This is a genomic window from Lacticaseibacillus daqingensis (assembly GCF_003946115.1).
Lineage (GTDB): Bacteria > Bacillota > Bacilli > Lactobacillales > Lactobacillaceae > Lacticaseibacillus > Lacticaseibacillus daqingensis.
The window spans coordinates 1-57,479 of the sequence record NZ_RHOH01000002.1 but is presented as its reverse complement, the minus strand read 5'-3'; the positions used below and the strand labels follow the sequence as shown (position 1 = coordinate 57,479).

At 59.6% G+C, this 57,479-nt stretch carries 52 protein-coding genes; 19 read left to right on the top strand and 33 right to left on the bottom strand.

The features are described 5' to 3' along the window. Positions 1–52 precede the first annotated feature (52 nt). The 6 genes from EKM88_RS02425 (at position 53) to EKM88_RS02405 (ending at position 5,031) form a co-directional block, all read left to right on the top strand. Complete coding sequence (locus EKM88_RS02425) at positions 53–874, top strand: aminoglycoside 6-adenylyltransferase (RefSeq protein WP_164511973.1); 822 nt, start codon at positions 53–55, stop codon at positions 872–874. Positions 875–940: 66 nt separating this feature from the next. Then, the gene (locus tag EKM88_RS02420; protein ID WP_125702749.1) at positions 941–1,738 is read left to right on the top strand and encodes a hypothetical protein; all 798 of its coding nucleotides are present in this window, start codon (positions 941–943) and stop codon (positions 1,736–1,738) included. 138 nt (positions 1,739–1,876) lie between these two features. After that, the gene (locus EKM88_RS02415) at positions 1,877–2,539 is read left to right on the top strand and encodes a histidine phosphatase family protein (RefSeq protein WP_125702747.1); all 663 of its coding nucleotides are present in this window, start codon (positions 1,877–1,879) and stop codon (positions 2,537–2,539) included. Continuing rightward, positions 2,540–3,097: a TetR/AcrR family transcriptional regulator C-terminal domain-containing protein gene (locus EKM88_RS02410; RefSeq protein WP_125702745.1), complete on the top strand. Its 558-nt coding sequence runs from the start codon at positions 2,540–2,542 to the stop codon at positions 3,095–3,097. A 93-nt stretch (positions 3,098–3,190) separates the two neighbouring features. Further along, on the top strand, positions 3,191–3,322 hold the full coding sequence (locus tag EKM88_RS13560; protein ID WP_263853024.1) for a hypothetical protein: 132 nt from the start codon (positions 3,191–3,193) through the stop codon (positions 3,320–3,322). Positions 3,323–3,336: 14 nt separating this feature from the next. Beyond that, the gene (locus tag EKM88_RS02405; RefSeq protein WP_125702743.1) at positions 3,337–5,031 is read left to right on the top strand and encodes an oleate hydratase; all 1,695 of its coding nucleotides are present in this window, start codon (positions 3,337–3,339) and stop codon (positions 5,029–5,031) included. Between the two features lie 268 nt (positions 5,032–5,299). Here the strand turns inward: EKM88_RS02405 and EKM88_RS02400 are convergent, their stop codons facing one another. From EKM88_RS02400 to EKM88_RS02375, 6 genes are all read right to left on the bottom strand, one after another. Further along, the gene (locus tag EKM88_RS02400; RefSeq protein WP_125702741.1) at positions 5,300–6,259 is read right to left on the bottom strand and encodes an ABC transporter permease; all 960 of its coding nucleotides are present in this window, start codon (positions 6,257–6,259) and stop codon (positions 5,300–5,302) included. Then, positions 6,256–7,371 carry an ABC transporter permease gene (locus tag EKM88_RS02395; RefSeq protein WP_125702739.1) on the bottom strand — a complete coding sequence of 372 codons (1,116 nt, stop codon included), beginning with the start codon at positions 7,369–7,371 and terminating at the stop codon, positions 6,256–6,258. The genes EKM88_RS02400 and EKM88_RS02395 overlap by 4 nt, the downstream gene beginning before the upstream one ends. Further along, complete coding sequence (locus EKM88_RS02390; RefSeq protein ID WP_125702737.1) at positions 7,361–8,899, bottom strand: ABC transporter ATP-binding protein; 1,539 nt, start codon at positions 8,897–8,899, stop codon at positions 7,361–7,363. The genes EKM88_RS02395 and EKM88_RS02390 overlap by 11 nt, the downstream gene beginning before the upstream one ends. A 121-nt stretch (positions 8,900–9,020) precedes the next feature. After that, the gene (locus EKM88_RS02385) at positions 9,021–10,067 is read right to left on the bottom strand and encodes a BMP family lipoprotein (RefSeq protein WP_404819955.1); all 1,047 of its coding nucleotides are present in this window, start codon (positions 10,065–10,067) and stop codon (positions 9,021–9,023) included. Positions 10,068–10,386: 319 nt separating this feature from the next. Continuing rightward, entirely contained in the window at positions 10,387–12,192 is a 1,806-nt protein-coding gene (locus EKM88_RS02380) for an FtsX-like permease family protein (RefSeq protein WP_125702735.1), read from the bottom strand. Between the two features lie 19 nt (positions 12,193–12,211). Beyond that, complete coding sequence (locus EKM88_RS02375) at positions 12,212–12,970, bottom strand: ABC transporter ATP-binding protein (RefSeq protein WP_125702733.1); 759 nt, start codon at positions 12,968–12,970, stop codon at positions 12,212–12,214. A gap of 292 nt (positions 12,971–13,262) precedes the next feature. Here EKM88_RS02375 and EKM88_RS02370 point away from each other — a divergent pair, with 292 nt between their 5' ends. The 4 genes from EKM88_RS02370 (at position 13,263) to EKM88_RS02355 (ending at position 18,639) form a co-directional block, all read left to right on the top strand. Further along, a complete protein-coding gene (locus EKM88_RS02370; protein WP_125703623.1) occupies positions 13,263–14,855 on the top strand; it encodes an APC family permease in 1,593 nt (530 codons plus the stop codon). Positions 14,856–15,008: 153 nt separating this feature from the next. Further along, on the top strand, positions 15,009–16,661 hold the full coding sequence (locus EKM88_RS02365; RefSeq protein ID WP_125702731.1) for an APC family permease: 1,653 nt from the start codon (positions 15,009–15,011) through the stop codon (positions 16,659–16,661). A 285-nt stretch (positions 16,662–16,946) separates the two neighbouring features. Then, positions 16,947–18,221, top strand: a complete 1,275-nt coding sequence (gene hflX / locus EKM88_RS02360; protein WP_125702729.1) for a GTPase HflX — start codon at positions 16,947–16,949, stop codon at positions 18,219–18,221. 1 nt (position 18,222) lies between these two features. Beyond that, complete coding sequence (locus tag EKM88_RS02355; RefSeq protein ID WP_125702728.1) at positions 18,223–18,639, top strand: GNAT family N-acetyltransferase; 417 nt, start codon at positions 18,223–18,225, stop codon at positions 18,637–18,639. Between the two features lie 78 nt (positions 18,640–18,717). On the opposite strand, the gene EKM88_RS02350 is transcribed toward EKM88_RS02355, so the two are convergent. From EKM88_RS02350 to EKM88_RS02320, 7 genes are all read right to left on the bottom strand, one after another. Next, positions 18,718–19,116 carry a GNAT family N-acetyltransferase gene (locus EKM88_RS02350; RefSeq protein WP_125702726.1) on the bottom strand — a complete coding sequence of 133 codons (399 nt, stop codon included), beginning with the start codon at positions 19,114–19,116 and terminating at the stop codon, positions 18,718–18,720. Positions 19,117–19,163: 47 nt separating this feature from the next. Next, positions 19,164–19,823, bottom strand: coding sequence for an amino acid ABC transporter permease (locus tag EKM88_RS02345; protein WP_125702724.1), 660 nt, complete (start codon positions 19,821–19,823; stop codon positions 19,164–19,166). A 15-nt stretch (positions 19,824–19,838) separates the two neighbouring features. Then, complete coding sequence (locus tag EKM88_RS02340; protein ID WP_125702722.1) at positions 19,839–20,483, bottom strand: amino acid ABC transporter permease; 645 nt, start codon at positions 20,481–20,483, stop codon at positions 19,839–19,841. After that, positions 20,483–21,304: a transporter substrate-binding domain-containing protein gene (locus EKM88_RS02335; RefSeq protein ID WP_125702720.1), complete on the bottom strand. Its 822-nt coding sequence runs from the start codon at positions 21,302–21,304 to the stop codon at positions 20,483–20,485. The genes EKM88_RS02340 and EKM88_RS02335 overlap by 1 nt, the downstream gene beginning before the upstream one ends. 11 nt (positions 21,305–21,315) lie before the next feature. Then, positions 21,316–22,053, bottom strand: a complete 738-nt coding sequence (locus EKM88_RS02330; RefSeq protein ID WP_125702718.1) for an amino acid ABC transporter ATP-binding protein — start codon at positions 22,051–22,053, stop codon at positions 21,316–21,318. Positions 22,054–22,351: 298 nt separating this feature from the next. Continuing rightward, positions 22,352–23,179 carry a DUF6681 family protein gene (locus EKM88_RS02325; protein ID WP_125702716.1) on the bottom strand — a complete coding sequence of 276 codons (828 nt, stop codon included), beginning with the start codon at positions 23,177–23,179 and terminating at the stop codon, positions 22,352–22,354. A gap of 14 nt (positions 23,180–23,193) precedes the next feature. Then, complete coding sequence (locus EKM88_RS02320) at positions 23,194–23,661, bottom strand: hypothetical protein (protein WP_125702714.1); 468 nt, start codon at positions 23,659–23,661, stop codon at positions 23,194–23,196. 231 nt (positions 23,662–23,892) lie between these two features. Here EKM88_RS02320 and EKM88_RS02315 point away from each other — a divergent pair, with 231 nt between their 5' ends. Both EKM88_RS02315 and EKM88_RS02310 read left to right on the top strand, forming a co-directional pair. After that, on the top strand, positions 23,893–24,564 hold the full coding sequence (locus EKM88_RS02315) for a VIT1/CCC1 transporter family protein (RefSeq protein WP_125702712.1): 672 nt from the start codon (positions 23,893–23,895) through the stop codon (positions 24,562–24,564). A gap of 12 nt (positions 24,565–24,576) precedes the next feature. Further along, a complete protein-coding gene (locus tag EKM88_RS02310; protein WP_225418423.1) occupies positions 24,577–25,275 on the top strand; it encodes a VIT1/CCC1 transporter family protein in 699 nt (232 codons plus the stop codon). 266 nt (positions 25,276–25,541) lie between these two features. On the opposite strand, the gene EKM88_RS02305 is transcribed toward EKM88_RS02310, so the two are convergent. After that, positions 25,542–25,877 (bottom strand): ArsR/SmtB family transcription factor, encoded by a 336-nt coding sequence (locus tag EKM88_RS02305; protein ID WP_125702710.1) that lies wholly within the window; start codon positions 25,875–25,877, stop codon positions 25,542–25,544. Between the two features lie 175 nt (positions 25,878–26,052). Between EKM88_RS02305 and EKM88_RS02300 the strand changes: the two genes are divergently transcribed. Beyond that, complete coding sequence (locus EKM88_RS02300) at positions 26,053–26,988, top strand: FAD:protein FMN transferase (protein ID WP_125702708.1); 936 nt, start codon at positions 26,053–26,055, stop codon at positions 26,986–26,988. A 75-nt stretch (positions 26,989–27,063) separates the two neighbouring features. On the opposite strand, the gene glgP is transcribed toward EKM88_RS02300, so the two are convergent. The 6 genes from glgP to EKM88_RS02270 all read right to left on the bottom strand — a co-directional run bounded on the left by glgP (position 27,064) and on the right by EKM88_RS02270 (position 36,329). Then, entirely contained in the window at positions 27,064–29,454 is a 2,391-nt protein-coding gene (gene glgP, locus EKM88_RS02295) for a glycogen/starch/alpha-glucan family phosphorylase (RefSeq protein ID WP_125702706.1), read from the bottom strand. A 13-nt stretch (positions 29,455–29,467) separates the two neighbouring features. Further along, positions 29,468–30,907, bottom strand: coding sequence for a glycogen synthase GlgA (gene glgA / locus EKM88_RS02290; protein WP_125702704.1), 1,440 nt, complete (start codon positions 30,905–30,907; stop codon positions 29,468–29,470). Continuing rightward, positions 30,900–32,066, bottom strand: a complete 1,167-nt coding sequence (glgD, locus tag EKM88_RS02285; RefSeq protein ID WP_125702702.1) for a glucose-1-phosphate adenylyltransferase subunit GlgD — start codon at positions 32,064–32,066, stop codon at positions 30,900–30,902. The genes glgA and glgD overlap by 8 nt, the downstream gene beginning before the upstream one ends. Beyond that, entirely contained in the window at positions 32,063–33,205 is a 1,143-nt protein-coding gene (locus tag EKM88_RS02280; RefSeq protein WP_125702700.1) for a glucose-1-phosphate adenylyltransferase, read from the bottom strand. The genes glgD and EKM88_RS02280 overlap by 4 nt, the downstream gene beginning before the upstream one ends. 13 nt (positions 33,206–33,218) lie before the next feature. Continuing rightward, entirely contained in the window at positions 33,219–35,138 is a 1,920-nt protein-coding gene (gene glgB, locus EKM88_RS02275) for a 1,4-alpha-glucan branching protein GlgB (protein WP_125702698.1), read from the bottom strand. A 354-nt stretch (positions 35,139–35,492) separates the two neighbouring features. Beyond that, the gene (locus EKM88_RS02270) at positions 35,493–36,329 is read right to left on the bottom strand and encodes a YitT family protein (protein WP_125702696.1); all 837 of its coding nucleotides are present in this window, start codon (positions 36,327–36,329) and stop codon (positions 35,493–35,495) included. 198 nt (positions 36,330–36,527) lie between these two features. On the opposite strand from EKM88_RS02270, the gene spxB reads away from it, so the two are divergent. Both spxB and EKM88_RS02260 read left to right on the top strand, forming a co-directional pair. Next, a complete protein-coding gene (gene spxB, locus EKM88_RS02265) occupies positions 36,528–38,351 on the top strand; it encodes a pyruvate oxidase (protein ID WP_125702694.1) in 1,824 nt (607 codons plus the stop codon). A 143-nt stretch (positions 38,352–38,494) separates the two neighbouring features. Next, entirely contained in the window at positions 38,495–39,316 is an 822-nt protein-coding gene (locus tag EKM88_RS02260; protein WP_125702692.1) for an alpha/beta hydrolase, read from the top strand. A gap of 63 nt (positions 39,317–39,379) precedes the next feature. Here the strand turns inward: EKM88_RS02260 and EKM88_RS02255 are convergent, their stop codons facing one another. The 10 genes from EKM88_RS02255 to efp form a co-directional block, all read right to left on the bottom strand. Further along, positions 39,380–41,536 carry an AAA family ATPase gene (locus EKM88_RS02255; protein WP_125702690.1) on the bottom strand — a complete coding sequence of 719 codons (2,157 nt, stop codon included), beginning with the start codon at positions 41,534–41,536 and terminating at the stop codon, positions 39,380–39,382. Positions 41,537–41,777: 241 nt separating this feature from the next. After that, a complete protein-coding gene (locus EKM88_RS02250) occupies positions 41,778–42,944 on the bottom strand; it encodes a hypothetical protein (protein ID WP_125702688.1) in 1,167 nt (388 codons plus the stop codon). A gap of 9 nt (positions 42,945–42,953) precedes the next feature. Continuing rightward, positions 42,954–43,292 (bottom strand): hypothetical protein, encoded by a 339-nt coding sequence (locus EKM88_RS02245; protein WP_125702686.1) that lies wholly within the window; start codon positions 43,290–43,292, stop codon positions 42,954–42,956. 293 nt (positions 43,293–43,585) lie between these two features. Then, positions 43,586–44,389 carry an ABC transporter ATP-binding protein gene (locus EKM88_RS02240; protein ID WP_125702684.1) on the bottom strand — a complete coding sequence of 268 codons (804 nt, stop codon included), beginning with the start codon at positions 44,387–44,389 and terminating at the stop codon, positions 43,586–43,588. A gap of 21 nt (positions 44,390–44,410) precedes the next feature. Next, entirely contained in the window at positions 44,411–45,310 is a 900-nt protein-coding gene (locus tag EKM88_RS02235) for an ABC transporter permease (protein ID WP_125702682.1), read from the bottom strand. Positions 45,311–45,340: 30 nt separating this feature from the next. Beyond that, a complete protein-coding gene (locus tag EKM88_RS02230) occupies positions 45,341–46,303 on the bottom strand; it encodes an ABC transporter substrate-binding protein (protein ID WP_125702680.1) in 963 nt (320 codons plus the stop codon). A 453-nt stretch (positions 46,304–46,756) separates the two neighbouring features. After that, positions 46,757–47,722: an ABC transporter substrate-binding protein gene (locus EKM88_RS02225; protein ID WP_125702678.1), complete on the bottom strand. Its 966-nt coding sequence runs from the start codon at positions 47,720–47,722 to the stop codon at positions 46,757–46,759. Positions 47,723–48,070: 348 nt separating this feature from the next. Beyond that, positions 48,071–48,712 (bottom strand): histidine phosphatase family protein, encoded by a 642-nt coding sequence (locus tag EKM88_RS02220; protein ID WP_125702675.1) that lies wholly within the window; start codon positions 48,710–48,712, stop codon positions 48,071–48,073. Positions 48,713–48,935: 223 nt separating this feature from the next. Beyond that, complete coding sequence (locus EKM88_RS13475) at positions 48,936–50,285, bottom strand: polysaccharide deacetylase family protein (protein WP_225418422.1); 1,350 nt, start codon at positions 50,283–50,285, stop codon at positions 48,936–48,938. Between the two features lie 188 nt (positions 50,286–50,473). Then, entirely contained in the window at positions 50,474–51,028 is a 555-nt protein-coding gene (gene efp, locus EKM88_RS02210) for an elongation factor P (RefSeq protein ID WP_125702673.1), read from the bottom strand. A 509-nt stretch (positions 51,029–51,537) separates the two neighbouring features. Here efp and EKM88_RS02205 point away from each other — a divergent pair. Continuing rightward, positions 51,538–52,512 (top strand): helix-turn-helix transcriptional regulator, encoded by a 975-nt coding sequence (locus EKM88_RS02205; protein WP_125702671.1) that lies wholly within the window; start codon positions 51,538–51,540, stop codon positions 52,510–52,512. A gap of 313 nt (positions 52,513–52,825) precedes the next feature. On the opposite strand, the gene EKM88_RS02200 is transcribed toward EKM88_RS02205, so the two are convergent. Next, positions 52,826–53,815 carry a pyridoxal-phosphate dependent enzyme gene (locus EKM88_RS02200; protein ID WP_125702669.1) on the bottom strand — a complete coding sequence of 330 codons (990 nt, stop codon included), beginning with the start codon at positions 53,813–53,815 and terminating at the stop codon, positions 52,826–52,828. A gap of 120 nt (positions 53,816–53,935) precedes the next feature. On the opposite strand from EKM88_RS02200, the gene EKM88_RS02195 reads away from it, so the two are divergent. Further along, positions 53,936–54,451 (top strand): DUF805 domain-containing protein, encoded by a 516-nt coding sequence (locus tag EKM88_RS02195; protein WP_125702667.1) that lies wholly within the window; start codon positions 53,936–53,938, stop codon positions 54,449–54,451. A gap of 63 nt (positions 54,452–54,514) precedes the next feature. Here EKM88_RS02195 and EKM88_RS02190 read toward each other — a convergent pair whose 3' ends face one another. Beyond that, positions 54,515–54,742, bottom strand: coding sequence for a hypothetical protein (locus tag EKM88_RS02190; RefSeq protein WP_125702665.1), 228 nt, complete (start codon positions 54,740–54,742; stop codon positions 54,515–54,517). Between the two features lie 126 nt (positions 54,743–54,868). Between EKM88_RS02190 and EKM88_RS02185 the strand changes: the two genes are divergently transcribed. Further along, positions 54,869–55,864, top strand: coding sequence for a D-2-hydroxyacid dehydrogenase (locus EKM88_RS02185; RefSeq protein WP_125702662.1), 996 nt, complete (start codon positions 54,869–54,871; stop codon positions 55,862–55,864). A gap of 158 nt (positions 55,865–56,022) precedes the next feature. Here EKM88_RS02185 and EKM88_RS02180 read toward each other — a convergent pair whose 3' ends face one another. Further along, on the bottom strand, positions 56,023–56,328 hold the full coding sequence (locus EKM88_RS02180; RefSeq protein WP_125702661.1) for a hypothetical protein: 306 nt from the start codon (positions 56,326–56,328) through the stop codon (positions 56,023–56,025). A gap of 149 nt (positions 56,329–56,477) precedes the next feature. Here EKM88_RS02180 and EKM88_RS02175 point away from each other — a divergent pair, with 149 nt between their 5' ends. Beyond that, positions 56,478–57,341, top strand: coding sequence for an AraC family transcriptional regulator (locus EKM88_RS02175; RefSeq protein WP_125702659.1), 864 nt, complete (start codon positions 56,478–56,480; stop codon positions 57,339–57,341). Positions 57,342–57,479: the final 138 nt, after the last annotated feature.

Below are 57,479 nucleotides of genomic sequence, written 5' to 3'. Positions count from 1 at the left end.
TTTTGGGCCCGGTGAGGCGTACAATAACACTAATCACCACAAGGAGGCCCCCATGACGACACTGACCCAACTGATCACCCTTGCCACCGCCGATCCCAACGTTTTGGCCATCGGCACGGAAGGTGCCAGCAACGACCCGAGCAAGCCAACCGATGAATGGACGGACCTCGACGTCACGCTGTTTGTCCGCGAGATGGCCCAGGCAGACGGCAACTGGTGGGTGCACCAGCTCGGCACCCCCACCATCGTTCAACATCTGGTTGACAGCCACCTGTTCGGCCCGGCGACCGGCACGTGGGAAAGCTGGCTCACCCGTTACCCGGGCACGGCGCGGGTGGACTTAAAATTGGCGCCCGCCACGGACATTGCGGGTTACCTGGCCGGCGACACGCTGAACACCTTAGTGTGGCAGCGCACTACCCCCACGTCACCGCGCCCAACCAGCGCCGCCAGCCACGCCTTGAAGCGCCCCACACAGGTCGCACTCGATGCGTGTGTGACTGAATTTTACTGGGTGGCTGGTTACGTGGTGAAAGGTCTGGCACGCGGCAACCTGGTATACGCGAACACCCTGCTCGATCAAAATGTGCGCCCCGAGCTCTATCGCCTGCTGGAATGGCGCGCCACGATCGCCCGTGACGGCCGCTTTGACCCTGGTGCCAACCACAAGTTTCTCTGGGCGACATTGACCCCCGGGGAGCAGGCACGCCTAGCGGCCAGCTACGCGCAAACCGACCTGGCCGCCACCCGCGCGAGCCTGGGGATTGTGCTGGCGCTGTTTCAGCAGTGCCGCGCTGAACTAGTTGACTATGCGCCCACACCGTACCAAGACAGCGCGGCCGCCCAACTGGCCAGCTGGCTTAATAATTCCTGAAGGTCCGCCGCCGTTGATAAACTCGCTTTCATCTGCGCTTATAATCAAGGCAAAGGGGTGATGATCATGAAAAAAACGCATTGGTGGCTCCTCATGCCTTTGGTGCTCACGTTGACCGGTTGCGGCAACGGCGCAGCACCAGCCAAGAACAGCAGCGATCAACCGGCGGCGAGCGCATCCAGCCAGTCTCAGCAGTCGCGCCACAAAGTCAGCCAAAGCACGCAAGCCAGCACGACCAGCCAGTCGACTAGCAGCGCCCCACAGCCGGAGGCACGGCTGACGACGCTGCGCACGGCGGCGCGCCAGCTGGTGCCGGGGATGCCTTTCCCCACGACCTACACGCCTGCCAGCGGCCAAGCCCTCAACGTGGTGGCAACCGGCGATGCGGCCAATGCCACCCTGTTTTTGAGTGAGGGGCGCGCACAGGCCTTCAATGCGGCCGGACTGCCGACCACTGACGCCCCGCTGGCGATTCAAAAAACCACGACCACCAGCGATGCGCAGATCGACCCGCAGGCGGTGCAGGCGGATCTGCCTACCGTTGCGCTAGGCGATGGCTTGGTCGGCACACAGGAAGGCGCGGCCGGCTCCAGCTACATCACCTGGCAGGAAGGCCGCTGGGTCATTACAGTGCAGGCGGCTAACATCAACGGGGAAGACTCTCTGCCGTTGGCGAAGCAGGCCGTGGCCTTATTTGCCCAGCAAATGCTCCCGATCCCGGCCACGCAAGGCGCGATCCACCTGCGCGTGAGCGCGGGCACCGATCGCATCAACACGGTCACCTGGCGCAGCGGCGACGCGGTTTATCAAGTCAGCGGTCAGGATGCCATGGCCACCATTCAACTCGCGGTGACGCTGCACTAACCGGCGACCCACAGCGATTCAAAGCCGCACTGGGACCAATGCGACATCGGTCCCAGTGCTTTTGGTGACCACGAGTTATCGTTCGCGCAACAGGCCCAGTGTGCTAAACTGAAGGGAGAAAAAACGCGGAGGTCTCCTATGAAAACTGTCACGGTCTACCTAGTGCGCCACGGCCAAACGTGGTTCAACAAATTCAACAAGATGCAAGGCTGGTCCGACTCGCCCCTGACCGAATCCGGGTTGGCGGACGGGCGGCGTGCTGGGGCGGCGCTCAAGCACATCACCTTCACCCACGCCTACGCCAGCGACACCACGCGTGCCACCAACACGGCCAAGCTGGTACTGGCGGAAAACTTCAACACCGATGTCGCGCTGACCGTCACGCCGCTGTTTCGGGAGCAGTTCTACGGCTACTTTGAAGGCGAGGATTCACCCAAGACCTGGTACGCAGTCGGCATGCCGCACGGGGCGCGGACGTTCAAGGACCTGATCGAACAGTACGGGGTCGATGCCTCCAAGGACTTCATGCATGAAGCCGATCCGTTCCATGACGCCGAAGACGCCCTGACCTACTGGACGCGCCTGCAGCAGGGCTTCAAGCTGTTGCGCCAGGACAACCAAAACGGCGATAATGTCCTGCTGGTCACCCATGGCACCACGATCCGCAGCATCATCGATAAGTTCGGCAAGCAGGACGGTTTTGTGGTCACGGACAGCCCGCGCAACGGCTCGATCTCCAAGATCGCCCTGACCGATGAAGGCGTGAAGGTGCTCAGCTACAATGAGCTGACGGTGATGTAAATGGCGACCAACGAAACCAAGCAGCTGCTCGCGCACACGCTGCGGGAGATGATGACCACCACCGCGCTGGACCACATCACCATCAACGCGCTGACCACCCGCGCCGGCGTCACGCGCAACACGTTTTACTACCACTTCGAGGACATCTACTCCCTGCTGGCGTGGGTCTACGAGCAGGAGATCGTCACCCAGATGGAAAAATACGCGGTGATCGACCGCTGGGACACCGCGTACGCGATGCTGCTGGACTACATCGACGACAACCGGGCCTTTTGCCTCGCCAGCTTCAACTCCGTCGGCCGCGATCTACTGGAGCGCCTGCTGGCCACCGTGGCCGAGCAGCTCGTCCGCCGCGTGGTGGTCGGCGCCGATCCCACCCTGCCCAAACCGCTCCAAGAGGACATCTGCAATTTCTACGGGCTGGCGATCGTCGCACAGATCATCCAGTGGCTGATGCGCGGGCTGGTCGAGGACAAGACCGCCATGGTCAAGCGCGCCGACGTGATGCTGACCGGGGCCTTGAACAACGCCGTGAGCAACTCCCGCACCATGTACTGACCAGACCAATTGGGCAAACCGCCGGGCTTGCCTATTTTTTTTGCGCGCATTCACGCCTACACTTGAGGCATCAGATAAAGGCGGTGAATTCTAATGAAAAAAGCATTCTGGCTCACAGCTGCTTTGAGTGTTGCGGCAGCCACAGCGTACGCGTTGCACAAATTAGATTGGTTTCACGATGAGGCTAAGGACTATACCATTTTCGAGTCGCATCGCGCTGCGTAAGGAGGATAGGCATAATGATTAAACACAAAGCGATTATGATCGGCGCCGGTTTGGCCAACATGGCCAGCGCCGTGTACTTGATTCAGGAAGGCCACTGGGCCGGTGATGCCATCACGTTTTACGGCATCGATGACCACGGCTCCAACGACGGCAGCGCCGCCTCCGAACAGGCCGTAGACTACTGGAACCAAAACCACCCGCTTGAAAACACCAAAGGCTACCTCGCCCGCGGCGGCCGAATGCTCAACTACCGGACCTACGTGGACCTGATGGACTTGCTCAGCCGCATTCCGTCAGCCACCGAAGCCGGCATGACGGCTGCTGAGGACACGCGCGACTTCGACGCCAAGCACCGCACGTTCGACAAGGCGCGCCTGATGCGCCGCGGCGAGGGCATTCTGCAGGCCGGCAAACTAGGGCTGAACAACCAGGACCGCCTGCTGTTGACGAAGCTCGTGATGATGCCGGACAAAGACGAGGAACAGCTCGACAACCTCAGCATCGCCGACTACTTCAAGGATGATCCGCACCTGTTCACCACCAACTTCTGGTACATGTGGGAAACGACTTTTGCCTTCCGCATTCAGAGTTCCGTGCAAGAGCTACGTCGCTATATGCACATGATGCTGTACGAGTTCACGCAGATCGAGCACCTCGTCGGCGTCAACCGCACCCGCTACAACCAGTTCGAATCCATCATGTTGCCGTTGATCAACTACCTGAAGGACGCAGGCGTGCACTTTGAACTCGGGACCATCGTCACCGACTGGCAGTTCAAGGACAGCCAGATGCAAGACGAAATCACGGTCACCGGCCTTGAGATCACCGATGCCAATAGCGGTGAAGTGACCCACCTGCCGGTCGATGACGACACCGCCGTGATCTTCACCAACGGCAGCATCACCGACTCCGCCACCATCGGCGACTATCACACCCCGGCCCGCGAGAACATGGACTACGGCCTGAGCGCCAACCTGTGGAAAAAGGCCGCCGAGCGCTTCTACAACCTCGGCAACCCGGACAAGTTCTTCGCCGATCGCAACGCCTCGGAGTGGGTCTCCTTCACGCTGACCACCAGCGACCACGTGCTGCTCAACGAGATCACCCGCATCACCACGCAGGTCCCTGGCAACGCGCTGAACAGTTTTCTCAGCACCGCCCCGGTCACCGAAGACGGCAAACCGGATGTCAACATGTCCATCGTGGTGCACCACCAGCCGCACTTCACCACCCAAAAGCCCAACGAGGCCGTCATCTGGGGCTACTTCCTGTACCCACGGCGCACCGGCGAGTTCGTGGCCAAGCCGTACATTGAAATGACCGGTGAAGAAATGCTGCAGGAGCTGATCGGTCAGCTCAGCATGGTGGACCCTGGCCCAATCAACATCCGCGAAAAGACAGACGCGATCATGGCCAGCGTCATCAACTGCATCCCGTGCTACATGCCGTACGCCTCCGCGCTGTTCAACAACCGCGCCAAAGCCGACCGGCCGATCGTCATTCCGGCCCACTCGACCAACCTGGCCTTCACCGGCGAGTTCGTCGAGCAGCCGTACCAGATGGTCTTCACCGAGCAAAGCGCCGTGCGCTCCGGTGAAATCGCCGCCTACCACTTCGCAGGCATCCCGATGCGCCGTCTGGTTAAGACGCCGCGCTACGACAAGGACATCCCAACCTTGCTGCGAGCGACCAAGAAGATGTTTGAATAAGGGCTTGAAAAGAGCGCATAAGCGCTCTTTTTTTGCAGTCTTTTAGGTGCGAATGGCCGCGGTCAGGGATGTTTCAAGTGATGCACAACCAGTTCCCCCTGCCACTCGCGCCTAAATGCGGGCGCAGGTGTCAGGCCAGAGTTGATTAGGCAGTTCAACCGCGGCGCGCGACAGCCTAATAGCCGGCGAAAGCCCCCGCATCACCGCGCCACGCTGTCCTGGAATCAAAAAAAGCGGCTCACCCGAAGGTCAGCCGCTGACGTGTTGCTTAGTGTGACTTGATGAATGTCGTCCCATCGGCGGCAGGCGCCTTGGAACGGCCGATGAACAGCACCACCACGATGATCGTGATGAGGTACGGGGCGATGGTGAACCAAACGTCTGGGACGCTGGCGATCACCGGCACGTACTTACCGATGATGGCAAGGCTCTGCGCGAAGCCGAAGAAGATGGCGGCACCCATCGCACCGATCGGATGCCACTTCCCGAAGACCAGCGCCGCCAGGGACATGAAGCCCTGCCCAACGATGGTCGTTGCGGAGAAGTTCAGCGTGATGCTCTGAGCCATCACCGCACCGCCGATGCCGCCCAGGAACCCAGACAGCAGCACCCCGATGTACCGGTACTTGTAGACGGAGATCCCGAGGGAATCCGCAGCCTCTGGGTGTTCCCCAACGGACCGCAAGCGCAACCCGAACTTGGTGTACTTGAGCACCCACCAAGAGAGAATGGCGACACCGATGCCGAGGTACGCCAGCAGGGAGGTGTTCGTGAAGAAGATGTGGCCGATGAACGGGATCGCACTCAGCCCCGGGATGGTCACAGTGGCCAGCGGGTGCTGGAGGATATCCGTCTGACCGCGGCCGTCAAAGATCAGCTTGGTCAAATAAACCGCCAAGGCGGGCGCCATCAGGTTCAGCACCGTCCCAGAGATGATGTGATCCGTGCGCCAGTTGATGGTCGCCACGGCATGGATGCAGGAGAACAGCACGCCGATCGCGCCGCCGACCAAAAGCCCCAGCCACGGCGTCAAGGCGCCAAAGGTGTCGCCCATTTTGAGGTTAAACACCACGCTGCCAAAGGCGCCCATTACCATGATGCCTTCCAGCCCAACGTTGACGATCCCGGACCGCTCGGAGAAAGTGCCCCCAAGCGCCGTGAAAATCAGCGGCGCGGAGTAAACCAGCGAGGTGGAAATAACAGTCAGTAAAAGTGTGTCGAGGTTCATGAGTGCACCTCCTTCGTGTCAGTGGCGGCCGGTGGGACCGGCGTTGACGCCGTCGGTTTAGCCGGCTTGCGGAGCTTGGCGAACCAGTAGCGAATAATGTAGTTTGCCCCAACGAAGAAGATGATGGAGGCAACCACGATACTCGTGATCTCTGGTGGCGTCGTCGCGGCGATCGAGATGTTTAATCCCCCGATCGACAGCGTCCCGAACAGCAGCGCGGCAAACAAAATCCCGATCGGGCTGCCGGCTGCCAGCAAGGCAACGGACATCCCATCGAACCCGATGCTTGGCAGCGCCGTGTTCACGATGATGTTCTGGAAGTTGCCCAGCCCTTCCATCGCGCCGCCCAGGCCACACAAGGCGCCTGAGATCAGCATGGACGCCATGATGGTGCGCTTAGGCGACATCCCCGCGTAACGAGAGGCGTCTTCGCTCATCCCCACCGCGCGGATCTCAAAGCCCAGCGTGGTTTTCTTCAGCAGCCAGGCGATGAAGAATACCGCCAAGACGGACAGGATGATGCCGTAATGGAAGGTCGAGTTTTGGGTCAGCTGCTCCAAAAACGGGGTGCGTAACCGCGCGGCCTTTGGGATCATCTTGGAGTAATCGCCGTCCCCAACGGTCATGTACGCTTTGACGATCGCGTTGGTCGCGTACAAGGCGATGTAGTTCAGCATGATGGTCGTGATCACTTCATTGGCCCCAAAATAGGCGCGGAAGTAGCCCGCCAACCCGGACCAAAAGGCCCCGGCCAGCGCGGCCACGATCAAGGCCCCGGGAATGATCAAGATACTTGGAAGACCCGGGAAGGCGTTGGCAAAGGCCACAGAAGCCAGCCAACCGACCAGCGCCTGACCAGCCAGCCCGATGTTGAAGAACCCGGCATAGTTCGCGACCGCGAACCCGAGGGCCGTCAGCATCAACGGCGTGGCGGAACGCAACACTTCCCCGATCGCATTGGCAGAGCCCAGCGCCCCGGTGAACATGTTGACATAGTTGGAAATCGGGTCAAACCCCGACAGTAGCATGATGATGGCCCCGACCAAGAGGCCCAGAAAAATCGACGTGAGCGGAATGCCCAACCCACTGATCCAAGTATTCTTAATTCTCATGGGTGGCCTCCTTTGCGTGCTCAAGTGTTTCCCCAGTCATCATCAACCCGATCTGTTGCTCGGTCAGGTCGCTTGTCGCGCTTTCACCAACAATGTGGCCGTTGTGAATGACCGCGATCCGGTCGGACAACTGCCGGACTTCATCCAGCTCAAATGAGATCAAGAGAACGGCGTGGCCAGCAGCCCGCGCCTTAAGGAGCTGGGCGTGAATGAATTCAATGGCCCCGACATCTAGTCCGCGCGTGGGGTTCATCGCGATGACCAGCTGTGGGTCGCGGGACAGCTCACGGGCGATGATCAGCTTCTGCTGATTCCCCCCGGATAAGTCCCCGGCTTTTTGTTGCAGGTTGGCGTGGCGCACATCGTAGTCGTCGAGCAGCTGCTCGGTGGTTTGGACCATCACCTTGGTGTCCATGACGCCGTGGTGCGACAACGGTGGCTTGTAGTAGGTCTGAAGCGACATGTTTTCGACCAAGTCCATCGGCATCACCAGACCGAAGCGCTGCCGGTCTTCCGGAATGTGGCCAACGGAGGCCTCGGTGACCTCACGCGGCGTGGCGTGGGTCAGGTCCTTGCCACCGATCAAAATCTGGCCGGCAGTCACGGGCAGCAGGCCGGTGATCGCCTTAACGAACTCGCTTTGGCCGTTGCCATCGATCCCGGCTAAGCCGAGGATCTCCCCGCCGCGCAGCATCAGGCTCAGGTCACGCACATGCGCCACCTTGTCCTTGTCCTCCACGACCAGGTCCTTGACCTCAAGCACCGGGGCCCCTTCCGGCATCGGCACGCGTTCGCGCGCGAAGTTGACATGGCGGCCCACCATCTTGTCCGCCAGTTCGGCAGTGGACGTGCTGGCCGGCACCGTGTCGATCTTCTTCCCGCGCCGAATGATGGTGATCACATCGGCCACCTGGCGCAGCTCGGCCAGCTTGTGGGAAATCAGCACGACCGCTTTGCCTTCCGAAGCCAGCTGGCGCATGATGTCGAGCAGCTCGTCGATTTCCTGCGGCGTCAGCACCGCAGTCGGCTCATCGAAGATCAAGATGTCCGCCTGCCGGTACAACACTTTCAGGATCTCGACCCGCTGCTGCATGCCCACCGAGATGTCCTCGATCTTGGCGTCCGGTTCAATGCGCAGCCGGTACTTCTCGGACAGCGCCATAATGTCCTTTTTGGCCTTCGTGCGGTCGATCTTACCGCCCTTGGTCGGCTCGGCGCCCAGAATGATGTTGTCGATGACGGAGAAGTTTTCCACGAGCATGAAGTGCTGGTGCACCATCCCGATGCCCAAGGCCGTGGCGTCTTTAGCGGACTGCAGGTGGGCCGCTTTGCCGCGCACCTCAATGGTGCCGCTCGTCGGGATCAAAATGCCAGACAACATGTTCATCATCGTTGTCTTACCGGCCCCGTTTTCGCCCAACAACGCGTGGACTTCACCGAAGTTGATTGTCAGGTCCAGGTGATCGTTCGCGACAAAATCGCCGAAGCGCTTCGTCAGCCCCGTCACTTTGATTGCTGGTTCTGCCATGTACTCACCCTTTCTTTGCCGCGTACCGGGGGTGGCTCGACACGCGTGTGCTGGTAAAAATGGGCTAAGGTCAGACAACTGTCCACCCTCAGCCCATATTGCCAGAAAAAGTATTCTGTCGTTACTTCAGATCAGCAGGCTTTTCGGCCACCGTGATCTTGCCGTCGATGATCTGTTGCTTGTATTCCTGAACGGACTTCCAAGCGTCTGCGCTCATGTTCCCCTTGACCAGCGAAACCCCGTTTTCCTTCAAGCCGTAAACGGTGGTCTTGCCGCCAGGGAACTTGCCATCCATCGCCGCGTCAGCAACCTTGTTGATGGCCGTCCCCACACCCTTGATGGTGGACGTCAGCGTCAGGTTACCGCCAGAGTACTTCCCTTCAGCGGTTTGGTCTTGATCGACCCCGATGACCCAGACCTTCTTGGACTTGATCACGTTCTTCGCCGCGGAGAAGACCCCGGCACCGGAACCACCCGCCGCGTGGTAGATCACGTCAACGTTGTTGTTGAACATTGCGGAAGCCAGGGACTGGCCGATCGCAGGCTTGCTGAAGTCGCCAACGTACTGGATGTCCACTTCGATCTTCGGGTTGACCGTTGCCACCCCTTGACGGAAACCGGCTTCGAAACGGTCGATCACTTCACTGTGCATCCCACCGACGAACCCGACCTTGTTGGTCTTCGTAGTCTTGGCTGCGGCAACCCCGGCCAGGAAGGCGCCTTCGTTGTCCTTGAAGGTAACGGACGCAACGTTCTTGCGGTTCACGACGTCATCGATGATCAGGAACTTCGTGTCCGGGTTGGCCTTGGACGCCTTGGTGATGGCGCTGACCAGCTTGTAGCCGGTCCCGACGATCATCGCGTACTTCGCCTGAATCAACTTGTTGATGTTTGGCGTAAAGTCGGCATCGGAGTTGCTTTGTGCGTAGTTGTAGCCACCGACCCCTTTAACTAAGTCGTGTTTCTTGCCCCACTTCTCGAGCCCTTCCCAACCACTCTGGTTGAACGACTTATCATCAACACCGCCACCATCGGTGACTAATGCGACTGAGTGCTTCGGGTCGGTCTTCCCTTTGGTGTCACTCGTTTGCTTGCTGCCGCAGGCCCCCAAAACTGTTGCCGTGACCGCGACCAGCGCGATCATGCCAAGCTTATGACTGATTTTCACGACTATTTCCCCCTTATCGGATAGCTTCTCCGTTGTTATAAAAATTGTAGCATGCTGACCCAATTCGTTCAAGAACGACACTACTTACTTATTGCATAACGTTCGGATTTGAATCGGTTACATTCAAACCGCGTTGCCTTAGGCTTCGGTCCCGAATGAAAGAACAAAAACCGGCGCAAATAGCGTGTGAGCGCTTACATTCTCACGAAAAATTAACTTAATTTCCCGAAAAAAAACGCAAAAAACCGCAGGTAACTTTCTGGCGGACTTTTTCCGCAACAAAAAAGCCGGACTCATGGCCCGACTTTCCTGCCTGCGACTAATCCGTTGCAAGCGATTTTTGAATGACGATCGTTTCGTACAGCCACACGGTCAGCCCGTAGTAAATGGCGTAAAGCAGGAGGAAGATCCCAAAAGGCACGATCAGGTTCCCATAAGGGTGCGCCAGCAAACTGTCAAACATCTTCAGGCCAAACAGGACATGAACCACCCCAAGCAGCCCCGGGAAGAAGAACAGCGCACCGATTTCCTGGCGGATCGACCGCCGTAACAGCCCCTTGCGGACCCCGACCTTTTGAAGCATCAGGTAGCGGCTAGCATCGTAACTGGCCCCACTGAGAATTTTGAACATTAAGGTGGACGCCAGCATGGCGAGGAACGCGATCCCAAGGAAGAAGCCCATGAAAGCAAAGCCGGAGTACATGCCGTTCAGAATCTCATAGTAGTAGAACTTCTGGCCAATTTGCATCATCGGATTGACCTTGAAGCGCTTCGTCTGGGCCGTGGCCATGGTTTTGATGGTGTCGTAATTGCCGATGAAGTCGCGCACGACATACGTGCGTATGATGTGCGTGGTCCCGGTCTGGACCGCGAATTGGGCGGCTGGGAGCACCACCACCCCTTTGCCGACATCGGTAGGGCGCACCAGCATGTCGGTGTCTGCGCCGGCCTGAACCAGCTGCGCGAACGTCTTAGCGTCGGCCTGACGGAGCTTGGCCACGTTGTCCTCAAACACCCGCAGCCGGAGCGGGTGCGCGTTGACCTCGGTCGCGTTGAGGTAAACCGTCTTGCCGCTCACCTTTTGGGTGTACAGGGCTGCATGCATGACACCGGTCAGCTTCGTGGCGGCTGCGCGCTCGCTGGCGGGCGCATCAATGGTGACCACATCATAGGCGTTCAGCTCGTTGGCGCGTTCCGGGATCTCGCGTTGGAAGCCGAGCCCCACGGTGATTGCCCCCAGCGCCAGGGCAAAAAGCATCGCCACAACGGCCAGGATCTTGGTGTAATCACGAATCCGAAAACTCAACTGGCTGAGGGTAAAGGTGTGCAACCCCCGGGCGGCGAAGCGGTGGTTGCGCTTGAGTAAGTCGATCAGGGCCACCAGCAGCGCGTTGAACAACAGATATGTCCCCAAGACGATGGTCACGAGTGCAATACCGATCGCCATCAACCCGATCTTCATCATTTGGCCCATCGCCACATAGCCGATGCCCAGTAGAATGACGGCGGCGACCGCCTCAAGGATCAGGCCCCAGCCCTTTTGGCGGATCCGGTTCGGGGTCGTGTCGGCGTGAAGCAGTTGCAACATCGGGGTTTTGAGCAAGCGGATCGCGTTGATCACCGCCGCCACCACGAACATCGCGAGGAAGAAGCCGAAGGTGGCAAGGATCGCCGGGCCCCAGAACACCGAGAAGTGCGTGGCCGGCGCGTGCAGCATGTTGATCAAAATGCGGCCGGCCACCCCGGTCAGCCCCATCCCCACCAGCGTTCCCACCACCGAGGCAAGGAAGCCAACGCTGACGGTTTCAATGAAAATCAGCTGGGCGATCTTGCGGCTCTTGGCGCCGAGCATCATGAACATCGCATAATCGCGCTGGCGCATGCTCATCAAAAACGTGTTGGCGTACACAATGTACACGGTGGTGATGATGATCAGGAGCACCTCACCGAACCCAAAGATGATGGTCGTTGAGGATACCGGCGAGTTGGCCGTCAGGAACGCTGAGTTGGTCGCCAGAGCCATGAACATGTAAAAGACCGCGCTGGCGATGACGAGCCCCGAGAACAAGACCGCATAGTCGCGGAAGCGGGCACGAATCCCGCCGAGTGCTAATTTGCGTAACATAATCTCTCCTTACCCCCCACTACTTCTGGAAGGTGCCCAGGGTGTCGAGAATCTCTTGGTAGAATTCCTCTTGCGTTTTGTCCCCATGGCGCAGTTCCTGGCCGATCTGGCCGTCCTTGATGAACAAGATGCGCTGCGCGTAACTGGCGGAGAACGGGTCGTGGGTGACCAACAAAATGGACACGCCCTGCTGTTGGTTCAGCCCCTGCATCGTGTTCAGCAGCTCGCGCGCGGACTGAGAGTCCAGCGCCCCGGTCGGCTCGTCCCCGAACAGGATGGCTGGCTCCTGCACCAGCGCCCGAGCCGCCGCAACGCGCTGCTTTTGCCCCCCAGACAACTCGGTCGGGTAGTGATCCAGCACCGCCGCGATGCCCAGCGTCGCGGCGATCTTATCGACGGCCTGCTGCTGGCGGCTGTGGGAAACGTTTTGAAGCGCCATTGGCAGCGCAATGTTCTCCCGCGCGGTCAGGTTCTCCAGCAGGTTGAAGTCCTGGAAAATGAACCCCACTTGCTTGGCGCGAAAATCAGACAACTTATCGCCCTTGAGTGCCGTGACATCCTGGCCGTTGATGGCCACGGTGCCGCTGGTGGGCCGATCGAGCGTGGACAGAATGTTCAACAGCGTCGTCTTCCCGGAGCCACTGGCCCCCATGATGCCGACGAATTCGCCGGTTTGGACGTCAAAGGTGATGCCTTTCAGCGCCTGGTACTGCTTTTCGTTGGCCTTCCCGTAAGTCTTGGTGATCTCGTGAACGCTCACGACCGGTTGATTTTGCATGTCGATTCCTCCGTTAATGAATTGCATGATGCTATCGTACCGCATCCCACCAACCCGTGCGCGAACATTCACCTAACAAAGCTGTAAGTTGACCCGCTTTTCAGAAAAACCTTTAACTTATGATGTTTTTCTTATAGAATAATCACCGTTGTTTTTTAAGGAGGCGGCGCGCTTGCGACACAACAAGGCTCCGGGTCACGCCCTTGTCGGCTGACCCTCATCTAATAGGAGCGAATCATTGACCACAAAAACTGACCAACCGCACTACATTCCCTGGTTCATCATCGGTTTGATGGACTTTGTCACGGTCATCGGCTTCGATGACATCATTTATAACTTTCGCAACCAAGGGCTTGTCGCCCTGTTCACTTGGGTCCTGATGACGTTTTTTTACGTCATCCCCTACAACTTGATCGTCGCCCACCTCGGCTCGACCTTTGCCGCAGAAGGGGGTGGGATCACCAGCTGGATGCGCCAAACCAACGGCGATACCGTGGGATACTTTGCCGGCTGGTTCTACTGGATCACCGAGCTGCCATACGTTGTGGACGTCGCCAACTCCGTCATTATCAGTGCCAGCTGGCTGCTGTTTGGCAACGGGGACATCCAATCCCACATCGGGAACGCCTGGTTCGGCATCCTGAGTGCGGTCGTGTTCGTCGCCTTCATCTGGCTGGAGCACCTGTTCAAGAACAAGTCGCTTGAGGTCATGTCCACCATTGGCGGCATCGCGATGTTCGGCATGACGGTGCTGTTCGTCATCATGACCTTTGTCGGTCTGAGCCAAGGGCGGCCGATCGCCACGCACCCGTTCAACTGGCACGCGTTCATGCCCAAGCACTTCTTCTCCCTGTCCTTCCTATCCACCTTCGGGTTGTTCGTCTTTGCCATGAACGGAGCCGAGCTGGCCGCACCGTACACCAAAAACATGAAAAATCCGGCCAAAGACTTCCCCAAAGCCCTGAAGATGATCGCCATCATGACCATGTTTCTCACGCTGTTTGGGACGTTTTCGCTGGGGGTCTACTTCAACGCCAACGACTTGCCGCATGACCTCAAGATGAACGGGAACTACTATGCCTTTCAGCTGATCGGCCACCAGTTCGGGGTGGGCAACCTGTTGCTGTACCTCTTCACGGCCACCCAGCTCATGTACGACCTGGCCCAACTAGCCATTTTGCTGGACGCATCGACCCGCATCTTCCTCTCCGACACCAACAAGCGCTTCCTACCGCGGCAGCTGACCAAGATGAACGCCGACGGGCTACCCATCAACGGCTACTGGCTGACCACGGCCATCTGTGGCACCATCATGGCGCTGGGCGGCCTGCTGCCCAAGATCAACGACATCTTCAACTGGCTGCTAGACCTCAACGGGATCGTCAGTCCGTTTGCCACCTGCTTCCTGTTTTGGGCCTTCATGGGGGCCCGCAAGCACGCTGACCGCTTCCCCAAGCCCGACTACCAGCACCTCAAGTCGGATAAACTGGGCTTCGGCGTGGGCCTGTGGATGTTTGCGGTGACCTTTGTCCTGGCGGTGCTGGGCTTCTTCCCCACCGATGCCAACGCCCGCACCTTCACGCTGATGCTCATCTTGAACCTGGCCGTTCCCACTGGCATGATCATCTTGGGCTTCATGATGCCGTGGCTGGCTAAGCGGCAACAGAACCACGGGATGGCCTTTAGCCCGCGCGGCTGGCAGGTGATCACCGCCGCCTTGATGCTGGCCGCCGTCATCGCCACCACGTACGGGGTGGACGTGCGGCTGCTAGCTCACGTGGGCGCCGGTTTGCGCTGGTCGGTGGTGGTGCTGGCCGACCTGGCCGTGCTGGCCTTCGTCATTCGCCTCACCCGGAATGGCCGCCACGGGATTCAAAGCGCCTGATGGCCCTTGAACGCGACGATAGCGTCGCGTTTTTGTTTTCAGAAATTCTTAATTTTTTTCAATGAAAAGGGTAGCTCAACCCGCATCGGTGGATTAGAATGGGAAAAGCAGTTTTTCCCCACTGGGGACGCAATAATCTTAAGGAGACACCACATGCAACCCGAGACGAAGCAAAAGCAATACATTCCGTGGATGATCGTTGGCCTGATGGACTTCGTGACCGTCATCGGCTTTGATGACATCATCTACAACTTCCAGAACCAAGGGCTGGTCGCGGTGACCAGCTGGGTCATCATGACCATTTTCTACGTTATTCCCTACAACCTGATCGTGGCCCACATGGGCTCGACCTTCTCCGAACTCGGTGGGGGGATCACCAGCTGGATGCGCCAAACCAACGGCGACACGGTGGGCTACTTTGCCGCCTGGTTCTACTGGATCACCGGCCTGCCTTACGTGGTCGACGTCGCCAACTCCGTGGTCATCAGCTTCGGCTGGATCGCCAACGGGAACGGCGACATTCAGAGCCACATGGGCAACGCCTGGTTCGGCATTTTCACCGCCGTCGTGTTCGTGGTCTTCATCTGGCTGCAGCACTTCTTCAAGAACAAATCGCTGGAGTGGATGTCCACGATCGGCGGCGGCGCGATGTTCATCATGACTGTGCTGTTCGTCATCATGACCTTCGCAGGCCTGGCCAACGGCAACCCGATCGCCACCCACCCGTTCAACTTCAGCGCGTTCATGCCCAAGCACTTCTTCTCCCTGTCGTTCCTGTCCACCTTCGGGCTCTTCGTCTTTGCGATGAATGGCTCGGAACTCGCGGCCCCGTACACCGCGGACATGAAGAACCCGGCCAAGGACTTCCCGAAGGCCCTGAAGATGATCGCCATCATGACCATGTTCCTGACCCTGTTTGGCACCTTCTCGCTGGGCGTCTACTTCAACGCCCACCACTTGCCCAACGACCTTAAGATGAACGGCTCCTACTACGCCTTTCAGGCCATTGGCAAGCAGTTCGGCATGGGTAACAGTCTGATGTACCTGTTCGCGGTGGTTCAAGGCGTCTACATGCTGGCGCAGCTGGCCGTCATTTTGGACGCGTCAACGCGCGTGTTCCTGTCCGATGTGGCCAAGCGCTTCATGCCGCGGCAGCTGACCAAGAAAAACTCTGACGGCCTGCCGATCAATGGCTACTGGCTGACCACCATCATCTGCGCGGTGATCATGGCACTGGGGGGCATGCTACCTCGGATCAACGACATCTTCAACTGGCTGTTGAACCTGAACGGGATCGTCAGTCCCTTCTCCACCTGCTTCCTGTTTTGGTCCTACGTCATGGTGCGTCGCCACGCTGACCGCTTCCCGACGCCGGCTTACAAGTTCATCAAGTCGGATAAGCTGGGCTTCATCGTGGGGCTGTGGATGCTGATCGTCACCTTCCTGCTCGCAGTGCTGGGCTTCTTCCCAACGGATGCGGATGAAAGCACCTTTGCCTTGATGCTGACGCTGAACATCGTGGTCCCGATCGGCATGGTCGTGTTAGGCTTCATGATGCCATGGATCGCCAAGCGCCAAAGCCAGCGCGGCAACGCCTTTGGCCGCAGCGCCTGGTGGGTGTTCACCGTCGTGCTGGGTGCCGGCCTGATCGGCCTGATCAGCTACGGCATGTACACGAACCTGCTCAAGGGGCTGGCCAGCGTTGGCCTCAAGGCAGCGCTGATCGCACTGGTCGACTTAGTGCTGCTCGGTGCGATCATCACCTTCACCAAAAACGGCCGCAAGGGCATTGTCGAGGCCGACTAAACCCATGGAACGAACCCACCGGCTGGGTTCGTTTTTTTGATCCCGGCACGTTGCCGGTCAAGGGTGGTACCGCGGGGCCGAACATGGTACACTAGTCCTAATTAGATGGAAGGAGTCGACCCGCAATGCGTTTACGGACAGTGGCCACCCAGACAATTGGATAACCCAGCGCTTTTGGCGCCACTGCAGCGAGTCGAATCAACGGGACCAGTCTGGTCACAGTGAGGAAGCCGTTCGCTTCCTTTTTTTGTGCGCTCGCACGCGGTGGCCCAGTAAGGAGAAAATATGCAAGAACAACACCAAGCACCAGAAAAAGTCATTGTGACCGGGATCTCACGCGGTCAGGAGAACTTCGATTACACCATGCAGGAACTCGCAGAGCTCGCGCGCGCCAACAACTATGAGGTGGTCGGTGAATCGCGCCAGAACCTTGACCGCAGCACCGCCGGCTTTTACTTCGGCACCGGGAAGGTGGAAGAGATCGGCGAGCTGGCCCGCGCACTTGACGCCACCACCATTCTCGTCAATGACGAGCTTTCCCCGTCGCAGCTGCGCAACATCGAAAAAGTCACCGGGCTGCACGTTGTCGACCGCACCCAGCTGATCCTTGAGATCTTCGCCAACCGCGCGCAAAGTAAAACGGCCAAGACCCAGGTCGAAATCGCCCAGTTGCAGTACGCCCTCCCACGCCTGCACCCCAGCGCCAACAAGCTGGATCAGCAAGGCGGTGGGGGCCTCGCCAACCGTGGGGCCGGGGAATCCAAGCTCGAAATGGACAAACGGGTGCTGAACAAGCGCATTGCGCGGTTGCGCCAGGAGCTCAAGGATGCCGACATCGGTGAAACCGTGCGGCGCGCCAAGCGCGAGGAAAACGAGCTGCCCGTCGTGGCCCTAGTCGGCTACACCAACGCCGGCAAGTCCACCACGATGAACGGCCTGCTCAGCCTGTACGCCGATCACCCCGAAACCAAGCAGGTCTTTGAAAAGGACATGCTGTTTGCCACGTTGGACACCTCCGTGCGTCAGATCACCCTGCCCGACCACCGCAAGTTCCTGCTGTCCGACACGGTCGGCTTCGTGTCGAAGCTCCCCCACAAGCTGGTGGACTCCTTCAAGGCGACGCTGGCGGAGGCAGCCAACGCCGACCTGCTGATCCAGGTGGTGGACTACGCCGACCCGCACTACCCGGACATGATGGCCGTCACCGCCAAAACCCTGAGCAGCATCGGAATCGAAAACATTCCGATGATCGAGGCGTACAACAAGGCCGATCTGCGCCCAGACACGACCTTCCCCGAGGTCAACGGCAACCAGTTCATTTACTCTGCCAAGGACCCCCAGTCACTGGCAAAGCTGGTTGAACTGATCGAAAGCAAGGTGTTCGCCGACAACGAGACCAACACCTACTTGATCCCGTTCGCCAAGGGCCACCTGACCGACTTCATCAACCGCGAAACCGGCGTCGTCCGCACCGATTACACCGATGTCGGCACGAAGATCACCACCGTGGTCAACCCGATCCAAGCCGGTAAACTCAAAGACTACCTTTGGGAGGACTAACATGGTAACGTACACGTGGGCGCGGCCCACCGTTATCACCGATGACGCCATCCTGGCGCTGTACCAAAGCGTGGGCTGGACCGCCTACCTCAATGACCCGGCCAACACCTTGGCGGCACTTGCGGCTTCGCCCGTGCTGTGGGCGACGGATGGCCCCGCACTGATCGGCCTGATCCGCGTGGTCACCGACCATCACACGATCGTGTACGTGCAAGACCTGCTAGTGGCACCGGCGCACCAGCGCCAACACATCGGCCGCAGCTTGATGACTCAGCTGCTCGCACACTTTGCCGCCGTCGGTCAGGTGGTGCTTCTGACCGATGACGCGCCACGCACACAGGCCTTTTACACCGCGCTGGGCTTCACCGAAGTCACCCCGGCCGCTTACGGCCGCGCGTTTGTGCGCGACACCCGCTAACACAAAGCGAGCCCCGCTTCTCTTGTGCACACCGGTGTGCACAAGAGGAGCGGGGCTCGCTTTTTCAGTTGCTTGAAGTCATGGCATCTCATCTAATGTCATCACCATCGACGCTTCTTGGTCAAAGCCTAGCTGGCGGTAAAATGGCGCCGTCGCCAGGTCCGTTGACAGGGTCAAAATGCCCAACCCGCGCGCCTTGGCGCCTTGCACTAAGGCGCGGACCAACGCCGAGCCGACGCCTTGATGCTGGTTGCGTGGCGCCACCATAATATCTTCGAGGTAGCCGTGCTCAAGGCCCATCGAGACGATGTAGCCAAATGCGATCAGTTGGCCTTGGGCGTCGCGGGCACTCGCATACAGGAAACTGCGCGCAAAAACCGCCGGGTATTCGCGTTGACGTGGCCCCCAGCCCACCGCGGCGCGGAGTGCTGGCACTTCATCCGGCGCAATCGCGCCATTCAATTCGATCTGGATCATCGCAACACTCCTTGGCGCGCCTAGGCTGCCATTTGCCCCCAGCGGCCTTACGCGTGGTTCAAGCGGCGGTTGATCAGCCGCGCCCCGATCGACAGTGTGTAGTTCGCGATGAAGTACAGCACCGCCAGCGCCACGAACATCGGGATCGCATAGTTTGCGTTCTGCCCGTACACGATCTGCGCGTGGTAGGTCAGCTCCGGTAACAGGATGATGGTGGCCAGGCTCGTGTCTTTGACCAGCGAGATAAACTGGGACACGATCGGGGGGATCATCTTCTTGAACGCCTGCGGCAGGATGATCTGAATCATCGCCTGTGCGTACGACAGGCCGTTGCTGCGGGCGGCCTCCATCTGGCCGATCGGCACCGCGTTAATGCCGCTGCGGACGATCTCAGCCAGCATCGCGGACTCAAACACAGTCATCGCCACGATCGAGGCCGGGATCACGCCGAGGCGGATTCCGATCTTCGGCAGTGCGAAGTAGGTGAAAAACAGGATCAACAGCAGTGGCAGGTTCCGGAGCAAGTCGATGAGGAACCCGACCAGGCTACTGAAGAAGCGCACCTTCACGTACCGGGCAATGCCCAGCAGCGTGCCGATCAGAAAGCTGAAGAAAATCGAGGTGACCGACACCTCGACGGTGACCCACAGGCCCCGCAGTAAGAACGCGAGGTTGACTTGCGAGTAAGCATCAATAAAATTCTGCATTGTGTCAGCCCTCCTTTACGCGGTGACCCACTTTTTTTCTAAGTAGCGCATCAAGTACGACAGCGGCATCGTCAAGACGAGGTAGAAGACCCCCACCGCCAGGTAAGTGTCAAAGGTATCAAAGGTCAGGTTCGCAATGATTTTCGCCTGGTACATCAGGTCAAAACCGGCCACAAACGCCAGCACCGAAGAGTTCTTCACCAGGTTGATGAACTGGTTACCCAGCGGCGGAATCACGATCTTGATCGCCTGTGGGAAGACGATGTGTACCATCGCCTGGGTGTAGGACATCCCCACCGAGCGTGCCCCTTCCATTTGCCCAACGGCCACGGACTCGATGCCCGCGCGCACGGTTTCGGCAATGAAGGCGCTGGTGTAGATCGTCAGGCCGATGGTCCCGGCGGTGAACCCGTCGACCTTCACAATGAACATCGGCACGATCACGAAAAATGCCATCGTGATGACCAAAAGCGGAATGTTGCGAATCAGTTCAACATAGGCGCGGCCGATGAGGCGCACCCACTTGCGGTGCGAGATCTCCATCAGCGCAAAGGCTGTGCCGATGACCAGGCTGCCGACCAGTGCGATGAGGCTCGCCATCAGCGTGTACCCCAGCCCGGCGCAAAGCGTGGCCCAGTGATCCGTGATAATCGAGAACATCACTCCACCTCCTTGGCGTCAAAGCCCGGGATGTCCCCGAACCATTTGTTGACCAGCCGCGTGTAAGCGCCGCTGGCCTTGAGTTCCTTGAGGGCCTGGTTGATGGCCAGGCGCAGGGCGGTTTGGCCCTTATTCATCGCGATCCCGTAAGGCTCCTTCGTGAAGGTGCCACCGACCACAACGTAATTCGGGTCCTGCTTGGACATCCCGTACAAGATCCCGTTATCGGTGGTCAGCGCATCGCCCTGCCCCGACTTGAGCGCGGTGAACGCCTGCGCGTAATCGGACAGCTGAAGCACGGTCGTTTTCGGCGCGGCTTTTTGCACGTTGTCCACTGAGTTGGAGCCTTGCACCCCGATGACCTTCGTGCCCGCCTTGAGGTCGGCCACCGTTTTGATCGGGCTACCCTTCTTGACCAGCAGTGACTGCCCCGCATTGAAGTACGGATCCGAGAAGTCTAAGACCTTCTGGCGCTCAGGTGTGACCGTCATGGTGGCGATCACCGTGTCGAGGTTCCCGCCTTTGAGCATCGGTACCCGGGTGTCTGAGGTCACCTGAACCAGCGTGGCCTCGGCGCTTGGGCCGAGGATCTGCTTGGTCAGCGCACGCGCCATATCCACGTCAAAGCCCTGAATTTTGCCGGTCTTCACGTTCATTAAGCCAAACAAGCGGGTGTCGGCCTTGACGCCCCAGACGATGGTATTGACTTCCTTGGCGTGGGCCAGCGCATCACGCGAGGCGGCGTCCTGCCCACACGCGGTCAAAACCGCCGCTAGGCCCAGCGCCACCACCATTGCGAGGGTCTGTTTGAATAATTTCATGCAGCCACCTCCTAATGGTTAAAGATCTTGCTGATGAACTCCTGCGCACGCGGTTCCTGCGGGTGTTCAAAGAAGCCCTTCACATCACGCGAGTCTTCCAGGATCTGGCCATCCGCCATGAACACGATGCGGTCGCCCACACGTTGAGCAAAGCCCATTTCGTGGGTGACCACCACCATGGTCATCCCCTGCTTGGCGATTTTTTGCATGACGTCCAGCACATCCCCGATCATTTCCGGGTCAAGCGCGGAGGTTGGCTCGTCAAACAGGATGGCGCGCGGCTTCATCGCGAGACTACGCGCGATGGCCACCCGCTGCTTTTGGCCCCCTGACAGTGCGGCGGGGAACTTGTGGGCCTGGTCGACCAAGCCGACCATGTCGAGCAACGCCATCGCCTCTTTTTGCACCTCATCCTTCGGCCGGTGCAGCACCAGCGTAGGACCAAGGGTGATGTTTTCCAGCACCGTTTTGTTCGCGTAAAGGTTGAAGTGCTGGAACACCATCCCCACGTTTTTGCGGATCTTGTTCATATCGGTGTGCTTGTCTGCAAGGTCAAAATCGTTGACAATCAGTTCACCTTCAGTGATATGTTCGAGCCCGTTAATGGTGCGCAGGAGCGTACTCTTCCCGGATCCGGACGGTCCGATCACCGTGACGACCTCGCCCCGGTCGATCGTCAAATTGATGTCTTTGAGTGCGTGAAACTTCCCATAGTACTTCTCAACGCCGTGAAACTCGATCATTGACATCGAATCCCTCCTCATATTGTTCGGTTCGTCGGTTTTTGGCGACAACGGTTACGTCCACGATATCGCAACAGGTGTCACCAAAGCAAGCATTTCGTTTGACGGCAGCATAAAAAAATAGACCCTGCGGTCAATTAAATCATTAGAATAATATTACCGGGTTTTGCGTGCCCGCGCAAATTTATTTTTAGCTCAGGCTTATCTCCGCGCTAATCACGGGCTACTGTAATCGGTTTCGCTCGCGTTGCATCAACAAAACCGGGCGCGGTGCGGCCATTACGCGCCACCACGCCCGGTTATCCTACGGGGTCGCCATACGCGCCTTCGGGGAATAGGCGAGCTGAACCGTCAGCGTATATGGCGTCGTCTGCTTGATCAGCCCACTGCGGCCCGGCTGCATCACTTCCCCGCCGGTCAGGTACACATGGGCGGCCGCCAAGTCGTAATCCGCCAAGGCGGCGGCAACAGGCATCAGCCCCACCCGCGTGACCGTTGCCAGTGGCATCGGGGTCAGCGCATTGAGCCCCCCCATGACGACTAAGTCCGCCCCCACCGGCTGCAGCGCATAAAACGGAAGCTCAAACGGGCCACCGATGGCCATCACCGGCTGCTTGGTTTGCCGGGCCACCCGGGCCACGGCACGCTCGTCCAGCCCCTGGTAATCAACGGTGAGGGCACCTTGCGCCTGAAGGGTCGCAACCAGCGCGTTGAGGTTCTCCTGCTGAGCCGGCGCAATCGCCACGCTCGTAGGCAAGACACGGTCCTCGTCGAACAAGCCGCTGGCTGCCCCGGTTTGGCTGGTGCGCGCCAGCTGCTGCTCCGCCGCCCGCATGGCTTGGGGATTGCCGCCCAGGGCCTTTTCCACCTTGGGCGAGATATCCCACTTCAGCTGCTTATCCGTGTAATAGTAGATGAAATTCAGCACAATGAAGTACAGCAGGACAAAAAACGCCAGTAAAAACAGCGTCCCTGCCAGGCGGAAGCCCGGATAGCGCAGGTGGCGAATTGCTTGGTACAGCAAGAAAAAGTTCGCGCCGAACGCCACCACCGTGAAGGCCTTGCCTTTAGCTTTGTCCTGAATGTTGAAGTAGCTCAGCATTCGATTCAATAGATCTAATGCGGTCAGCATCTGGATCCTCCCGTCTATTGGTTGCCGGCATCGGTCGCCGGCTTGGTGGATTGACTCGACGATGAACTGGATGAGCTGCTGTCACTGCCGCTCCCGCCAACGCCACCGGACTCCCCGGTCGTCTGATCGCCCCCAGTGGTGTTGTCGCCACCAGTTTGGGTTTGGTCTTGGTCAGTTTGCGGCCGACTCTCCTGGCTGGACGTGACGGTTGACTGACTTGCAGACGCATCGTCAGACGATTCTTGGGCCGGTGAACTGCTTGTTGCCGCGTCACTGCTGCTCGTGCTCGAAGGACTACTTGACGTGCTGCTGGGTTGCGACTGGCTGGCCTTCATGCTGGCCAAAAGCGCACTTTGGTCCGCCTCGGACTTGGGCGTACTGGTTGGGTTGACGGCATTGTTGATCAGACTATAGCCACTGATCAAGATGATGATGGAAACGATGGCCGCTGGTGAAAGCAACGGCGGGGTACGATAAGCCATAACGAGCACTCCTTTGGATAGATTCTACTCGAATTATACCTTAGAAGCGCCAATGAACCGGTAAAGAAAGGGCAAAGTTCCGGATCAGCCGCCCCTTGTCCCACCCTGTGACTAATGGCACAATAAGCGTGACAAATTTAACTAGGTGTGCCTAAACTCTTGAATCACTCGGTCAGACGTGTATACTTGACCGTAGATTAGAATGATTCTATTCACCAAGGAGTGGGCATTATGAGCAACAATTTAGCGGAACGAATCAACGTCATGCGGGCAAGCGTGATGGGTGCCAACGACGGGATTTTATCCGTCGCCGGGATCGTCATCGGGGTGGCCGGGGCTGGTACCAGCAACGCCGCCATCCTGCTGGCCGGCCTATCGGGAATGCTCGCCGGCACGGTGTCGATGGCAATGGGCGAATACGTGTCGGTCAATTCCCAGCGTGACAGCGAAAAGAATGCACTGAGCAAGGAAAGCGCCGCCTTAGACAATGATTTCGCCGGTGAGTTCGCCTTCATTCAGCACAAGTACGAGGCAACGGGCATCTCCGCGGACTTAGCCGCCCAGGCCACGCGCGAGATGCTCGCGCATGATCGCATCACCGTTGCCACACGAGAGCGCTACGGCTTTGACCCGCACGAAAAAACCAGCGCGATCGCCGCCGCACTGGCCTCGATGTGCGCCTTCCCGACCGGCTCGATCCTCCCGCTAGTCGCCATCACGCTGTTCCCTGAGCGCATCAAAGTGCTTGCCACTGTGGTCGCCGTGATCGTGGCGCTGGCGTTCACCGGCTACGCCGCGGCGGCGCTGGGCAAAGCCGACCGCGGCCGCGCCGTGCTGCGCAATGTCGTGTCTGGCCTGCTCACGATGCTTGTCACCTACTGCATCGGCGCGCTGTTTGCCTAAGGAGGCCTGATCATGCTAAAAGTTGCGACCCATATGACCAAACCCAAGCAGACCATGGCCGAGCGCGCCAACACGTTGCGCGCCGGGGTCCTCGGAGCCAATGACGGCATCTTGACCGTGGTTGGCGTCCTGTTCTCTGTCGCCGCGGCGACCAGCAACCACTTCACCATCTTCATCGCCGGGCTCGCGGATCTCCTCGCCTGCGCGTTTTCAATGGCCAGTGGGGAATACGCCAGCGTCAGCGCCCAAAAAGACACGGAAAAGGCAGTGGTGGCCACCGAAGCAGCCAACCTCAAACGCGACGCGGCCGGTGCGCACCAGACCGTCGTGACCTACTACACAGACCGCGGCGTCACACCGACCACCGCCGCCAAAATCGCGACCCAACTGATGGCCAAGGACGCCTTGGGCACCGTTATCCGGGTGAAGTACAGCCTCACCCTAGGCCACTACATGAACCCCTGGGACGCCGCGTTTTCCTCCCTGGTGGCCGCAGCCAGCGGCGGGCTCTTCCCGCTCATCGCCATGACCTTCCTGCCCGCAAGCGTGGCCTGGCCTGGCACCATTTTGGCCGTCGTCGCCTCAGTTGCGTTAACCGGCTTTTTGGCCGCCAAGTTTGGCGATGGTCTGACCCGCCTCGCCGTGGGACGTAATGTGATCATTGGGATCCTGACAATGATCATCCACTATGGGATCGGCCAACTGATGTAAGCCGCCGCGCAAACAGCGCCAAGCCATGCGTAACGGCCCAAGACTGGCTCACGACCATGCCAAAGTGTTCTGGCAAGAAGCGATGCCCAGCATAACCTAGGGCGACTTATCACGCATGCGATTTCAACGCGCCCAAGGCAAATAAGCGGGCGGCACCGGCAAACCCACACTTGGGTCTGCCGGTGCCGCCCGCTTCCATTCTGGACGCATCTGCTTTTGGCTCAGCCTGGTTTTGTGGCCGACGATTCTAGTAGCGCGACTTGCCGTTACTCGCCACGCTGTTGCCGCCGCAATGCCGCGGTCAGGCGCTCCAGGCGGTCGATGGTGTCATCAAGGGTGAGGTAGTAATACACCACGTTGCCGACTTTGCGCTGGCCGACCATCCCGATATCGTGCAGGGTCTTCAGGTGGTGGGACGTGGCCGGCTGCGATAACCCGATCGCCTGAGCCAGGTCATTGACCATGATGCCGTGACAGTCATTGACCGTGCCCAGGATCATGATCAGCCGCTGGCGGCTCGCGTTGGAAAGTGCGTTCAGGTGCCCGATGTCCAACTTGAACTCGCGAAGTGCCTCTTCTTGTGCCGCAGAATATGTACTCACTGTGCTTGCGCCTCCTCCATCAGCCAATCACGGGCGTGCTTGGCCTCATTAAGGCCAGTGTACGCTATTTGCCGCACAAATGCGTGAATTTTGCCCGACGATTTATCTTTGCGTCTCATAACGCAAACGTTTACACTAGAGCTGTATAAGCCTGAGCAAAGGAAGCGTGTCAACGATGACAACCACAATGACCTTCACCGGCCTCGGTGCAACCAACACCTTGACCATCTACGCCGGCGGGACGACCGGCACCTTCGATAAGAGTATCGCCCTCGTCTCCGCGTACGGTCGGCTTCTTTCCTTTTATGACCCGGATTCACTCATCAGTGAAATCAATCAAAACGCCGGGATCAAACCGGTTCACATCCCAGTCCGGCCCATTTTTAACCTGATCGCCCGCGCCGTGGCGTGGAGCAAGCGCGGTCTAGGCTACAATGCCCTCCTCGGCCCGCTGGTGGCGCTGTGGCGCATCGGCTTCGACGACGCCAGCGTGCCCAGCTCGGACCAGATCAAGGCACGGTTGGCGCTCACGGACCCCGACTTGGTCACGCTCGATTCGGATGCACAAACGGTTTACCTCCAGCGCCCTGAGATGGCCCTGGACCTCGGCGGCATTGCCAAGGGCTTCATCATCGATGAGATGGTGCGCCTGTGGCAAAAGCGCGGCGTGACCGGCGGCCGCATCGACCTCGCCGGCAACGTGCGCCTGTTCGGCAACAATGAAGACGGGCTGCCCCTGTGGCAGTTCCCGATCACGGATCCGCGCGACCCCGCGAACCCGCCGATCGCCACACTGACCACCCCACCGCGAGCCGTCATGACCACCGGTATCTACTTCCGCCACTTCGACAAGAACGGCCACGTGTACCACCACCTCCTCGATCCGACCACTGGAGCGCCGGTTGAATCAGATATGGCCAGTATCACCGTGATCTGCGACTCCGCTGAAGAGGCGGACGTGCTGTCTTCCATCGGGTTTTACGCAGGCATCCCGGCCGGCTACGATGCCGTAGAAGACGCCGGCGCCGAAGCGGTGTTCATCACCCGCGACACGCAGCTCTACAAGACCGCTGGCCTGCGCGAAACCCTGCTCCCCAGCATGGGCCACTAAACAACACGCGAAAAACGCCACCCAGTTCGGGGCTGCAGCTTGCAGTCGCCCGCCTGGGTGGCGTTTTTCAGTCGGTTAGTCCACGGGGTGTTCAGGTAACACGTTCCAGACCTCGCGGCCGTAGCGCTGGACCGTGAAGTCGGCGGAGAACTGGCCGCTGGCGGCCAGGTTTTCGACGACCCGCTTGCCCCACTCGGCCGGGGCCTGCCAAAGCTGATCCAGCTGCCGGCTGGCCGTCACGTAGCTCTGAAAATCGGCCAGCACAAAGTATGTGTCGTTATAATCCAGCAACTCGGTCACGATTTCTGGGCCTTCCGAGGCAATGCCCGGGATTGAGCCATCGGTCAGCATGTCCACCACCGCGTGCAGGACCGGGTCTGCCTCGTACACCGCGCGTGCATTGTAACTGTGATCACGCTGCTTTTGCGCCACCTCTTCCGCTGTCAGCCCAAACATCGCCATGCTGGCGGGCCCTGCCGCGGCGCGCATCTCGATGTTCGCCCCGTCCAACGTGGCCAGTGTCAGCGCGCCGGTGGCCATCAGCTTCATGTTACTGGTGCCGCTGGCCTCCGTGCCGGCCAGCGAGATCTGCTCCGAAATGTCCGCGGCCGGAATGATGTGCTCGGCCAGCGTCACCCCGTAGTTAGGGAGGAACGCGACCTGCAACCGGCCGGCCACATCAGGGTCATGGTTCACCAAGTCCGCCACCGCGTTGATCAGCTTGATGACCGCTTTGGCGTAGCGATAGCTCGGGGCCGCCTTTGCGCCAAACACGTGGACGCGGGCCGGCCGGTCCTCCCCGGCCTTCAACGCGCGGTAAGCTTCGAGGATCCCGAACACGTGCAGCAACTGGCGCTTATAGGCGTGCAGCCGCTTGATCTGGACGTCAAAAATGGCATCCGGGTTGACGGTCAGGCCCAGGGTCGCCTGAATCACCGCCGCCAGCGCCACCTTGTTCTGACGCTTGGCGGCGTGCAGAGCCGTCAGAAACTGCGGCGTGGTCGCCTTAGCCCGCAGCTGTTCGAGCTGCCGCGGGTCGCGCCGCCAGTCCTGACCCAAGGTTTGGTCCAGCAGGTCAGCCAGCGGTTGGTCGGCCAGTTGCACCCAGCGCCTTGGGGTGATGCCGTTGGTTTTGTTGTTGAAGCGGGCCGGGAACAGCGTGTACAAGTCCTTCAGCACACTGTCCTTCAGCAATTCCGAGTGCAGCTTGGCCACGCCGTTGACCGCGTGGCTACCGATGACCGCCAGGTACGCCATGCGCAGCTGGCCATCCCCCAGGGGCGCCGCACGGTTGACCAACAGCTCCCCATAGCGCTTGGTGTACGTGGCGCGGAAACGGCGGTCAACCTCTTGGGCGACCTGATAAAGTCGCGGCAAAAGTCCTGCAAACATCGGCTCAGGCCAGCTTTCCAGCGCCTCCGTCATCAGGGTGTGGTTCGTGTACGACAGCGTCGCCACGGTGATGGCCCACGCCTCGTCCCACGTCATCTGCTCCTCATCCAAGAGGATGCGCATCAGCTCGAGCACCGCCATCGCGGGATGCGTGTCGTTGATGTGAATGGCCACGAACTGCGGCAATAGGTGCAGGTCTTCGTGTTGGCGCTTGAAGTGCGTGATGATGCTTTGCACCCCCGCGGAAACGAAGAAGTACTCCTGGCGCAGGCGCAACTCCCGCCCCGTAGTGTTGGAATCGTCTGGGTAAAGAATCTGCGTGATCTCAGTGACCCGCGACTTTTCGGCCAGATTATGCGCACGACCCGGCACCGGTTCCGCCGCCCACAGCCGCAAGGTATTCACCCGCTTCGTGTGGTAGCCGACCATCGCGATGTCGTACGGCACGGCGAGCACGTCCTCGGCGTTATGGTAAATGGCCTGCAGGCTCCCATTGCGGCGCGGTCGCAACTCGACTTGACCGCCAAATTTCACGATCACGGCGCGGTTTTCCTTGCGCGTCTCCCACATGTATGGGTCGCGCAACCAGTCATCTGGCAACTCCACCTGGTAGCCATCGACAAAGCGCTGCTCGAACAGCCCATATTGGTAACGGATCCCGTTCCCGTTGCCGGCCATGCCAACGCTGGCCATCGCGTCCAAAAAGGCACTGGCCAGCCGGCCAAGCCCCCCGTTGCCCAACCCCGGGTCGCCTTCCGCGGCGTACAGCGTGGCGGGGTCCAGGGTCAGGCGGTGCAGGCCCGCCTCAACCACCGTTTTGATGCCGAGATTTAACAAGTTCGACCCCAGGAGCTGCCCCGGCATGAACTCGATCGAGAAGTAGTAAAGCTGTTTTTGCTGGCGGGCGTCATAGTCCGCCTTCGTTTTGGCCCAGTCGGTGGCGTAATAACCCTTCACCACGAACGCCAAGGCGGCATACTGCTGCCGCACGGAGAGGTTCTCCAGCTGATCCGCAAACAGGGTCAGCGCGGCCGCCCGATAATCTTTGATAAACTGTGTGGTCGTTAATGACATGCCAATAGTCCTCTCATTCCAACAATTCTTGATAGCCACTCAGGTACAGCTGAGCCGCGTGGACCCAGTCAAAATCCGCCGCCATCGCCTGCTGCTGAAGCTGCTGGTAGGCGGCCGGGGCCTCCCGGTACAGGTGTGCCGCGCGCACCAAGGTCTCCGCCAGCACCTGTGGTGTGAAGTCCCAGTACGAAAAGCCGGTACCACTGCCGTCAACGGCATTGTACGGCTGCACCGAATCGCGCAGGCCACCCGTTTCGTGCACCACCGGCAGGGTGCCATAGCGCATCGCCATCATCTGCGCCAGCCCGCTTGGCTCAAACGCGCTTGGCATGACGAAGAAATCCGCACCAGCGTAAATGCGCTGCGCTAGAGCCTCATCAAACCGGATCAGACTGGCCGCCTTGCCGGCGAAGCGATCATGCAGCGCGGTGAAGCCCGCCTCCAGATCGTTATCGCCGGTGCCCAGCAGGACCACCTGGATATCCTCACCCGGCAGCAGCACGTTCAGCGCCGTGATCAGCTGATCCATCCCCTTTTGCCGAGTCAGCCGCGACACGATGCCAAACAGCGGTACGTCGCGCTTCGGCAAGCCGACCTCCGCCTGCAGCGCCTGCTTGTCCTGAGCCTTGCCGCCCAGGGCCGTGGCACTGTAGTTGGCCGTCAGGTACGCATCGGTTTGGGGGTCATAAAGCGTGGTGTCGATGCCGTTCAGGATGCCCCGCAACTTCCAGGACTGGTTGCGCAACACACCGTCCAGCCCTTCTCCGAACGCAGGCGTCTGGATCTCACCGGCGTAAGTCGGGCTGACCGTTGACACGCGGTCCGCGAAGTTGATGCCCCCTTTCATCCAGTTCATCGCCCCGTTTTTCTCGAAGCCATCGGGGTTGAAGAATTGGCGGCCGATCCCGAACACGTCATCGAGCAAGCTCGGGGGGAACCAGCCCTGAAACTGGAGGTTGTGGATCGTCAGCTGGGTCTTGATGCCTTGATACGGCGCGATCCAGCTGTACTTGTCGCGCAGCAGTACCGGGATAAACGCCGTGTGCCAGTCGTTGAGGTGCAGGATGTCCGGGATAAAGTCGATGACCTGCAACATCTCAACAATGGCCATCTGAAAGAAGCCGAAGCGTCCGCCGTCGTCCCAGTACCCGTACAGCCCATCGCGGCCAAAGAATTCCTCGTTGTCGATCAGGTAGTAGGTGACCGCGCCCAGCGTCAGCGTGTTGACGCCGACATACTTTTCTTGACCGCCAAAGCGAACCGAAAACTGTGCCAGCGGGCGCAGCTCCGCCCGGTACTTGGCGGGAAACAGCCGGGGGTAAAACGGCAGGACCACGCGAACGTCCACCCCGGCCTTGTGCAAGGCCTTGGGCAGCGCGTAGGCGACATCGCCCAGCCCGCCGGTTTTGTAGAACGGCGCCCCTTCAGCCGCCGCAAACAGTACTTTAAGCATTACCTTCGCCCTCCAATTCACTGACTCGGAAAATGGTCCGGTTCTTGCCGATCACCAGCGGGTGATCCGGCTGGCCTTCGATCGTCAGATTTGGTCCGATCACAACGCCTTTATCCAGGATCGCGTGCCGCACCGTGGCGCCGGCCGAGATTTTGCTGCCTTGCATCACGATGCTGTCGGCAACGGTTGCGCCTCGGTGCACGACCACGTTGCGGAACACGATGCTGTCTTGCACCTGACCCTCCACGTACGCCCCGGTGCCCAGCAGCGAATCCGTCACCACCGACTCCTTGGAGAAGAAGCTCGGCACCTCATTTTTGCTCTTCGTCAGAATCGGAATGTTCGAAAACAGCAACGATTGGTAGTTGCTTTCCGTCAGCATATCCATATTCGCGCGGAAGTACCGGGGAATCGAATCGATGCGGGCGAGGTAGCCCGTGTACTCGAACGCGTTGGCGTTTTGGGCGAGCACGGCCTCGCGCAACAACTGCGGTAAGCGGCGGAACTCGTCCGTCTGCGCCGCGGTGTCCAGCAAGTCGATCAGGTCGATGGTCGCCAGCAGGTAGATTTCCATGAACACCGGCACCGTTTCGCCGCTTTCATCCGGTCGGTCCTCCGCACGGATGACCGAGGACGCGGCCCCTTGCTCCGACAGACTCAGCGTCCAGTCGGTCGGGTGCACCCAAGCGCGCGGCATCTTCTTGTACACCGCCGTGATGCCCGCGTCACTGACCTTGTGGTACGCCAGAATGGCGTTAAGGTCCACATTGGCCACGTTCTTGGCGCCCATCACCACCGTGTACTTGGAGCTGCTGCGGCGCAAAAATTGCGTGTAGTTCTCGTAGTAACGCTCCCGCAACTTAGGGTCATTATAGTCGCGCGTCGCAACGTAAGGAAACAGAAACACCCCGCCCTGGATCAGATCCAGGTTCCAGGCCGAACCGTTGCGCAGATGATCCTGCACCGAGCGCTCGGACTCGGGCATGAACAACCCCACCGAATGAATGTCGGCGTTGGTGATCGCCGAAAGCGGAAAGTCCAGCAGCCGATAACGCCCGGCAAATGGCAACGTACCGATCGGCCGGTGAGCGGTCAGGGGCAGCAGGTCATGCACATCCTCGTTGAGGTCAATGATGGCCGCAATTTCTCCTCTTCTCATGCTTTTTCCTTCCTTCCTACGGCTTCCCCGTAACCCACAACGGCGATCTTATCCTTGGTGCCGATCACCTCACCATTATCCCCAACCACCGCGTCTTCACCGATGATGGCGTGGTCAACGGTCACGTTTTTGCCGATGACCACGTTGGGCATCACCATTGAGTCGCGCACCACGGACCCCTCGCCGACCTTCACGTTCTGGGACAAAATGCTGTGGTCGATTTCTCCCGCTACATACGACCCGTCCGTGATCATCGCCCGGTTGACCTTCGCGGTCTTGGTCAAAAACATCGGCGGTAGCGCCTCGGTTTCCGAGTAAATGCGCCAGTTGCGGTTGGCGATGTTCAGCGCGTTGTTTGGGGCAAGGAACTCCATGTTCGCCTCCCACAGTGACTGAATCGTCCCCACATCCTTCCAGTACCCGTGAAAGGCGTAGGCATACGTCGGCTCGTTGTGCGCCAGGTAGGCCGGGATGACGTCCTTGCCAAAATCCTCCATCTTCCCGTCCGTGGCGTAGCTTTCCGTCAGATACTTCTTGAGCGGCGCCCAGTCGAAAATGTAGATCCCCATTGAGGCGAGGTTGGACTGTGGCTGCTCGGGCTTTTCTTCAAACGCGATGATGCGGTCCGTGTCATCCGTGTTCATGATGCCAAACCGCGGTGCTTCACTCATCGCCACTGGCATGACGCCAACCGTCAGCGTTGCCTTCTTGGCCTTGTGGTAATTGAGCATCCGCTCGTAATCCATCTTATAAATGTGGTCCCCTGACAGGATCAGGACGTACTGCGGATTGTAGGAATCGATGTACGCGATGTTTTGGTAAATCGCGTGCGCCGTCCCCTCGAAAAACTTCTCGCCGTCACTGGCGGCGTAAGGCTGCAGGATCGTCACCCCCGCCCCGCGCTCATTGAGGCCCCAGCTGGCGCCGTTTTGAATGTGCCGGTTCAGCTCCAGTGGCTGGTACTGCGTGATGACGCCCACCGTGTTCACCCCAGAGTTGCTGAGGTTGCTCAACGTAAAATCAATGATGCGATAACGACCGCCAAACGGCACCGACGGCTTGGCGGTGTTCTTGGTCAGCTTCCCCAGCCGGGTGCCTTGGCCACCCGCAAGAATCATGCCTAACATTTCAGTTGCCATACGCGCTTCCTCCTTAATCCTGTCCCCTCATTGAATCGGCTTCACCGAGCCCTGCGGGCGCGGCGCGCGGCGTCAGCGCCACTGGCGCGATCAACAGCGCGCCCATTGCGGGTAACACCACTTCCAAGCTGGCTGGCTGGCCGCGATAGTCCCCGGTCTGGGCGTGTAGCGTGCGCTGCACGCGCGTCCACGTCCCCCCGAAGTGCTGGCTTTCGGTATTTAACAGCACGGTGTACGTGCCCGCCGCCGGCACCGCGACCCGAAAATGCTGGCGCTCGGTTGGCATCAAATTCATCACCACCACGGTAAAATCGTTCGCCGCGGTGCCCCAGCGAATGTAGCTGAGCGCCTCAGGAGAATCGGCCATCGTGACACTGATGCCAGCTGGCGTGTGATCTTGGGCCCACAGACTTGGCGTTTTGCGGTACAGCTTGTTGAGCGTCTCAGTGAACGTCTGCATCTGCCGGTTCATCGGATCGTTCAGATCGACCCACTCCAGCTGACTCCAGTCGCGCCACTCAAGGAATTGCCCCCATTCACTCCCCATGAATAACAGTTTCTTGCCCGGGTGTGTCATCAGCCAGATGAACATCACCCGTAGATTGGCGAACTGATTGTAGCGGTCGCCCGGCATCTTGTGCATCAACGACTTCTTCCCGTGCACCACCTCGTCGTGGGAGAACGGCAGGATGAACTGCTCGTCAAACTGGTACATGAACGAGAACGTCAAAAGCGTGGTGTGGTCACGCCGCGCGTAGGGATCCATCTCAAAAAAGCGCAGCGTGTCGTTCATCCAGCCCATGTTCCACTTGTAGTTGAAGCCCAAGCCGCCCAGATCGATCGGGGCGCTGACCTTGGGATACGCCGAGCTTTCCTCAGCGATCATCAAGACATCCGGATGCGCTGCAAACACCGCGGTGTTGAGCGCCTTCAAAAAGGCGATGCCCGCCAAATTTTCCCGGCCGCCGAACTGGTTGCGATCCTGCTCCTTGCCCGCATCGTAATCCATGTAGAGCATGTTCGACACGGCATCCACCCGCAACCCGTCCAAGTGGCAGTAATCCAGCCAAAACATTGCGCTGGAAATCAGGAAGCTTTGCACTTGCGTCTTCCCGAGGTCAAAGTTCCACGTCCCCCACCGTACATTGTTGGCCCGGTGTGGGTCCTGATACTCAAACGTGGCCGTGCCATCGAACTTCGCCAACGTGTCCGTGTTGCGAATGAAGTGCCCCGGCACCCAGTCCATGATGACGCCAAGCCCAAGCCGGTGCGCCGCATCAACAAACGCCAAGAAATCCGCAGGTGCCCCAAAGCGGCTGGTCGGGGCAAAGTAGCCCATCAGCTGATAGCCCCAACTGGCGTCTAGCAAATGCTCCATCAGTGGCATCAGCTCGATGTGGGTGTAGCCCATGCGCCGCACATACGGCAGCACTTGCGCGGCCGCCTCGGTGTAGCTCAGGTAACTGCCATCTTCATGCCGCATGAATGAACCCAGGTGTAGCTCATAGATATTCATCGGTTGATCGTACGGACGCTTGGCCGCCCGCGCCGCCAACCATTTGGCATCACGCCAATCGTGGCGCGGCAGGTCCATCAGCCGCGCGGCCGTGCCCGGCTTAGGCTCAAAGCCAAAGCCGTACGGATCGATCTTCTCGATCGTCTGCCCGTCCGCGGTAGTGATCTGCACCTTGTACAGCTGCCCGGTGGTGCCGCCATGGGTGCCGGCCCAGACACCGGTGGTGCCGACAGGGGTCAGCGGCAGCGGCTGCCACCCCGAGAAGTCCCCCACGATCGCGACTGCCTGCGCGTTTGGCGCCCACACCACGAACCGCCATTTCGCTGGGCCAACCTGATGGGCCCCAAGCCGTCGATAACTCTGAAAATCCTCGCCTCGGTTGAACAAGTACAGCCATTGTTCCATGTCATCTGCCATCGCTACGCCTCCTTCTTGCGAACGCTTACGAGGGCAGTATAACACGTTTTTCGCCTGGTGAAAGGCGTCGCGGCTTCCGGGGCGAAAACTCACCAAATTAATGTAAAAACAAGTGGAAGCGAATCGTCTACCGTATGAACCATTTTCATGCCCCGGTCACGATTTGTCTTCCCGTTGCCAGTTTCTGGCAACGCGGAATACGCGGCACCCAGCGCCGCCCCACATGCCGCTGAGACCTGCTTAACGGCCACGACTGCGCGCAACGATTCCGGCAGTGTCCGCGCCAACGCACAAAAAAAGCCGTGAGCGCCTCACGACTTTGCGAACAGAATTCAGTCCCTAACACACCCCGACTCAGGTCAAACTGCCGCCGTGCACCTCGGTTGCCTCCGTGACCAAAATAAACGCCGCCGGATCCAGTCGGTGCACATGCGCAACCAACGCGTGGAAATCGCTTTGCTCAACCACCACCATCAGCATCTCCTTAGGCTCACCAGAGTAGCCCCCAATGACCTGATGAATCGTCAGGCCGTGGTCGGTTTTGTCCCGGATGCCAATTTCAATCTGTGGGAGGGCCACATTGCTCATGATATACACGGCCTTCTTGCGGTCCAACCCCGTTTCAACATAGTTCATCACCAGGCTCGTCAACCCGATGGCAAACAGAGCCAGAACAAACGCCTCAAAGCCGCTGACGGGAATGTTGAACAGCGACACCACCATGTCGATCAGGAACAAGCCAAGGGCTGGCTTCAGGTGCCAGTACCGGGCAAAAATCATCGGCGGGACGGTGGTGCCCCCGCTGGACGCATCCAAGCGGTAGTTCAGCGCGGCGCCGATGGCAAACACAACGCTCCCCACAATCACGGCCAGCAGCCGGTCTTTAACCACCATCACCTGTGGCGTTAGCGCCAGCAGAAGCGGCAAGGCGACGCTACCGAACAGGATCCGCCGCGTGGTGCTCCGGTCCAACAGCCACCAGGCCAGCGCCAGCATCAGCGCGTTGATGGCCAGCGTGGTTACGCTGACCGGTAGGCCGAGGACCTCCTGCACCAGAATGGCGATCCCGGTCGCACCCCCGGCGGCCACCCCGTGCGGCGCATAAAACAAGTTGATGGACAAGGCGATCAGCTCGAGGGCGATCAGCATCAGTACCCCACGCGCAAGGGGCTGGCGAAGTAGTTTGGACATGGCGGCCTCCTTAATTCATTCATTACACAATGATTATGGTTACAATTATATCACAACTCGGTTAAAATTGGCGAACTGTACCCCTCGCCGAATGAGAAGGCGCTAATTTTGCGTCCTAAACTGTTGCAACCGATTTCACAACATGATACATTGTAAGCGTGATAGTTGTTCTCAATTAATATAAAGAGGTGCATGAACATGACAGATCCACAGACCGTTCCCGCTAGCGTTGCAATGCTTCGCGTCATCGAATCCTGGGGCGTTGACCATGTCTACGGTTACCCGGGGGGCTCCTTCAACTCGACCATGGCGGCGCTGGACGCCGAGAAGGAACGTCTCCGCTACATTCAGATTCGCCATGAGCAAGTCGGGGCCCTGGCCGCCAGCTCCGATGCGAAGCTGACCGGCAAAATCGCCGTGGCGTTCGGCTCCGCCGGCCCTGGCGCCACGAACCTACTGACCGGGCTGTACGACGCCCGGGAAGACCACGCCCCGGTGCTGGCCTTGATCGGTCAGGTGCCGAGCACCAACATGAACTACAACTACTTCCAAGAGTTTGCGGAAAACCCGATGTTTGAAGACGTGGCGGTATACAACCGGCTCGTAATGACGCCAGAAAGCCTGCCTTACGTGGTGGATAAAGCCATCCGTGAAGCCTACAAGCACCGCGGGGTGGCCGTTGTGGTCATCCCTAACGACTTCGGCTACGTCCAGATCCCCGACACCCCATATAGCAGCGTGAGCCCGACGGACGGGAAAGCCAAGCCACTGCCAAGTGCGACCCCTGACGAAGTGGACCATGTGCTGGCGCTGATTCAGCAAGCCAAGCGCCCTGTCATTCACGTGGGGCGCGGTATCGGCGCCGGTGGCGCGCAGCTGGTCGAGCTCTCCCGCAAGCTCCAGATCCCGCTGGTGCTCACCGGCCTTGCCAAGGGGCTGATCCCCGATGATTACGAAGGCAACCTGGGCTACGCTAATCGTGCAGCCATGAAGGCAGCGGACGAGATCTTTGCCGTTGCCGACCTCGTGATCGCGATCGGGGCCGATTTCCCGTTCGCCAACCTGATCTACCGGACGCACCCGTTCACCTTCGTCCAGATCGATGCGGACGAAGCCCAATTCGGCCGGCATCACTTCCTCGACTACGGGGTGTGGAGTGACGCGACGAGCTTCGTGAGCCAGGCGCTGGAACGCAGCCAGCCCGTTGCCCCAACGCCATACTTCAAGGCCGCGGTTGCCGCCAACCAGAACTGGCGCGCCTACCTTCAGGAGCTGAGCGATCGGCCCTCTGACCCCCTGGAATTCGAACCGATCTACAAGCAGATCAACCGCATCGCCGAGCCGGATGCCGTATTCTCCATCGACGTGGGCGACAACATCATCAACGCCTTCCGCTTCTTGAACCTGACGCCGAAAAACAAATGGACGATTTCCGCCCTGTTCGCGTCCATGGGCTACGGTCTGCCCGGCGCCATCGCCGGCAAGCTCAGCTTCCCGGACCGCCAAGTGTTCAACATTTCCGGTGACGGCGCGTTCTCAATGGTGATGCAAGACCTGATCACCGAGAAAAAGTACCAGTTGCCGGTCATCAACATCATCACCAGCAACGCGAGCCTGAACTTTATCAAGTCGGAGCAAGACGACATCGACATGCCACAACACTCTGGCATTTTCATTGAAGACCAGGATTTTGCGATGATTGCCAAGGCCATGGGCATCGAAAGCGTTACGGTCACGCGCAGTGCCGACCTACCCGCTGCCTTTGACCAGGCGCTGGCGGTCACCAAGGCGGGCCGGCCGTTCCTGATCGATGCGAAGATCACCGACAAGCGCGGTCTCCCGGTTGAGGAGCTGCAGCTGCGCATCGAAGATGGCAAGCTGATCGAAACGGTCAGCCCGAGCTACAACGCCAACCACACGCTCGCCCACCCAAGCGACGTGGCCGCCTTCTTTGCGGAATACGATGGCGAATCACTACGCCCTTTGAGCGACTTTTTCACCGAATACAACGTGCCCCTATAAACTCACTTGGCTGCGGACGGCCAAGCGAACCCCGAAATGCCGCGACCTCCTCGCGGCATTTTTTTTGCGAACAAAAGCGTCACCTGAATGGCATTTACTGGCGTCAACCCGTATAATCGGGCCAAAAGTATTGGAGGTGCGTCATGCGGCGACTATTCTGGTTCGGCCTCATCGCCATTGCCGTTTGGGGGGCCTGGCCCGCCGCCAAGGTGCAGGCGGCCGCCCCGGTGGCCCCGGTCACGCTTTATCTGCATGGGCACCACGGCGGCCCGCATTCCATGGATTACCTGATGCAAACCGCGGCCAAGAACGACCACGCCCGCACGGTCCTCACCGCCACCGTCAGTCCCACGGGGCGCGTCCGCCTGAGCGGACACTGGCGGCAAGGGACCCAGCGACCGCTGATCAAGGTGGTGTTTCAGGACAATCGCACCATGCGCTACACGCGCATCAGCAACTGGATGCACGCTGTGTTGGTGACCCTTCAAACCCGGTACCATATCCAACAGTTCAACGTTGTTGCGCACTCACTGGGCAACGCCGCCGTGCTGTTTTACGAGCTGCGGTTCGGGCAGGATCGCAGCCTGCCGCAGCTGGCCAAGTATGTCGCGATTGCGGGCAACTTCGACGGCATCCCGGGCCGCCACCGTGGACAGCACGCCAACCACCTGCGCCCCGATGGCCGGCCGGCTTGGCTCGCACCCGCCTTTCGCCAGGCCCTGGCGTTACGCCACCACTTCCCCGCCCACCAAGTCGCCATCCTGAATCTTTATGGCAACCTCGATGACGGGACCCACTCCGACGGCAAAATTCTCAACGCGTCCTCGCGCTCGCTGGGTTACCTGCTCGGCCAAAAGGCCCGGCATTACCAGGCGCGCGTCTTCAACGGGGCGCTGGCGCAGCACAGCTTGCTACGCCTCAACCCGCGCGTGGCCGCGGCAACGAACCGCTTCCTGTGGCACTAGTGGCCACCCAAACCAAAAACTGCCCCTTGCATTGGGTTGCAAGGGGCAGTTTTTTTGGTTCCGCTAGTCCTTCGGGGTGTCAGTTGCGGCTTCGTCAGACGGCGCCTCACTTGGGGCGGTTTCGCTGATCACGATGCGGTCATCCACTAAGTCGGCGTAGAGCTGCTTGGCGTCTAGGTGATCCAGGTAGTAGTCGGTCACTTGGTCGCGAATGTTTTGCTCGATCACCCGCCGCAATGGTCGCGCCCCCATCGCCTCGTCATAGCCTTGTGCGATCAGCCAATCTTTGGCGGCAGACGTCACGGTCAAGCTCAGGCCTTTTTTCGCCAGCGTCGTGTTCACATCGGCCAGCATCAGGGCCACGATTTTGCCGAGGTCTGCCTTGGTCAGGTGACTGAATTCCACGATCCCGTTGAAGCGGTTGAGGAACTCCGGCCGGAAGTACGGCGCCAGCTTCTGCATCAGGTCTTCATCAGTGGCCTTTTGCCCGGTCAGCGCCTCTTGGCCAAAGCCGGCATTGCTGGTGGCGATGATGACCGTATTCTTGAAGTTGACCACGTTGCCTTGGCCGTCCGTCAGCCGCCCGTCATCCATCACCTGCAACAGGAGCGTGAGCACCTGCGGGTCGGCCTTTTCGATTTCATCGAGCAAGACGATAGCGTACGGGTTGCGGCGCACCTGTTCCGTCAAGGTGTTGCCGTTGTCCTCGTACCCCACGTAGCCGGCGCTGGTCCCGATCAGCTTGGACACCGCGGTGCGGTCGCTGTACTCGGACATATCCAGCCGGATGATGGCGTTCTTGTCGCCAAACAGATCCAGCGCAAGTTGCTTGGCTAGCTCGGTTTTGCCGACGCCGGTAGGCCCCACGAACAGGAAGCTGCCGATCGGCCGGTTGCCTTCATCGAAGCCGGCGCGGTTGCGGCGAATCGCGCGGGCGACCATGTCCACCGCCTCGTCTTGGCCGATCACCTTGCCCTTCAGGCGACTCCCGATGGTCTTGAGCCGCTCGATGTCGCTGGCCCCCATCTGGGACACCGGAATGCCGGTCAGCCGTTCCACCGACTGAGCCACATCATCTGGCGTGGCAACCACCGGCTGATCCGGCGTATCGGCCGCGGCCAGCTTGGCTTCGGCGTCCGCCAGCTGCTGCTTGAGGGTGGCCGCTTGCTCAAAGTCTTCGGCCTGCGCCGCGGTTTCCTTTTGCTCGGTCAGCTGCTGGATCTGCTGTTCAATGGCGACCTTGTCGACCACCGGGTGCTTGGCGGCCAAATGCGCCGCGGTCATGTCCAGCAGGTCGATGGCCTTGTCCGGCAAGGCGCGCTGCGGAATGTACTGCACTGCGTAGTCGACGCAGGCCTGCAATACGGCGTCAGGCAGCTGCACGCGGTGATGCTTTTCGTACAGGTGCCGCACGCCTTGGAGAATTTTTACGGTGTCGGCCGCAGAGGGTTCGTTGACCGTGACGTCGTTGAACCGGCGGGCCAGGGCCGCATCCTTCATGATGGTATTGCGGTATTCGTCCTGCGTGGTCGCGCCGATCACCGTGATCTCGCCGCGCGACAGGGCCGGCTTGATGATGTCGGCCAGGCCTTTGCTGCCGGATTCCTCGCCACCGGTCGCCCCGGCGCCGAGGATCTGGTGGATCTCATCAAAGAACAGGATCACATTGCCGGCCTGCTTGACCTCCTGGATCAGCTTCTGAATGTTTTCCTCGAAGCTGCCGCGGTATTGCGTCCCCGCCTCAAGGCCAGACACATCGATCGAAATGATCTGCTTGTCCTTGACGGCCTCCGGCACATTGCCGGCCACGATCGCTTCGGCCAGGCCTTCGACCACCGCGGTTTTGCCGACCCCGGCGTCCCCGACCAGGATCGGGTTGTTTTTGGTGCGACGGCTCAGAATTTCGGCCGTCTCTTGAATCTCGTGGTCACGGCCAATGACCGGGTCCAGCAGGCCCGCCTTCGCCTCTTGCGTCAAGTTGCGGCCGAGCTTACCAAGCAGCCCCTCTTTTTGCGGGGCCTGGGTGGCGTCTTGCACCGGGATAGCCTGCTTGGCCTGAGGCACGCGGCCCGTGGTGCGGTACTGCGCCAGCTCATCTGGGGTGAGTTCGTGGCCGTTGACCACGTAGCGGGCCTGCCCGCCTTCCCCCATGCGCCGGAGCATTGCGTTCAAGAAGTCGTCCATGTCAGTGTTAAAAAACGGATCGTTAAAAGTTGCCATTCGTCATTCCTCCTATTCGCTGCGGTTGCGCCGTAAGCGGTAAAAAAGACACCATCACGCGACGGTGTCTTCAGGCTATGAGCGGGTGCCGTCGCAGGTCATCCTTGTTTACATAATGTATTATCGCACGTTTTTAGCACTTAATCAAGTCGAGTGCTAATTTTTCCTCCTCTCCTTCAGCCTAACAAGACCAAAAACCGCACCGCAACTCTAAAGCCTGTTGCGGCGCGGTCCCAAAACGTTAAATTTTCTCCTGCTGAAGCGCGTGTAGGAGGGCGAACAGCTCGCCAAACAGGTCGCTGGATGCATTCATGTCCCACTTAAAAATCAGCGGTGTCTGCTCCTTAGCCAGTCCAAGCGGTAGCGAGGAATCCTTGATGATGACATCGGCTGACTCGAAGTGGTCCCGAAGCAACTCGACGAACGGCTGCTGATCGATGAACGTCACCAAATCGATAAACCCTAGCGTGACTGGCTCCAGCATCAGCGCGACTTTGACCTTTTCCACCGGTCGGGTGAAGCGCTGGAACTGCAGGATATTGGCGTACAGCCCCTTGACCAGCGGCTCGAGCACCGGCTGCACGTCTTGCTCGTCTTCGTCACGCAGCGCGGTGGTCACGGTTTGCTGCACGATGGCCTCAAGCTGTGGGTCAGGCAGCGCAGCGTCCACCCGCCGATTGAAGGTGTACGCCACTACCGCCCCCAAGTCGAACCCAAAGGTCAAAACGCTGGTGACGATCGCCAGCAGGCTCGCCTCGATCAGATCTCGCAGTGCTGGCGCGACCTGCGTGACATCCAAAACGGTTACGGGCAATTGCGCCAGGAAGCGCGTGACGAACCCATACATCGCAGGATTGTAGCGCTGATAGATCGCCAGTACCTGTTTGACCTTAGGATCCCCCGGTGAATCGTACAGCGGCACCAAAAAGTTGAGCTGGTAAAGGTGCTCGGACTCGCTGAACTGTTCGGCCTTTGTCAGTCGCGCGTCACCGGCAAACAGGTTGGGCACCGGATAAGCTGGCCCTTGGGTCGGCGCATTCAGCGTGTGGCCGTGCGTTATCCGGGCCTGCGTGATGGTGGTATGGTACGCCAGCACTTCCTGCAGCACGGGGCTAGGATACTCCAGCTCGAAGGCCTGCAAAATGCGGTGCACTAACGCCAGCGCCGCTTCGTGCGATGCCGCAGCAAACGGCCACGCGGCCCCGTCGGTGGCTAACCAGTACGCCAACGTCAAAAAGATGCGAATGCGGTTCTCATCCCCGGTCAGGCGCATTTTTTCGTAGACGATGCGCACGCCGAGTTGCTTGGCCATGTCGCGCAGCGGTCGCAGGTAGCGCAAGCACGTCACCCGTGAGGCGTCCACCGAGTCCACGAAGGCCGTAAAGTTCGGCAGGTCTTCGGCCAGCAAATGCTGCAGCTAGCGAAATGGTACGCCTTGTTCGACCAGCGCCATGCGTAGCCGGCCCACCGGGATGTTGAACAGTTGCGTCACCGTTGGCGTGGGCTGATCGACCAGGGCCGTCAACTCATCGAGTAGCTGATTGTAAATGTAATACAGGGTCCCATAGTTGCGGTTCATCAGCATCGCCACGCGGCGCAAGTTGACCTCATCGATCGCTTGACGATGCGTGCGCGTCTGCGCGATCTGCTCCGCCACTGGCAGTTCACGCTGCCGAAACTGGATAATCGTTTGGTACAGGGCCAATTTTTCCCGCGCATTCTTCTGCAAAAAAAGGTCGGTGTTTTTCTCTGTCATGTTTAGTCCTCCCAAGTGCCCTCGTGGCGCCGTTGACTAAATCAAGTATACCGAATACGGCTCTTTTTGCGTAGTATGTTTACTCACGCGCACGAGGCGGCACACGACGGTTGCGCCAAAACGGCCCCCATGACACCCGCACTTAGGGGTATCATGAGGGCCGTCTGGCCAGCAAGGGCGGCGCATTTGGGGCGCGTGCGATTTTGAAAGCGCCGTGATCATTCCTGGACCGTTAACGTGGTCTCAGCCCCTCGCCGCGTGCGCGTTGACCCTTGGCGTCCAAAGCGCGCGACTCAGCTCAGCAGTACCGCGTCATCGTTGAGTTCCTGGCCACTTTGTTCCTTGAACAACCGCAGCAGGTCGGCAACGGTCAGCCCCTGCTTTTGATCGCCCTTCAGGTCCACCGCAATGCGGCCGTGGTCCAGCATGATCAGCCGGTTCCCGTAGTTCAGCGCATCTTGCATGTTGTGCGTGATCATCAGCGTCGTGATGTTCTGCGCGGCCACCAGCTGGGCCGTCAGCTGCATCACCGTTGCGCTCGTCTGCGGATCTAGCGCCGCCGTGTGCTCGTCCAACAGCAGCAGCTCAGGCGCCTGCAACGTCGCCATCAACAGCGTCACCGCCTGCCGCTGGCCCCCGGACAGCAAGCCGATCTCGGCCGTCAGGCGGTCCTCCAGCCCCAGCCCCAGACTGGCCAGCTTCTCGCGAAACAGGGCGCGGTCGCGCTTCTTGACGCCGTTGGCCCAGAAGTTGCGCCACTGGCCACGCTTTTGTGCCAGGCTCAGGTTCTCTTCCACCGTGAGGCGCGGCGCGGTGCCGGCCTTGGGATCCTGAAAGACGCGGGCGATCAGGCGCGCGCGCTTGGCCACGTTTTGATAAGTCACATCCTGATCGCCGATTTTGATCTGGCCGTGGGTGACCGGAATGGACCCGGCCACGCTGTTCAGCAGCGTGGACTTGCCGGCCCCATTGCCGCCGATGATGGCGACGAACTCGCCGGGTTCAAGCGTCAAGTCGATACCTTTGAGCGCGTGGTTCTCGTTGACGGTGCCTTTTTCAAAGTATTGGTGCAACTCTCTCACAACAAGTGCTGGCATGATTTTCTCCTTTGCTGGTGACTACAACATCCGCTGACGATTCTCGCGGCGTTCCCCCCACTGCTTGACCTGCTTTTGGATCAGCGGTAAGGCCAAGAATAGTGCAAGCATCAGCGCGTAGAACAGGCGCAAGGCGTTGGGGTCCACGCCCATGTCGAGCACCCAGGCGATGATCAGGCGGTAGATGACCGCCCCGATGATGATGGTGATCAAACGTTTGCCAAAGCTCAGGTTGCGCACTAGGATCTCGGCGATGATGATGGCGGCCAGCGCGATGACCAGCGTGCCGATCCCCATGGACAGGTCTGCGTACCCGTTGGTCTGGGCCATCAGGGACCCGCTCAGGGCGATCAGGCCGTTAGACAGCATGTACACGATGATCTTCATCGTGTCATTGTTGATGCCGTTGGCGGCGCTCATCGCCTGGTTATCCCCGACGGCGCGCGCTCCCAGCCCCATTTCAGTGTTGAAGAAGACCACCAAGGCGCCGATGACCAGTGTCACCATGACCCCACCGACCAGGATGGTGTCCCAAGTCGCATTGCCGAGGTCGACCAGCGAAAAGACGGTTTTGACATCCGCCAGCAGCGACACGTTGGCGCGGCCCATGATGAACAGGTTCACGGAGTACAGCCCGGTCATCGTCAAGATCCCAGTGAGCAGATCCGGGATCTTCAACTTCGTGTGTAAGACCCCTGACACTAATCCCGCTAAGGCGCCTCCCAAGGCCCCGTACAGCGTGGCGAGCACTGGCCCGGTGCCGGACACGAGCTGGTGCGCGGTGATGGCCGCCCCCAGCGGGAAGCTCCCTTCAGCGGTCATGTCCGCGATGTCCAGAATGCGGAAGGTCAGGTACACGCCGATGGCCATGATGGCCCACAGGAGCCCTTGGGAAATGCTTGAAATCAGGATGTCTAACATAATTACCTCCAAAAACCTGAGTGACTGCGATTAGTTGCTTTGGTCTGCTTGCTTGGCTGTGATGCCAAATGCCTTCATCATCTTCGCGTTTTTGATCACCGTGACCTTGGCGGGTGTCTCAACCGCGAGATCTTTGACCTTTTGGCCCTTGATGAGCTTGATGGCGAGCTTGGCGGTTTGGCGGCCGAGGTCCTTGTAGTCAATGCCGATGTTAGCCACGCCTCCGTCTTGCACCATGGTTGAGGCAGCCGGCACCACCGGCACGTGCTTGGCCAAGGACACCTTGCCGACCGTCGCCATGGCGGCGGCAACGGTGTTATCCGTTGGCGCGTAGATCACCTCGGATTTGGCCGCCAAGGATTCCATCACTTGCTGCACATCATTGGTCGATGCCACGGTGCGCTTGACCACGGTCAGGCCCAGCTTTTCGGCTGCCTTTTGCGCCGCCTTGATCTGGATCAAAGAGTTCTGCTCGGCGGCATTGTAGATCATCCCCACCGTCTTGGCCTTCGGGAACAGCTTGTGCATGTACGCGATCTGTGCGGGGATGTCGACCATGTCAACCACCCCGGTCGCGTTCTTGGTCGGGGCGGCGGTGCTAGCCGTCAGCCCGGCCGCCTTGGCGTCCGTCACCGCGGTGAAAACCATCGGCGTCTTGCTGTCTTCTTTCTGAAGCGCCTGCGCCGCTGGGGTGGCGATGGCCAGGTTTACGTCATTGTGGTCGTTGGCCAGACGCTGGCTCATGGTCTTGAGGTTAGCCTGATCGCCTTGCGCGTTCACGTAGTCGATCTTGACCTTGGCCCCCTTGTACCCCTGGGCGGCGAGCTCCTGTTCAAACCCCTTGCGCGCATCGGTCAGCGCGGTTTGGTCGATCAGCTGCAAGACCCCGATCTTGACGGTGGCGTCCTTGGCGTCGGCGGCCTTTCCACAAGCAGCGAGGCTGAGCAGCATGGCAGTAGCAGCGATGGTGGTGAGTACACGATTGCGTTTCATAATTTTCTTCCTCCTGAGTAACCCTGATTGGCAAAAAATGACCAGCCACGGGAGATCACAGTCCACGTGGCTGGCCATTTCATTTTTTCCGGAAAAAGAAACGCCACATGGATTGTGTTGATCCATGTGGCGGTTAATTGCACTTTAAGTGTGCCGGCCTCATGGATGTGAACCGCGGGTTCACATCCATCGGGGATGCGTCCCGCTATCCGAAGAAAAAGCCGGCGAAAAATTCGCGATTCAGTTGTGTTGGCATTGCTTGTTTCATGGTCAACACTCCTTTAACCTTTACCAGTTCTGCTGGTATGTGTAAGACGATACACTCAGCAAATTCTCATGTCAAGGCTAAATTACTCACCGGGATTCAATTTTCGGATGTCTACTCAGGAGAATACAGGGGCATTAATGAGGGAATCGCGCCGCCCCGCCTGCCAAAAACTTTGTGACCGCGCCTTATTTCGCGGCTTCTTCAACCTGTGCTTGGGTCAGGTTGAACAGCTTCATCCGCTTGGCGTTGGTGACCAGGGATGTTTTGGCCGGCGCTTCAACCGCCAGGTCCTTGACCTTCTCCCCCTTGAGGATCTTGATCGCGAGCTTAGCAGTCTGCCGCCCGAGGTCCTCGTAGTTGATCCCGGTGGTCGCCACGCCGGCCGGCTTGATCATCGTGGCATCGGCGTTGATCACGGGCACCTTCTTGGCCTCGGACACTTTGCCGATGGTTGGCATCGCCGCAGCTGCCACGTTGTCGGTTGGAATGTAGATGATCTCAGCCTGCCCGGCGAGGGCTTCAGCGGCCTGCTGCACATCGTTAGTGGTGGCAGCCGTCTTCACCACCGCCGTCAGCCCCAGCTTCTTAATCTCGGCCTTGGCTTGCTGGATCTGAACGACCGAGTTTTCCTCGGCGGCGTTGTACAGTAGCCCGATCTTCTTGGCTTGCGGGAAGAGCTTATGCGTGAAGTCGATTTGCGCCTTCACGTCCACCGCGTCCGTCACGCCGGTCACGTTTTTGTCCGGGGCCTTGAGGTTGGTGGTCAGCCCTGCGGCCTTGGCGTCCGTCACCGCGGTGAAGAGCATCGGCGTCTCGCTGTCCTCCTTTTGAAGCGCCTGGGCCGCCGGGGTGGCAATGGCCAGGTTCAGATCGTTGCCGTCGCGCTTCAGCTGCTCACTCATCGACTTCAGGTTGGCCTGATCCCCCTGCGCGTTCACGTAGTCGATCTTCACTTTGTCCCCCTTGTACCCTTGGGCGGCAAGCTCTTCGGTGAAGCCCTTGCGTGCGGCATTCAAAGCACTCTGGTCGATCAGCTGCAAGATCCCGATCTTCACCGTATCGTCGTTGGCCGCGGTTTTCTTGCCGCAAGCGGCGAGGCTGAGCATCATGGCGCCGGCGGCAAGGCCGGTCATCAGTTTCGTTAATTTCATGGTTATTCCTCCCAAAAGTTGTCTGCGTTGACTCAAAAGGCCGGCCACGGCGAGGACAAATCCCCACAGTGGCCGGCCTATTGCTTTCCGGAAAGAAAAAGGCCACATGGGGAGTCTCCTCATCCATGTGGCGTAATGGCATTGTAAAATGCTACGACCATCATGGATGCAAACCTGCTGCTCGCGGTTTGCATCCAATCAGCGAATGCAAGCCGCTATCCGTAATAGCCGTAGTAATACGAGTGATTAAACTGTGTCGAAATAAATTTTGTCATGATCAACACTCCTGCACTGGTATGGTGAAGACAATACGCGTCTGTCAAAAAGATGTCAACCCCTCAGCAAAAATTAATCTTTCGCTACGGTCGGCAGCCAGTCCCGGTACGCTACCGAGAAGTGCTGGCCGTCTCGTGTGGCCAGCTTCGTGACCGTCGTGTTTTGGAGCATCGGCGTCTGACGCGCCGCCGCGACCGGACGGCCCAGCAACGCGTTCATCAGCACCATGAAAACGAGCCCGTGGGCCACCACCAACACCTGACCGGCCGGATGCGCCGCCCAGGCCGCCGCAATGACCGCCTGGGTCCGCACGGCCACCTGACCGTACGCCTCGGCGTGGATGCGCGGTGCGATGGTGGCGTCAAACTGCTGCGGCTGCTCGAAGTATGTGGCAATACTGGCGGGATCAGCCACCTCTTCCACGGTGTGCCCGTCCCATGCACCCAGCCGCATCTCGCGCAGGCCATCCACCGCCGTGATCGGCGGCGTCGGCGCAGCGGCGTTGGCTGCCATGATCAGTTGCGCGGTACGGCGCGCCCGCGGCATGCTGGAGGTCAGCACCTGCGTGAACCGCGTGGTCGCAAGCGCCGCGCCAACCGTCTGGGCCCCACTCACCCCCGCCGGCGTGAGCGGTGAGTCCACCAACCCGCCGTTGAAGCGGTGCGCCAAGTTGATCTGCGTCTGGCCGTGCCGGACAAAATAAAACGTCGTCATGTCTGTTCCCCCAATTTTGATTCAGGCCGCAACCTGCCCTCATTATACCGCAATCCCGGCACAAGATTGCCCGCCCGCGAAAGCGCCGCGTCACGCAAAAGCGGCTGGCCCCACACAAACAGTCGTGCCATATGCACCTGCGTCAGGCGCGTCCGTTCCGCTAAGGACGCACCCGGCTAAAAAAGCACCTAGACCAATTGGCCCAGGTGCCTGTCAATGTCGCTTACTGCGCGTTGGTGACCGCACGCTCGTCGCCACGGCCGAAGTACTGGTGACCCGGTAGCAACCGCTGACCCAGCAGCTCGCTCACGGTGGCGAATTGGTAGCCCTTGGCGCGCAGGCTTTGAATCACCTCAGGCAGCGCCTGGGCCGTCGCGGGCTGAATGTCGTGCATCAAAATGATCCCGCCATCGTAAACCGTGGTATTAATGCGGTTCAAGATCGCGCCAGCGTTGCGCGACTTCCAGTCCTCGGAGTCCGTGGTCCACTGAATGGCTGGCAAGTCTTCCGCCTGTGCCACCGGCAGGGAGATCGCGCCATACGGCGGCCGCAGCAGCGTTGGTAGCTTGCCGAAGACCTGGTAGTATTGCGCCGTCATCTTCCCATAGATCTCATCGCGTGCGGCCTCCGGACTGAGGCCCGGCAGGTACAAGTGGTTATACGTGTGGATCCCGATCTCGTGGCCCGCGGCCGCAACCGCTTTGGCCGTGTCCGGGAAGTCGGCGAGCCCGGTGCCCACCATGAAGAACGTGGCCTTGACGTTCGCATCGGCCAGCGCCTTTAGCACCTGCGGCGTGGTGACATTGTTCGGCCCGTCGTCAAAAGTCAGCGCGATCACTTTGCCCGGCAGCTCCTTGGCCTGGCCGCCCTTCAGGTACACGGCGATTCGGTCAAGTGGCACGGCCACCACCGGCTTGCCCGCCTCGTCGGTAACGGTCAGCGCGTGGTCGTCCAACTGAAAGTTCGTGGCACTCATGCTGGCCAAAAGCGGCATGGCCAGGATCTGGTTCAGGCTGTCAGGGGTCTGCTTCGTTTTCTCGACTAAAATCTGCTTGGCGATGTAGTCCACCGCGCGGCGCGTGTAGTCATCCGGCACCAAGTCCGCCACCGTGGCCGGCGCCCCACTTTCAGCGTTCACCACCGCAATGGTGCTTGGGGCCACCACTTTCTTCGTCAGCTTATCGGCCTGCACGGCGTAGCAGTCAAACCCGACCCGCTGCGTTTTTAGGCTCAGCGGTCCGGTCGCTTCCGTGACGGTTGCAACGACCGCACGTGAGCGCCCGCTGCTGGGCATGTCCGCCTTGGCCTGTTTTTGAAGCGCCGCGCTTGGGGCCTTCACCCCGGCGGGCAGCAGGTAGACCAATGTCCCGGCTGCCGTTTTTTCCGTCACCACTGGGCCTTTGTGTGCCTTCTTGACCTTCGCCAGTACGGCCTGTAGCTCGTTGGGGGCCGCATTCTGCCGGTGCTTCGCCCCAAGCATCCAAGCCGCCGCACCCGCGACCACCACTAAGACAGCCAGCCCTCCGATAAGCCACCCATACCACTGCCGATTTCTCCGTCGTTTGCTCCGCATTGTCTAATTTCTCCAATCCGTGCCCATACATGTCCCCCGCACGCTGCTCCAGCACTTTGGCTCTCATTATACAGGACATGTCGGGCCGGTTACATAACAATTCAGTAAGACGCAAGCAAAAGTTTTCGGTGAAACCGGCCGGATTCGCGTCAAAAAAACACGCCGGCGTTGGCCGACGTGTGCGGAGGTTACGCACGCTTTTGATAAGCGCCGGTAACCGTGTTGATCACCAGTTTTTCACCGGTCTGAATGAAGTCCGGCACGTTGACAACCAGGCCGGTTTCCAACGTGGCCGGCTTGCCGCCGCCGGTCACAGACCCACCCTTGATGGATGGCTGCGTCTCGGTGACAGTCAGCTCAACGGTCGTTGGCAGGGTCACCCCGATCACTTCGCTGCCGTAGAACTCAATGTTGACCTGCGTGTTTTCAAGCAGGTACTTCAGCTCTTCTTCAATGCTTTCGGTGGGCAGCTCGTACTGCTCGTATGTCGTCATGTCCATGAAGAAGGCCACCCCGTCTTGCGTGTACAGGTACTGGGCGGGCTTGTCTTCCAGCACCGCGAGTTCGATTTTTTCGCTCGGACGCTTGGTGGTTTGGACGGTGCTTCCGGCGCGCACATCGTACAGCTTCAGCTGCATCAGCGTGTTGCCTTTGCCGGGTTTGTGGTGGTTGGATTCGATCACTTTGATCAATTTGCCGTTTTCAACAAAGGTCATGCCTGCACGTAAGTCTACTGCTTCCATTGGATTCACTCCTATAAGTTGTCTGTGGGATCGGTCAGCGGCTGAGCGCCGGCGGCGGAAGCGGCATGACCAACGCGCGGCCCTGCATGGTGAAAAAAATAAACATAATGTCTGCTCCTTAGGTGGCGCTATCGTCTCATTATACGTTATGCGGCGGTGACTTACTAGTCCCGTGTGCCGCAACGCCGCAGCTGCCCTCGCACTACCGACCGGCGCCGCGGCCACGCCGGGTCCCCGTGACCCACATGGTGACCCGCCAGTGGTCGCGTGGGGGCGCGCTTGCTTCGCCGCATCCTCAGCTAACACAACGATAATTGCCTGCCGTTACAATTATTATTTTATTAATCCGGCATTGCTCCCGTTACCCGCTTGGCCCAAAAACCGTAACTTTACCGTTGTCAAGCAAAAATGAAGGCGCATTCAAAATATTATTTTTCGCATACTAGACGATAACTGTCTAGGCAAGGCGTAGAATGAACCCATAAGCATCACCACAATGGGGTATCCAGATGGGGGCAGCAATTATGGCGAATAGCGCTTATCGGCAAGTTTACATTCTCATGCACTTACTTCGGCATGTGCCACTCACGAAACAGCAGCTGAGCAAACACTTCGGCGTCACGGAACGCTCCATTCAGCGCGATATCAGCCAGCTGAACGCGTTGTTTGACAACGAAGAGGTCAATCAAGAGGTCCAGTACAACCAGCGCTCACACGCCTTTGAGTTACAAACCAGCGACAGTGGACTGACCAGCGCACAGTTGGTCGTCCTCATCAAAATTCTGCTGGCCAGCCGCGCGCTGACCAGCACGGAAACCAAGCAGCTGATCAACAACCTGATGCAAAACGCCCTGCCAAGTGAGCGGCGGGTGATCAACCGGGTCGTGCAAAACGAGGTCTTCAATTACCTCCCCCTGCACCATGACCAGCCCCTGACGAACCTGCTGTGGCAGTTCAGCCTGATCATCACGCGCGGCCAGGTGGTTGAGCTGACTTACCACAGCCACACGCAGCAGCTTCGCACCCACGTCATCGTGCCCAAAGCGATCCTTTTTTCCGAGCACTACTTTTACCTGATCGCCAGCGATTTGGACCGCAACGAGGAGCGCTTCTACCGCTTTGATCGCTTCGCGGGTTTTCGCATCATGAAGTGCGACACGCCGACGAACGGGTACGCCGCGCGCTTCCCTGAAGGGGAGTTGCGGCGTTACCTGCCGGTCATGGCGGCTGGGGAAAAGGTTGAGGTCACGTTTGACTACTGGGGGGACCCAGAGCTCGCACTGGACTGGTTGCCCACCGCAACCGTGATCGCCACGGACACGGCGGCTGGCAAGGTGACCATCGCCGCCACCGCTTACAGTGAGGCCCTCAAGCGCTGGCTTCTCAGCCAGGGCACAAAGGCGCTTCTCCTCACACCGACAGGCCTCGTGGCCGACCTGCGCGGCACCATCGACCAGCTTTACGCGGCCTACCACCGCAACTGAGCGCAAAAGGCGCGGCCGAGCCAAAAGCGGCTGCGCCGAAAATGGAATCGGGAGGCACTGACAGACCCGCGCTTGGGCTTGTCAGTGCCTCCCGATTTGGCTTGCTTTTCGTTGGACTCCAGTGCGTGATGAACAGACATGCGGTAGAATGCCTTGCTGCGGCGTTCGGCTATGCCGGACGGAAGCGCGGGCGGTGCTTGGTGTTCGGACTATTCTGGCATCGTCGTGATTCATTCTTGGACCGTTCATGATGCCTCGGCCCCGCCTCGTTGACGCGTCAATGTCCTTCATCGGCGCGTCAACGACACCCTAACTACCGCGTGGCGCACAGCCCAGCCAGCACGCCCAGGTCCACGTTGCCGCCTGACACGATGGCTGCCACACGCTGGTTCACGCGCCAAGCCGCAGGGAGCTTGTTGTTCAACAGCGCCGCGGTTGTCAGCGCACCGGCCCCTTCTGCCACGACTTTGTGGCGCTGGAGTAACACGCACATCGCGTGTTGAATCTCTTCCTCGGACACCACCACGATGTCGGCGACCAGCTCACGCACCAGGGCAAACGGCTGCACGCCTGGGGTCGCCACCGCCGTGCCATCGGCCAGGGTCGCCGCTTTGCGGTGAGTGACCATTCGCCCGGCAGCAAGCGAGGCCGCCATGCCGTGCACATTGGCCGACTGCACGCCGACGATCCGGGTGCGCGGCGAGAGCGCCTTGGCGGCCAAGGCGATGCCGGCAATCAGGCCGCCGCCGCCCACTGGCACCAGCAACGTGTCGATCGCCGGCAGTGCCGCCAGCACCTCAAGCCCCACCGTCCCCTGTCCGGCGATCACCTGAGGGTCATCGTACGGGTCGACGACGGTGAGCCCGCGAACCGCCGCCTGTTCCAGCATGGCGGCCCGCGCCGCATCGAAGGTCTCCCCGATCAGCTGCACCCGCGCGCCATACCCGCAGGTGGCCGCCTGCTTGCTCTTCGGTGCCGCCAGTGGCATCACCACCGTTGCCGAAAGCCCGAGCAACTTAGCCGTCAGTGCCACCCCTTGGGCGTGATTACCCGCGCTGACCGTGATCACCCCGCGGCGCTGAAGAGGCTTGGGCAGCGTGGCAATACGGTTGTAGGCCCCGCGAAACTTGAACGACCCGGTCAACTGCAGGTTCTCCAGTTTTAAGAACACCTCACCACCGCTGGCCGCGCTCAGCACGCGAGACGGCACTAACGGCGTGGTCCGGGCGTGCGGGGCGAGCCGGTGCTGGGCCGCGCGCAGGTCTGCGAGCGCGACAGGGTGCGAATCGAGTTGCATAATCATAAGTGATCCTCCTTACTGGCCTTTTCTTTTAGCTTACGCGCCTGATGAGACCGCACTCAAGCGATGACACCTGTCAATGATTGTGGTTTAATTAAAGCAATGAAAAAGGAGTGAGGGACAATGGCAATTCGGTCAACAGCAGCAACGCAAAAAGCGGCGAAGAACCGCTACTACGGCGCGTCAGGGTTTAGCAGTATCAAGGCGTTTTTCGGTAATTACGTGAACTTCACCGGCCGCTCGACGCGCGCGGAGTACTGGTGGGTCACGCTGTTCGGTTTCATCGCGAGCATTCTGGTCGGCTTTTCCTTCGTTGCGGCACTCATCGGTGTCATTGCCAACGGGAGCGTGCCCAAGAGTCCCAGCATCGGCTGGCTGATCGCCACCTTTGGCATCGGGTTGCTGGTCTACCTCGCCGTCATGCTGCTGATCCTCCTGCCATCCTTCGCCCTCGTGATCCGCCGCTTCCGGGACGCCGGGTTCCCGTGGTGGGTCTGGCTTGCCCTGTGGGCACTCAACCTCGTGGTGATGCTGGTGTTCGGCTACAACAGCAATCCCTCGACCACGGTCAGCCTGCTCGTGAACCTGGCGATCCTGGTCATCACCTGCCTGCCGTCCAAACCGCTTCCCACTGACTAGATGCGCCTGAGCCAACTAAAAATGCGCCCGCAGTTCAACGCCGCGGACGCATTTTTAGTTGGTTCAAAAGTCCAAATCATCTGGCTTTTTGGTCGCTGACTTGGGCGCGTCAGCCTTGACCGCACCGCGCAGCGTCTTGGCGCCGGTCACGACACCTTGCTGAATCGACTGGCCGGCCGCCTTAAACGCCCGCTTGCTTTCCTCGCTGGTCAACTTCGCGTAAGTGTCGCTGGCTTTCACTTTGTTGGTGGCGTCCTTTGCCGCCTTCGTCAGGTCATCGAATAGTCCCATGACATCACCCCCTACCCTCATTATAAAATAAAACGGTTACTTAACAATCTCTAAAGAATCTTTCCGGGTCCGCGACCTGCGTGCTAAGCTTAAGGTTCTATGACCACTCGGAAGGATCTGACTCAAATGAAAGTACTTGCATACGGCGTCCGCGGTGATGAACAACCTTACCTCGACCAGTGGGCCCAGCAAACTGGCGACACCCTTGTGACCACCTCAAGCTACCTCAGCGCGGCCACGCTCACCCAGCCCGCAGATGGCATCAGCTGTTTTCAGACGGTGCCTTACGCACCCAGCGTCTTCGCTCAGATGCAGCGCCTCGGCATCCGCTACCTCGCACTGCGCAACACCGGCACAGACAACGTCGATTTTGAGGCGGCCGTCCACTACGGCATTCGCGTCAGCAACGTCCCGGCGTACTCACCCGCAGCCATCGCCGAGTTTGCGCTCCTCGACATGCTGTACCTCCTGCGGCAAACCGGCGCCGTTCAGGCCGCCTTGCATGCGAACGACTATGCCGGGGCTGGCACCCACATCGGGCGCGAGCTCGGCGAAAGCACCGTGGGCGTTATCGGCACCGGGCGCATCGGCCAGGCCCTGATCCGCATCCTCAATGGCTTCGGGGCCAAAGTCCTCGCGTTCGACCCGCACCCACCGACAGACCCCAGCCTGGTGTACACGCCCGTCACGTTTGCGACCCTGCTTCAGCACAGCGACATCGTCTCGCTTCACGTGCCCGGTATTCCCGCCAACCATCACCTGATCGACGCCGCCGCACTGGCCCAAATGAAACCCGGGGCGCTTTTGATCAACACCGGCCGACCGAACCTGCTCGACACGCCGGCAGTGCTGGCCAGCTTGGCCAAGGGACGCTTAGGCGGCGTGGGCATTGATACCTACGAAAATGAAACCAGCGACCTTTTGGCGCTGGCCAACCGCGGCCACTTCAACGACCCCCAGTGGCAAGCGCTACTGGCCCTGCCAAACGTGATTTTGTCCCCCCACATCGCCTATTACACCCAAACGGCGGTACGCAACATGGTTGAGCAGTCGCTGACCAATCTCCAGTCCTTCTTGGCCGGTGTCCCCTGTGCCGCCGAGATCACCGCAACCGATGCATAACCACGCGATTGAACGGAACTAGGCTATCGTCCCCTGACCCACTAGGGGCAGCGGGGCAAGCCCCCGTTATCGCCAAACCCACCAAGGGACCCCGCACGCCGTGTCTACCGGTGCGCGAGGTCCCTTTTGACGTTATTGCCTTGTTGGGGCTGATTCCGTCACCGCCGGATCAGCGTCAACACATCGAGGTCCGCGGCCACGATGCGGTAGCGACTGAGGATGACCGCGACCGTGTCGGCCCCCCAGAACCACAGCAAGCGGTAGGCTGCGATCACGCCGACCCCACTGGCCAGCATCAACCGGCGCAACTGTGCTTCGGCCGCGCCACCACGCGATTCCGGGACGCTGACCAAGGCCGCCACTTCCGGCAGTGCCCGGGTATCGAGTTGAATGAGCGGCTGCTGAGCCGCCACGGCGGCGATGACTGCCGCCTTATCTGTCATCACATGCGTGGGTTGACTCACATCGCCACCTCCAATGCCCTTATGGTATCAGAAGCGGTTGGTGGCGCCATCGGACTTTAGGCCCACTTGTCCGACCAAACGCGGTACCCGATTGTCGGATAGTGCACCACCGAATGCGGTATGCTGAGTTTTGAAAAGGAGGCTGATTCATGCACAACTTCAACACCGTTCTGGCTTACCTCGAAGTCCATCCCGAAGCACCAGTAGACGCCACCATCGCACGAATCGCGGGCACTAGTGCCTATCATTTTCGCCACATGTTTGGCTACCTCGCCGTCATCAGCCTGACGCAGTATCTGCGGCAGCAACGGCTGGCGCGCGCCAACGCGCTGCTTGTGGCTGGGAGGAGTGTGCTAGAAGCGGCGCTAGCGGCGGGCTATGACAGTGCTGACGGGTTCGCCCGAGCGTACAAACGCTGGCACGGGATCGAGCCGTCCCAGGCCGCCAGTCAAGGATGGCGTAAAACACAGCCACCATTTCGCTTCGAACTCATCATCCAAGGAGGACTCAGTATGGCTTATCGCCTCAAAACGCTTCCGGCGTTCAACCTAATCGGCGTCACCGCCACCGTTCCGTTACAATTCACTGGGATCAACCCCGCCATTGCCGCGCTGGCCGCAACGATTACCGCTTCGCAGCGCAACGCCATGCAAGCACTGGCGGACCTCGCCCCACACATGGTGCTCAACGCCGACTACGACACGAGCGACTTTACTCATGAAGATCGCCCGCTTACCCACATGATCGGGGTCCGCAGCACCGCAGCCACCGCACCGGCTGGGCTCACTGTGGTGCCGGTCCCGGCACACACCTGGGCCATTTTCACCAGCAAAGGGCCGTTTCCGGCCGCGCTGCAGGAAACCTGGGCCGCCACGGCGAGTCAGTGGCTACCCGACAGCGGCTATGAGCTGGTGCCGGCGCCGCAACTCAGCGTTGTCCACTATAACGAACCCGCGGATGACCGCACCTGCGAGATTTGGTTGGCGGTTCAACCGCGACCGAACCGCAACTAGCACGCCACTCGTATCACTGCGCACCGCGCCGGCTTTTCGCCAGGGCGGTGCTTTTTGGCGCGACGAATTGTCAACTCAAGTGCAACTTTTTACCCAGGTAGACTTCTGATGGTGTCTTCCAGCCTAAGACCTTGCGAG

Bases quoted from the DNA above. Each gene is read 5' to 3' on its own strand.
- EKM88_RS02425 (WP_164511973.1), top strand. From the start codon at position 53: ATGACGACACTGACCCAACTGATCACCCTTGCCACCGCCGATCCCAAC.
- EKM88_RS02420 (WP_125702749.1), top strand. From the start codon at position 941: ATGAAAAAAACGCATTGGTGGCTCCTCATGCCTTTGGTGCTCACGTTG.
- EKM88_RS02415 (WP_125702747.1), top strand. From the start codon at position 1,877: ATGAAAACTGTCACGGTCTACCTAGTGCGCCACGGCCAAACGTGGTTC.
- EKM88_RS02410 (WP_125702745.1), top strand. From the start codon at position 2,540: ATGGCGACCAACGAAACCAAGCAGCTGCTCGCGCACACGCTGCGGGAG.
- EKM88_RS13560 (WP_263853024.1), top strand. From the start codon at position 3,191: ATGAAAAAAGCATTCTGGCTCACAGCTGCTTTGAGTGTTGCGGCAGCC.
- EKM88_RS02405 (WP_125702743.1), top strand. From the start codon at position 3,337: ATGATTAAACACAAAGCGATTATGATCGGCGCCGGTTTGGCCAACATG.
- EKM88_RS02400 (WP_125702741.1), bottom strand. From the start codon at position 6,259: ATGAACCTCGACACACTTTTACTGACTGTTATTTCCACCTCGCTGGTT.
- EKM88_RS02395 (WP_125702739.1), bottom strand. From the start codon at position 7,371: ATGAGAATTAAGAATACTTGGATCAGTGGGTTGGGCATTCCGCTCACG.
- EKM88_RS02390 (WP_125702737.1), bottom strand. From the start codon at position 8,899: ATGGCAGAACCAGCAATCAAAGTGACGGGGCTGACGAAGCGCTTCGGC.
- EKM88_RS02380 (WP_125702735.1), bottom strand. From the start codon at position 12,192: ATGTTACGCAAATTAGCACTCGGCGGGATTCGTGCCCGCTTCCGCGAC.
- EKM88_RS02375 (WP_125702733.1), bottom strand. From the start codon at position 12,970: ATGCAAAATCAACCGGTCGTGAGCGTTCACGAGATCACCAAGACTTAC.
- EKM88_RS02370 (WP_125703623.1), top strand. From the start codon at position 13,263: ATGGACTTTGTCACGGTCATCGGCTTCGATGACATCATTTATAACTTT.
- EKM88_RS02365 (WP_125702731.1), top strand. From the start codon at position 15,009: ATGCAACCCGAGACGAAGCAAAAGCAATACATTCCGTGGATGATCGTT.
- hflX (WP_125702729.1), top strand. From the start codon at position 16,947: ATGCAAGAACAACACCAAGCACCAGAAAAAGTCATTGTGACCGGGATC.
- EKM88_RS02355 (WP_125702728.1), top strand. From the start codon at position 18,223: ATGGTAACGTACACGTGGGCGCGGCCCACCGTTATCACCGATGACGCC.
- EKM88_RS02350 (WP_125702726.1), bottom strand. From the start codon at position 19,116: ATGATCCAGATCGAATTGAATGGCGCGATTGCGCCGGATGAAGTGCCA.
- EKM88_RS02345 (WP_125702724.1), bottom strand. From the start codon at position 19,823: ATGCAGAATTTTATTGATGCTTACTCGCAAGTCAACCTCGCGTTCTTA.
- EKM88_RS02340 (WP_125702722.1), bottom strand. From the start codon at position 20,483: ATGTTCTCGATTATCACGGATCACTGGGCCACGCTTTGCGCCGGGCTG.
- EKM88_RS02335 (WP_125702720.1), bottom strand. From the start codon at position 21,304: ATGAAATTATTCAAACAGACCCTCGCAATGGTGGTGGCGCTGGGCCTA.
- EKM88_RS02330 (WP_125702718.1), bottom strand. From the start codon at position 22,053: ATGTCAATGATCGAGTTTCACGGCGTTGAGAAGTACTATGGGAAGTTT.
- EKM88_RS02325 (WP_125702716.1), bottom strand. From the start codon at position 23,179: ATGCTGACCGCATTAGATCTATTGAATCGAATGCTGAGCTACTTCAAC.
- EKM88_RS02320 (WP_125702714.1), bottom strand. From the start codon at position 23,661: ATGGCTTATCGTACCCCGCCGTTGCTTTCACCAGCGGCCATCGTTTCC.
- EKM88_RS02315 (WP_125702712.1), top strand. From the start codon at position 23,893: ATGAGCAACAATTTAGCGGAACGAATCAACGTCATGCGGGCAAGCGTG.
- EKM88_RS02310 (WP_225418423.1), top strand. From the start codon at position 24,577: ATGCTAAAAGTTGCGACCCATATGACCAAACCCAAGCAGACCATGGCC.
- EKM88_RS02300 (WP_125702708.1), top strand. From the start codon at position 26,053: ATGACAACCACAATGACCTTCACCGGCCTCGGTGCAACCAACACCTTG.
- glgP (WP_125702706.1), bottom strand. From the start codon at position 29,454: ATGTCATTAACGACCACACAGTTTATCAAAGATTATCGGGCGGCCGCG.
- glgA (WP_125702704.1), bottom strand. From the start codon at position 30,907: ATGCTTAAAGTACTGTTTGCGGCGGCTGAAGGGGCGCCGTTCTACAAA.
- glgD (WP_125702702.1), bottom strand. From the start codon at position 32,066: ATGAGAAGAGGAGAAATTGCGGCCATCATTGACCTCAACGAGGATGTG.
- EKM88_RS02280 (WP_125702700.1), bottom strand. From the start codon at position 33,205: ATGGCAACTGAAATGTTAGGCATGATTCTTGCGGGTGGCCAAGGCACC.
- glgB (WP_125702698.1), bottom strand. From the start codon at position 35,138: ATGGCAGATGACATGGAACAATGGCTGTACTTGTTCAACCGAGGCGAG.
- EKM88_RS02270 (WP_125702696.1), bottom strand. From the start codon at position 36,329: ATGTCCAAACTACTTCGCCAGCCCCTTGCGCGTGGGGTACTGATGCTG.
- spxB (WP_125702694.1), top strand. From the start codon at position 36,528: ATGACAGATCCACAGACCGTTCCCGCTAGCGTTGCAATGCTTCGCGTC.
- EKM88_RS02260 (WP_125702692.1), top strand. From the start codon at position 38,495: ATGCGGCGACTATTCTGGTTCGGCCTCATCGCCATTGCCGTTTGGGGG.
- EKM88_RS02255 (WP_125702690.1), bottom strand. From the start codon at position 41,536: ATGGCAACTTTTAACGATCCGTTTTTTAACACTGACATGGACGACTTC.
- EKM88_RS02245 (WP_125702686.1), bottom strand. From the start codon at position 43,292: ATGACAGAGAAAAACACCGACCTTTTTTTGCAGAAGAATGCGCGGGAA.
- EKM88_RS02240 (WP_125702684.1), bottom strand. From the start codon at position 44,389: ATGCCAGCACTTGTTGTGAGAGAGTTGCACCAATACTTTGAAAAAGGC.
- EKM88_RS02235 (WP_125702682.1), bottom strand. From the start codon at position 45,310: ATGTTAGACATCCTGATTTCAAGCATTTCCCAAGGGCTCCTGTGGGCC.
- EKM88_RS02230 (WP_125702680.1), bottom strand. From the start codon at position 46,303: ATGAAACGCAATCGTGTACTCACCACCATCGCTGCTACTGCCATGCTG.
- EKM88_RS02225 (WP_125702678.1), bottom strand. From the start codon at position 47,722: ATGAAATTAACGAAACTGATGACCGGCCTTGCCGCCGGCGCCATGATG.
- EKM88_RS02220 (WP_125702675.1), bottom strand. From the start codon at position 48,712: ATGACGACGTTTTATTTTGTCCGGCACGGCCAGACGCAGATCAACTTG.
- EKM88_RS13475 (WP_225418422.1), bottom strand. From the start codon at position 50,285: ATGCGGAGCAAACGACGGAGAAATCGGCAGTGGTATGGGTGGCTTATC.
- efp (WP_125702673.1), bottom strand. From the start codon at position 51,028: ATGGAAGCAGTAGACTTACGTGCAGGCATGACCTTTGTTGAAAACGGC.
- EKM88_RS02205 (WP_125702671.1), top strand. From the start codon at position 51,538: ATGGGGGCAGCAATTATGGCGAATAGCGCTTATCGGCAAGTTTACATT.
- EKM88_RS02200 (WP_125702669.1), bottom strand. From the start codon at position 53,815: ATGATTATGCAACTCGATTCGCACCCTGTCGCGCTCGCAGACCTGCGC.
- EKM88_RS02195 (WP_125702667.1), top strand. From the start codon at position 53,936: ATGGCAATTCGGTCAACAGCAGCAACGCAAAAAGCGGCGAAGAACCGC.
- EKM88_RS02190 (WP_125702665.1), bottom strand. From the start codon at position 54,742: ATGGGACTATTCGATGACCTGACGAAGGCGGCAAAGGACGCCACCAAC.
- EKM88_RS02185 (WP_125702662.1), top strand. From the start codon at position 54,869: ATGAAAGTACTTGCATACGGCGTCCGCGGTGATGAACAACCTTACCTC.
- EKM88_RS02175 (WP_125702659.1), top strand. From the start codon at position 56,478: ATGCACAACTTCAACACCGTTCTGGCTTACCTCGAAGTCCATCCCGAA.